Source organism: Novosphingobium sp. BL-52-GroH, from assembly GCF_044813085.1.
GTDB lineage: Bacteria > Pseudomonadota > Alphaproteobacteria > Sphingomonadales > Sphingomonadaceae > Novosphingobium.
Window position 1 is genome coordinate 286,335 of record NZ_CP171151.1, and the last position, 56,648, is coordinate 342,982.

At 62.8% G+C, this 56,648-nt stretch carries 51 protein-coding genes and 3 pseudogenes (1 of these 54 only partly in view); 28 read left to right on the top strand and 26 right to left on the bottom strand.

The genetic code is table 11. The annotated features are described in order from the left end of the window. Positions 1-267 precede the first annotated feature (267 nt). The 3 genes from ACFFDA_RS11410 to ACFFDA_RS11420 are packed head-to-tail and all read right to left on the bottom strand — an operon-like array spanning position 268 to position 5,496. Positions 268-1,662, bottom strand: coding sequence for an HlyD family type I secretion periplasmic adaptor subunit (locus tag ACFFDA_RS11410; protein WP_404478782.1), 1,395 nt, complete (start codon positions 1,660-1,662; stop codon positions 268-270). After that, on the bottom strand, positions 1,659-3,824 hold the full coding sequence (locus tag ACFFDA_RS11415; RefSeq protein ID WP_404479243.1) for a type I secretion system permease/ATPase: 2,166 nt from the start codon (positions 3,822-3,824) through the stop codon (positions 1,659-1,661). Before ACFFDA_RS11415 ends, ACFFDA_RS11410 begins: the two co-directional genes overlap by 4 nt. Before the next feature lies 1 nt (position 3,825). Then, positions 3,826-5,496 carry a TolC family protein gene (locus ACFFDA_RS11420; RefSeq protein WP_404478783.1) on the bottom strand — a complete coding sequence of 557 codons (1,671 nt, stop codon included), beginning with the start codon at positions 5,494-5,496 and terminating at the stop codon, positions 3,826-3,828. A 498-nt stretch (positions 5,497-5,994) separates the two neighbouring features. On the opposite strand from ACFFDA_RS11420, the gene istA reads away from it, so the two are divergent. The 3 genes from istA to ACFFDA_RS11435 all read left to right on the top strand — a co-directional run bounded on the left by istA (position 5,995) and on the right by ACFFDA_RS11435 (position 9,940). After that, positions 5,995-7,383: an IS21 family transposase gene (gene istA, locus ACFFDA_RS11425; protein ID WP_404478784.1), complete on the top strand. Its 1,389-nt coding sequence runs from the start codon at positions 5,995-5,997 to the stop codon at positions 7,381-7,383. Continuing rightward, a complete protein-coding gene (istB, locus tag ACFFDA_RS11430) occupies positions 7,370-8,098 on the top strand; it encodes an IS21-like element ISSsp4 family helper ATPase IstB (protein WP_404478785.1) in 729 nt (242 codons plus the stop codon). The genes istA and istB overlap by 14 nt, the downstream gene beginning before the upstream one ends. A gap of 234 nt (positions 8,099-8,332) precedes the next feature. Next, complete coding sequence (locus ACFFDA_RS11435; RefSeq protein ID WP_404478786.1) at positions 8,333-9,940, top strand: PepSY-associated TM helix domain-containing protein; 1,608 nt, start codon at positions 8,333-8,335, stop codon at positions 9,938-9,940. Between the two features lie 252 nt (positions 9,941-10,192). Here ACFFDA_RS11435 and ACFFDA_RS11440 read toward each other — a convergent pair whose 3' ends face one another. Next, a complete protein-coding gene (locus tag ACFFDA_RS11440) occupies positions 10,193-10,879 on the bottom strand; it encodes an MgtC/SapB family protein (RefSeq protein WP_404478787.1) in 687 nt (228 codons plus the stop codon). A gap of 144 nt (positions 10,880-11,023) precedes the next feature. Here ACFFDA_RS11440 and ACFFDA_RS11445 point away from each other — a divergent pair, with 144 nt between their 5' ends. Further along, on the top strand, positions 11,024-12,298 hold the full coding sequence (locus ACFFDA_RS11445; protein ID WP_404478788.1) for a cation:proton antiporter: 1,275 nt from the start codon (positions 11,024-11,026) through the stop codon (positions 12,296-12,298). Between the two features lie 687 nt (positions 12,299-12,985). Here ACFFDA_RS11445 and ACFFDA_RS11450 read toward each other — a convergent pair. The 5 genes from ACFFDA_RS11450 to ACFFDA_RS11470 form a co-directional block, all read right to left on the bottom strand. Next, positions 12,986-13,165, bottom strand: a complete 180-nt coding sequence (locus ACFFDA_RS11450; protein WP_404478789.1) for a hypothetical protein — start codon at positions 13,163-13,165, stop codon at positions 12,986-12,988. Between the two features lie 339 nt (positions 13,166-13,504). Further along, complete coding sequence (locus ACFFDA_RS11455) at positions 13,505-13,672, bottom strand: hypothetical protein (protein WP_404478790.1); 168 nt, start codon at positions 13,670-13,672, stop codon at positions 13,505-13,507. Further along, positions 13,663-13,803, bottom strand: a complete 141-nt coding sequence (locus tag ACFFDA_RS11460; RefSeq protein WP_404478791.1) for a hypothetical protein — start codon at positions 13,801-13,803, stop codon at positions 13,663-13,665. The genes ACFFDA_RS11455 and ACFFDA_RS11460 overlap by 10 nt, the downstream gene beginning before the upstream one ends. A gap of 82 nt (positions 13,804-13,885) precedes the next feature. Continuing rightward, a complete protein-coding gene (locus ACFFDA_RS11465) occupies positions 13,886-14,461 on the bottom strand; it encodes a class I SAM-dependent methyltransferase (RefSeq protein ID WP_404478792.1) in 576 nt (191 codons plus the stop codon). A 43-nt stretch (positions 14,462-14,504) separates the two neighbouring features. Next, positions 14,505-15,113: a flavodoxin family protein gene (locus ACFFDA_RS11470; RefSeq protein WP_404478793.1), complete on the bottom strand. Its 609-nt coding sequence runs from the start codon at positions 15,111-15,113 to the stop codon at positions 14,505-14,507. A gap of 105 nt (positions 15,114-15,218) precedes the next feature. Here ACFFDA_RS11470 and ACFFDA_RS11475 point away from each other — a divergent pair, with 105 nt between their 5' ends. Genes ACFFDA_RS11475 through ACFFDA_RS11485 form a run of 3 tightly spaced genes read left to right on the top strand, consistent with a single transcriptional unit; the run spans position 15,219 to position 17,774 of the window. After that, positions 15,219-16,070, top strand: a complete 852-nt coding sequence (locus tag ACFFDA_RS11475; RefSeq protein ID WP_404479244.1) for an SDR family oxidoreductase — start codon at positions 15,219-15,221, stop codon at positions 16,068-16,070. Between the two features lie 14 nt (positions 16,071-16,084). Further along, positions 16,085-16,291 (top strand): DUF2945 domain-containing protein, encoded by a 207-nt coding sequence (locus tag ACFFDA_RS11480; protein WP_404478794.1) that lies wholly within the window; start codon positions 16,085-16,087, stop codon positions 16,289-16,291. Positions 16,292-16,304: 13 nt separating this feature from the next. After that, positions 16,305-17,774, top strand: a complete 1,470-nt coding sequence (locus ACFFDA_RS11485) for a dihydrolipoyl dehydrogenase (RefSeq protein ID WP_404478795.1) — start codon at positions 16,305-16,307, stop codon at positions 17,772-17,774. Here ACFFDA_RS11485 and gstA read toward each other — a convergent pair. The 8 genes from gstA to ACFFDA_RS11525 form a co-directional block, all read right to left on the bottom strand. Further along, a complete protein-coding gene (gstA, locus tag ACFFDA_RS11490) occupies positions 17,711-18,304 on the bottom strand; it encodes a glutathione transferase GstA (protein ID WP_404478796.1) in 594 nt (197 codons plus the stop codon). The two genes, ACFFDA_RS11485 and gstA, sit on opposite strands and share 64 nt — an antisense overlap. 20 nt (positions 18,305-18,324) lie before the next feature. After that, the gene (locus tag ACFFDA_RS11495; protein WP_404478797.1) at positions 18,325-18,648 is read right to left on the bottom strand and encodes a hypothetical protein; all 324 of its coding nucleotides are present in this window, start codon (positions 18,646-18,648) and stop codon (positions 18,325-18,327) included. A gap of 216 nt (positions 18,649-18,864) precedes the next feature. Continuing rightward, positions 18,865-19,161 carry a plasmid stabilization protein gene (locus ACFFDA_RS11500; protein WP_404478798.1) on the bottom strand — a complete coding sequence of 99 codons (297 nt, stop codon included), beginning with the start codon at positions 19,159-19,161 and terminating at the stop codon, positions 18,865-18,867. A gap of 258 nt (positions 19,162-19,419) precedes the next feature. Beyond that, a complete protein-coding gene (locus tag ACFFDA_RS11505) occupies positions 19,420-19,644 on the bottom strand; it encodes a hypothetical protein (protein WP_404478799.1) in 225 nt (74 codons plus the stop codon). 57 nt (positions 19,645-19,701) lie between these two features. Next, a complete protein-coding gene (locus tag ACFFDA_RS11510; RefSeq protein ID WP_404478800.1) occupies positions 19,702-20,007 on the bottom strand; it encodes a hypothetical protein in 306 nt (101 codons plus the stop codon). Positions 20,008-20,632: 625 nt separating this feature from the next. Next, the gene (locus ACFFDA_RS11515; protein ID WP_404478801.1) at positions 20,633-21,550 is read right to left on the bottom strand and encodes a glycosyltransferase; all 918 of its coding nucleotides are present in this window, start codon (positions 21,548-21,550) and stop codon (positions 20,633-20,635) included. Then, a complete protein-coding gene (locus ACFFDA_RS11520; RefSeq protein ID WP_404478802.1) occupies positions 21,547-22,482 on the bottom strand; it encodes a glycosyltransferase in 936 nt (311 codons plus the stop codon). The genes ACFFDA_RS11515 and ACFFDA_RS11520 overlap by 4 nt, the downstream gene beginning before the upstream one ends. Continuing rightward, positions 22,479-23,579 carry a glycosyltransferase gene (locus ACFFDA_RS11525; RefSeq protein ID WP_404478803.1) on the bottom strand — a complete coding sequence of 367 codons (1,101 nt, stop codon included), beginning with the start codon at positions 23,577-23,579 and terminating at the stop codon, positions 22,479-22,481. Before ACFFDA_RS11525 ends, ACFFDA_RS11520 begins: the two co-directional genes overlap by 4 nt. Before the next feature lie 411 nt (positions 23,580-23,990). Between ACFFDA_RS11525 and ACFFDA_RS11530 the strand changes: the two genes are divergently transcribed. Together ACFFDA_RS11530 and ACFFDA_RS11535 are read left to right on the top strand one after the other, a co-directional pair. Then, positions 23,991-26,087 carry a catalase gene (locus ACFFDA_RS11530; protein WP_404478804.1) on the top strand — a complete coding sequence of 699 codons (2,097 nt, stop codon included), beginning with the start codon at positions 23,991-23,993 and terminating at the stop codon, positions 26,085-26,087. Positions 26,088-26,152: 65 nt separating this feature from the next. Continuing rightward, entirely contained in the window at positions 26,153-26,335 is a 183-nt protein-coding gene (locus tag ACFFDA_RS11535; protein WP_404478805.1) for a hypothetical protein, read from the top strand. A gap of 689 nt (positions 26,336-27,024) precedes the next feature. Here the strand turns inward: ACFFDA_RS11535 and ACFFDA_RS11540 are convergent. Next, positions 27,025-27,315: a hypothetical protein gene (locus ACFFDA_RS11540; protein ID WP_404478806.1), complete on the bottom strand. Its 291-nt coding sequence runs from the start codon at positions 27,313-27,315 to the stop codon at positions 27,025-27,027. Between the two features lie 489 nt (positions 27,316-27,804). Between ACFFDA_RS11540 and ACFFDA_RS11545 the strand changes: the two genes are divergently transcribed. The 4 genes from ACFFDA_RS11545 (at position 27,805) to ACFFDA_RS11560 (ending at position 29,639) form a co-directional block, all read left to right on the top strand. Then, entirely contained in the window at positions 27,805-29,016 is a 1,212-nt protein-coding gene (locus tag ACFFDA_RS11545) for an IS256 family transposase (RefSeq protein ID WP_404477663.1), read from the top strand. Between the two features lie 86 nt (positions 29,017-29,102). Then, positions 29,103-29,249 (top strand): DUF6771 family protein, encoded by a 147-nt coding sequence (locus ACFFDA_RS11550; RefSeq protein ID WP_404479245.1) that lies wholly within the window; start codon positions 29,103-29,105, stop codon positions 29,247-29,249. Between the two features lie 100 nt (positions 29,250-29,349). Continuing rightward, a complete protein-coding gene (locus ACFFDA_RS11555; RefSeq protein WP_404478807.1) occupies positions 29,350-29,484 on the top strand; it encodes a hypothetical protein in 135 nt (44 codons plus the stop codon). An 8-nt stretch (positions 29,485-29,492) separates the two neighbouring features. Then, complete coding sequence (locus tag ACFFDA_RS11560) at positions 29,493-29,639, top strand: hypothetical protein (RefSeq protein ID WP_404478808.1); 147 nt, start codon at positions 29,493-29,495, stop codon at positions 29,637-29,639. A gap of 30 nt (positions 29,640-29,669) precedes the next feature. On the opposite strand, the pseudogene ACFFDA_RS11565 reads toward ACFFDA_RS11560, so the two are convergent. Further along, positions 29,670-30,352 (bottom strand): annotated as a pseudogene (locus ACFFDA_RS11565) (integrase); the annotation flags it as partial. Between the two features lie 49 nt (positions 30,353-30,401). Here ACFFDA_RS11565 and ACFFDA_RS11570 point away from each other — a divergent pair. Both ACFFDA_RS11570 and ACFFDA_RS11575 read left to right on the top strand, forming a co-directional pair. Then, a complete protein-coding gene (locus tag ACFFDA_RS11570; protein WP_404479246.1) occupies positions 30,402-30,716 on the top strand; it encodes a transposase in 315 nt (104 codons plus the stop codon). Between the two features lie 103 nt (positions 30,717-30,819). Beyond that, entirely contained in the window at positions 30,820-31,017 is a 198-nt protein-coding gene (locus ACFFDA_RS11575; protein WP_404479247.1) for a transposase, read from the top strand. A 58-nt stretch (positions 31,018-31,075) separates the two neighbouring features. Here ACFFDA_RS11575 and ACFFDA_RS11580 read toward each other — a convergent pair. Beyond that, a protein-coding gene (locus ACFFDA_RS11580) for an IS3 family transposase (protein ID WP_404478809.1) occupies positions 31,076-32,247 on the bottom strand; the annotation gives its coding sequence in 2 pieces (ribosomal slippage) (positions 31,076-31,983 and positions 31,983-32,247; 1,173 coding nt in all). 203 nt (positions 32,248-32,450) lie between these two features. Here ACFFDA_RS11580 and ACFFDA_RS11585 point away from each other — a divergent pair. Together ACFFDA_RS11585 and ACFFDA_RS11590 are read left to right on the top strand one after the other, a co-directional pair. Beyond that, entirely contained in the window at positions 32,451-33,818 is a 1,368-nt protein-coding gene (locus ACFFDA_RS11585) for an IS701 family transposase (protein WP_404478810.1), read from the top strand. Between the two features lie 26 nt (positions 33,819-33,844). Further along, a pseudogene (locus tag ACFFDA_RS11590) lies at positions 33,845-35,061 on the top strand (IS701 family transposase). Between the two features lie 313 nt (positions 35,062-35,374). On the opposite strand, the gene ACFFDA_RS11595 reads toward ACFFDA_RS11590, so the two are convergent. Continuing rightward, the gene (locus ACFFDA_RS11595; protein WP_404478811.1) at positions 35,375-37,804 is read right to left on the bottom strand and encodes a TonB-dependent receptor; all 2,430 of its coding nucleotides are present in this window, start codon (positions 37,802-37,804) and stop codon (positions 35,375-35,377) included. 156 nt (positions 37,805-37,960) lie between these two features. Further along, complete coding sequence (locus ACFFDA_RS11600) at positions 37,961-38,800, bottom strand: glutathione S-transferase family protein (RefSeq protein WP_404478812.1); 840 nt, start codon at positions 38,798-38,800, stop codon at positions 37,961-37,963. On the opposite strand from ACFFDA_RS11600, the gene ACFFDA_RS11605 reads away from it, so the two are divergent. From ACFFDA_RS11605 to ACFFDA_RS11615, 3 genes are all read left to right on the top strand, one after another. Next, positions 38,775-39,521 carry an SDR family NAD(P)-dependent oxidoreductase gene (locus tag ACFFDA_RS11605; RefSeq protein ID WP_404478813.1) on the top strand — a complete coding sequence of 249 codons (747 nt, stop codon included), beginning with the start codon at positions 38,775-38,777 and terminating at the stop codon, positions 39,519-39,521. The two genes, ACFFDA_RS11600 and ACFFDA_RS11605, sit on opposite strands and share 26 nt — an antisense overlap. A 35-nt stretch (positions 39,522-39,556) precedes the next feature. After that, positions 39,557-40,756, top strand: a complete 1,200-nt coding sequence (locus tag ACFFDA_RS11610) for a Rieske 2Fe-2S domain-containing protein (protein ID WP_404478814.1) — start codon at positions 39,557-39,559, stop codon at positions 40,754-40,756. A 74-nt stretch (positions 40,757-40,830) separates the two neighbouring features. Continuing rightward, the gene (locus ACFFDA_RS11615; protein WP_404478815.1) at positions 40,831-42,138 is read left to right on the top strand and encodes an MFS transporter; all 1,308 of its coding nucleotides are present in this window, start codon (positions 40,831-40,833) and stop codon (positions 42,136-42,138) included. Positions 42,139-42,207: 69 nt separating this feature from the next. On the opposite strand, the gene ACFFDA_RS11620 is transcribed toward ACFFDA_RS11615, so the two are convergent. Beyond that, positions 42,208-44,502, bottom strand: coding sequence for a TonB-dependent receptor (locus tag ACFFDA_RS11620; RefSeq protein WP_404478816.1), 2,295 nt, complete (start codon positions 44,500-44,502; stop codon positions 42,208-42,210). Between the two features lie 380 nt (positions 44,503-44,882). On the opposite strand from ACFFDA_RS11620, the gene ACFFDA_RS11625 reads away from it, so the two are divergent. The 8 genes and pseudogenes from ACFFDA_RS11625 (at position 44,883) to ACFFDA_RS11660 (ending at position 52,928) form a co-directional block, all read left to right on the top strand. Further along, positions 44,883-46,085, top strand: a complete 1,203-nt coding sequence (locus ACFFDA_RS11625; protein WP_404478817.1) for a Rieske 2Fe-2S domain-containing protein — start codon at positions 44,883-44,885, stop codon at positions 46,083-46,085. 29 nt (positions 46,086-46,114) lie between these two features. Continuing rightward, positions 46,115-46,996, top strand: a complete 882-nt coding sequence (locus ACFFDA_RS11630) for a TauD/TfdA dioxygenase family protein (protein ID WP_404478818.1) — start codon at positions 46,115-46,117, stop codon at positions 46,994-46,996. Positions 46,997-47,008: 12 nt separating this feature from the next. Next, on the top strand, positions 47,009-47,455 hold the full coding sequence (locus ACFFDA_RS11635) for an HIT family protein (RefSeq protein WP_404478819.1): 447 nt from the start codon (positions 47,009-47,011) through the stop codon (positions 47,453-47,455). A gap of 132 nt (positions 47,456-47,587) precedes the next feature. Further along, the gene (locus ACFFDA_RS11640; RefSeq protein WP_404478820.1) at positions 47,588-48,295 is read left to right on the top strand and encodes a TetR/AcrR family transcriptional regulator; all 708 of its coding nucleotides are present in this window, start codon (positions 47,588-47,590) and stop codon (positions 48,293-48,295) included. A gap of 109 nt (positions 48,296-48,404) precedes the next feature. Continuing rightward, positions 48,405-49,181, top strand: a pseudogene (locus ACFFDA_RS11645) (SDR family NAD(P)-dependent oxidoreductase); the annotation flags it as partial. A gap of 19 nt (positions 49,182-49,200) precedes the next feature. Continuing rightward, a complete protein-coding gene (gene bktB, locus ACFFDA_RS11650) occupies positions 49,201-50,379 on the top strand; it encodes a beta-ketothiolase BktB (protein ID WP_404479248.1) in 1,179 nt (392 codons plus the stop codon). A 39-nt stretch (positions 50,380-50,418) separates the two neighbouring features. Further along, positions 50,419-50,883, top strand: a complete 465-nt coding sequence (locus ACFFDA_RS11655; protein WP_404478821.1) for a (2Fe-2S)-binding protein — start codon at positions 50,419-50,421, stop codon at positions 50,881-50,883. Positions 50,884-50,888: 5 nt separating this feature from the next. Next, entirely contained in the window at positions 50,889-52,928 is a 2,040-nt protein-coding gene (locus ACFFDA_RS11660; RefSeq protein ID WP_404479249.1) for a molybdopterin cofactor-binding domain-containing protein, read from the top strand. On the opposite strand, the gene ACFFDA_RS11665 is transcribed toward ACFFDA_RS11660, so the two are convergent. The 3 genes from ACFFDA_RS11665 to ACFFDA_RS11675 all read right to left on the bottom strand — a co-directional run. Next, positions 52,925-53,509 carry a carboxymuconolactone decarboxylase family protein gene (locus ACFFDA_RS11665; protein ID WP_404478822.1) on the bottom strand — a complete coding sequence of 195 codons (585 nt, stop codon included), beginning with the start codon at positions 53,507-53,509 and terminating at the stop codon, positions 52,925-52,927. The genes ACFFDA_RS11660 and ACFFDA_RS11665 overlap by 4 nt on opposite strands. An 81-nt stretch (positions 53,510-53,590) precedes the next feature. Further along, entirely contained in the window at positions 53,591-55,864 is a 2,274-nt protein-coding gene (locus ACFFDA_RS11670; protein ID WP_404479250.1) for a TonB-dependent receptor, read from the bottom strand. Then, on the bottom strand, positions 55,801-56,648 hold the 3' portion of the coding sequence (locus ACFFDA_RS11675) for an LVIVD repeat-containing protein (RefSeq protein ID WP_404478823.1). 646 nt of this gene lie beyond the right edge of the window; 848 of the gene's 1,494 nt are visible here — the last part of the coding sequence; its start codon lies beyond the right edge, outside the window; its stop codon occupies positions 55,801-55,803. The genes ACFFDA_RS11670 and ACFFDA_RS11675 overlap by 64 nt, the downstream gene beginning before the upstream one ends.

Consider the following 56,648-nt stretch of genomic DNA (forward strand, 5'->3'; position numbering starts at 1 on the left):
TGGCGCGGCGGGCGATTTCCGAGATTCCATTATCAAATTTCTGCGGCCTCAGTGAGATACCCAGATAGCTATTTGAAATACAACCAGAAAGATGTAGTAATGCAACGAGCGTTGCTATTCCGATTTTGCAATTAATGCGCCTGCCCGAGTTAATGGCAGATATTACAATATGCTTGGGCCGCGTTAAATCGAAAATAATTTTCATTGATATTTGGATGATGCTCGGCGGCGAGCGAAGACTGCGAACATTATTTAGGAATAGGATTATCATTTTTCCCTCCCTGCTTGCGCTATGCTGGCCTGCAAGGGGCTTAGCAGGTAAGAAATGATCCGCCGTGTCCCGGTACGGACATCAACCGTCGCTGCTAGGCCTGGCGTGAGTGCGTACCTCTTCGCGTCGGCGTCGATGAAGGCCCTGTCCAAAGCGATAGTTGCCACGTAAACCAGCCCCAAATCCTTGTCCTGGACCGCGTCGCGGCTGATCGAGCGAACCCGTCCCGGAACGGTGCCATAACGTGTGAACGGGAACGCCTCGATCTTGACCGCCGCATCCTGCCCCGCGTGAACAAACCCGACATCCTTGTTGAGGATTTTCGCCTCTACCTCGATCCCACCGCGGTTCGGAACAACCGCCATCAGCGGCTTTGCCGCTTCCACTACACCGCCCACGGTATGTGCATCCAGTTGCTGGATGGTGCCATCGACCGGCGAAACCAAACGCTGAAACCGGCTCATCTGCCGTGCCTTGGTAACTTCCTCTCGCCGCAAGATAGCGTCCGCCTCGGCCTTGGCCAGGTCCGTCAGCGCAGTGTGCCGCGCCTGTTCGCGCGCTTCGCGGCTTTGCTGCTCCAGCTTGCCGGCTTCGGCAAGACCTCGGCTGATCTGCGTCACTGCTACATCGCGATCGCCCGCCTCCTGACGCCGCTGCCTTTGCAGCTCCAAAAGCCGCTGGCCTGGGGCGTAGCCCTTGGCGTCAAGCCTATTCATGCGCTCGATCTGGCGATCGAGGATCGGAACCGTATCTGTTAGCCTCGCCACCTGAGCGCGAGCGGAGTCCGCATCAGAGAGCGCCGAACGACGGGCCGAAGATAGGCTAGCCGTTGCCGCCTCGATCTCGGCGAGCTGCGCGGCGATCAGACGCCGCTGGGTGTCGGCAATCTCCGGCGCAGTCCCTGCCGGCGCCACAAAATGGAGGCCCTGCCCCGACAGCGCATTGGCGATTGCTCGATTACGGGCAATGTCGAGTTCGGCCGAGGCCAGCGCCTTCTCCGCCTGAGCGAGATCGGCCCCTGTGAGCGTGGGGTCGAGATCAAGCAGAGCCTGCCCCTTGCGGACGACGTCACCGTTGCGGACATAGATCGCCCTGACCACGCCTTGTCCCGACGACTGGACAACCTTGGTGTTGCCGGTCGGGATCAGGCTGCCCGGCGCCGAGGCCACGACATCGACGCGCCCGAACACGGTCCAGGCAATCGTGATAGCAAGGCCGCCGAGCAGCACCCACGTCGTAACCCGAGCCGTCGGCGAAACCGGACGCTCGGCGACCTCGAGCGCTGCCGGCAGAAAGTCGGCTTCGCGCGTCGGGACGAAGTTCTTAGCCTTTTCCTTCTCGGCCCGCAGCGCTTCGCGCAGCACGTCCCAATGGTGACCCCAGGCACTCATGCGGCAATCCCTCCGCTCTGGCGGCGATGGAGGTCGGCATAGCGTCCATTCAACCGCAGGAGTTCTTCGTGGTTGCCGCGCTCCACAATGCGGCCAGCCTCGAGGGCGATCAGGGTATCGCACTGCCGGACGGCGGAAAGACGATGGGCGATGATGATCACGGTACGCCCCGCCGCCATCGCCTTGAGGTTGCGCTGAATGATCTCCTCGCTCTCGGCATCGAGCGCGCTGGTCGCCTCATCGAGAATGAGAATGCGCGGCTGATTGACCAGGGCCCTGGCAATCGCGAGACGCTGGCGCTGTCCACCGGACAGATTGGTACCGCGCTCCTCAACGAGGGTATCATAGCCCTGCGGCAGCTTCACGATGAACTCGTGTGCGCCGGCGAGCTCGGCTGCGGCCATCACTTTCTCGATCGGCATGGCCGGATTGGACAGCGCGATGTTTTCCCGGATCGTCCGACTGAATAGAAGGTTTTCCTGCAGGACGACGCCGATCTGCCTGCGGAGCCATGCCGGATCGATTTGGGCGATATCGACACCGTCGATGGTGACGCGCCCTGCCCCGGGCACGTAAAGGCGCTGCAGCAGCTTGGTCAGCGTCGACTTTCCGGATCCGGAAGAACCGACGATCCCGAGCGTAGAGCCGGCGGGAACAATCAAGTCGATGTCATCAAGGGTCCAGGGGCCATCCAGACCGTAGCGGAACCTGACGCTTTCGAAAGCAACGGCGCCCTTCAGCTGCGGCAATGCCACGCGGCTGCCGGTACCAGGCTCGGTAGGTTGGTTGAGCACGTCGCCCAGACGCTCGATGGCGATGCGCACCTGCTGGAATTCCTGCCACAGCTGCGCCATGCGGATGACCGGACCGGAAACGCGCTGCGCGAACATGTTGAACGCCACCAGTCCGCCGACGGTCAGGTCCTTATCGATCACCGCGCGCGCGCCGAAATAGAGGATCAGCACCATGTTGATCTTGGAGATCAGCTGGATCAGCTGGCTGCCAGTGTTGCCGAGATTGATGACCTTCTGCGAGGCGAAGCTGTAGCCGGCGAGCTGGCGCTCCCAGCGATCCTGCCACTGCGGCTCGACCGCGCCGGCCTTTACCGTCTGGATGCCACCAATGCTCTCGATGAGCAGGGCGTTGTTGGCTGCGGACCGCTCAAACTTCTCTTCGATCCGCGCGCGCAGCGGACCGGTGATGAAAACGGCGACCGCGATGTAGCAGGGGATCGTCAGGATCGAGATCAAGAAAAGCTGGGTGGAGTAGAACCACATCACGATCAGGAAGATGACCGTGAAGATCGGATCGACCAGTACGGTCAACGATGCGTTAGTGAGGAACTCCCGGATCGTCTCGAGTTGGCGAACGCGCATGGCGATGTCGCCGACCCGGCGCGCCTCGAAGTAGGACAGGTTGAGGCCGAGCAGGTGGCGGAACAGCTTTGCCCCGAGCTCGACATCGATCTTCTGGCTCGTCTCGGAATAGAGCCGGGTACGCAGCCATCCGAAGGCCGTTTCCCAGACGGACACGACGCCGAACCCGATCACCAGGATGGTCAGGGTGTCGAGGGTATTGTGGACGAGCACCTTGTCGATGACATTCTGGAAGAATAGCGGTGAGGCGAGCCCGAGAAGATTGATCCCCAGCGTAATAAGCAGGACCTCGCCGATCAGACGCCGGTACTTGACGATCTGCGGAATGAACCAACTGACATCAAAGGCCCGGCTGACCCCGCCAACGCCTTCGCGGGTGGTCACCAGTAGCAGCTCGCCCGACCACATTGCCTCGAGCGCGTCACGACCGATCTTCATGATCTGCGGCTGCACGCCGTCAACTGAGTGGCACGGCGGTTGGATCAGAACTTCGTCGTCCGCCACCCGGGCGATGACGAACCAGCCCGCGGGGCCATTGGCGAGCGCGGGTAGCGGCATCTGGCGCAGCTTGTCGAAACTGGCGCGCGACGATTTGGCGCGGACCTCGTCCTGACGCTTGGCGAGACGCTTGAGATCATCGGCATCGATCGCGCGGTCATGCCCAAGGCCGTGGCGCAGCTGTTGTGGATCGACGGCAATGCGGTGCAGCGCGAGAACCGTCGCGAACGCGAAAAGACCGCTATCGTCGCGCGGGGGCAGTGTTTCTGTCAGCTCGGGATTATGCATGTCATTCATCGGTTGCACCCCGGAGCGGAGTGATGGCGGGGTTCGATGGTCCGCTCGTGGCCAGCGGGTGCTCCCGGGCATAGACCGGCGGGACTACGACGGACGCCGGCTTCGCGCTGTGTGGCTGAGTGATGGGCTGTGGCTTGCCGCTCGGTGCAGCCAGGCCGTCGAGCGCGCGCACTGCCGCGCCCCATGGCACGCCGCTGCGGGTCTCTGCCTTTCGGGTGTAGATGGCCGGATCGTAGGTGCTGGCTCCCTGGACCAGGCGGCCGGCTTCCAGCTGGCCGAGTTGGCGCAGGAGGTAGGCTTGCGCAACATAGCTGTCGCGCTCGCTGGTCAGTACCGCGATCTCGGTTTCGCGCAGCGAGTTCTGGGCATAGAGCACGTCGAAGGTCGAGCGCAGGCCCTCGCGGTATTCCTCAAACGTCCCGTCGTAGTAGACCCGGGCTGCCTTGAGCTGGACGTTCTGGGTGGCAACGTTGCGCTCAGCCGTGACCCACTGGTTCCAGGCATTGATGATCGTCTGCACGACCTGCCGCCGCGTGGCAACGATCCGCAGCCGGTCCGCGCTTTCACGGTTCTCGGCCTGCGCGACCAATGAGCGAATACGGCCGCCGGCGATCAGCGGAATCGTCAGGGTTGCCCGGCCGGTGAAAGTCACATCCTGATCCCGACGGTGGAAGGGAATGGCCTCACCGTTTGTCCCGGCAACGCCCTGAATCGACAGGCTCGGACGACCCTCAGCCCTGACTACGGCGATCTGTCCTCGCGACACCCTGTCCTGCGCGATCGCCTGCCTCAGATCGGGGTTGGCGTGTTCCGCGCTCGCAAAGGCATCATCAATGGTCGCCGGTAACCCAGGCAGCGCGGGGGGCTGCGCGAGGGTGCCTGGCTCGCGGCCGACGATCGCCGCAAATGTCGCTCGACTGGATTCCAGTTCGGCGCGGGAGCCGTCGAGCTGCACCTGGGCTGCCTGAAGCTGGGTTTCGGCCTGCGCGATGTCGGTGCGGGTCAGTTCCCCCGCCTCACGGCGCGCCGCGACTTCATCCAGCATTTTCTCAAGAACACCGACGTTGGTCTCGCGAATGGCCACGACCCGGCTGCCCCGGCGTACATCGCTATAGGCGGCGATCAGGTTGACCAGCATGTCGCCTTCATCGCCGCGCAGCGCTTCGCGCCCGGCTTCGATGCCCGCGCGGGCACTGGCGATCGCGCTACTGATACGCCCCCCGGCATAAAGGGGCTGGTCGGCGATCAAGCTGGAGGCGAGGCTGTTGCGCTCGATGTGGGGATCATTGAGCCGATCAACCAGCGGCCGGGATGCCTGGGTGGTACGCCCGGGCAAGGTCAGGTCGTACTGGCCCGAGACCTGGAGATCGACCGTGGTGCGGGCGCGGGCCAGGGCGAGGCCAAGCTCGTCGTCCGTGGCGCGCAGGTCGTAACGCGCCGCGGCAAGCGAGGGATTGGAGACATAGGCCTGCACCACCGCAGCCGCTAGGCTGTCATTCGGCACCGGCTCGATCGCTTCCGCCCCTTCAGGAGCAGAAGGCAGCGATCGATCCGCGGAGGGGATAGTTACAGCTTCGCTGCGCCCAGAAGCCGCGTAGAGGCCCTGAACTGGTGCAAGCAGAAGTGTGGCAAACGCAAGTTTGCCCTGAACAGGAAAATGCATGGTAGCGAGGACTGCCCATCCGCCAAGTCGAGCAAACCACGATAAGGTAGCTCAGGCGCGTGGTCGCATCCGCCTGAGCATGGAGGAGGACGCCGTTACGGGCGCCGCTTATGGCCTCGCTATCCGTCGAGCAAACGCTGACGGCTGACACGGCGGGCGCGAAACAGTGCTATCGCAGCGCTGCGGTCGCAAAACCTGAACGTCATAAAATACCCCGATACCCCTATTGATAATTGCTCGCATGTTTCGCGAAGCATTTCAATCGGAATATGGCGAACTGCTGCTCCCACCGAGGGCCTTGCAAAATTTTAATCGGCCGGCACTGATCGCGGTAAATTCAGGCCGGACACCGCCCAAGAAGACCTGTCGCTGTACGCATTATTGTGGAGCGGCGTGCAAAATTGACCCCCTTAGCGGGGTGATCGGCGTCTAAAATTGACCCCCTTCATCTCATCATGAGAAGCGCCGCCGTTTGGGTTCCGGACGGCGGGTACAGGGATGTTGGTTGTGGAGACGATTACGAGGATCCGTCGGGAGCACCGGGACGGGAAGCCTATCAAGGCGATAGCCCGGGATTTGCGGCTGTCGCGCAACACGGTGCGCAAGGCGGTCCGGGCACCGGACGCGGACGCCAGTTACGAGCGTAAGGAGCAGCACCGGCCGCAGACCGGACCTTTCAGTGCTCGTCTCGAAGAATTGCTCGAGCAGAATGAAGGGTTGCCCCGGCGTGACCGGCTTCGCATGACGCGGATCCATGATCTGCTTCAGCGCGAAGGGTTCGGCGGCTCCTATGACGCTGTGCGGCGCTATGCCGCGCGCTGGAAGCGTGAGCGTCGCGCCGACGCCGGCGATATGGGGAAGGTGTTCATCCCGTTGATGTACAGGCCAGGCGAGGCTTACCAGTTCGACTGGAGCCACGAGGACGTCGAGATCGCGGGCAAGCCGATGCGGGTGAAGGTCGCTCATATGCGATTTTGCTGGTCACGGGCGCCCTTCGTCCGCGCCTATCCCCGCGAGACGCAGGAGATGGTCTTTGACGCTCATGCCCGCGCCTTCACCTTCTTCGGCGGGGTTCCGACGCGCGGCATCTACGACAACATGAAGACTGCGGTGACGACGGTCTTCATCGGCAAGGACCGGCTGTTCAAGCCGCGCCTGCGCTTTGCCAGCCTTGAAGAGTTGAACATCTGGCTGGAAGCCGAGTGCAGGCGCTGGGCAGAGCGCAACGGGCATCCTGATCTGGATATGACGGTCGCACAGGCACTGGAGGCGGAGCGGCCCATGCTGCAACCGCTACCCACCCCGTTCGACGGGTTCTTCGAGAGCGAGCACGTGGCGAGTTCGACGTGCCTGGTGAGCTTTGATCGCAACCGGTATTCGGTGATGGCAAAGGCGGCGCATCAAACCGTCCAGGTACGTGCTTACGCAACGCGCATCGTAATCCGCTCGGATGGTTCGGTCATCGCCGAGCACGAGCGCGTCTTCGGCCGGAACCAGACGATCACGGACGCTTGGCATTACCTGCCGATCCTTGCGCGCAAGCCCGGCGCCTTGCGGAACGGCGCTCCCTTCCAGGACTGGGACCTTCCACCTGTACTCGCCCAGCTGCGACGCAAGTTGGGTAAGGGCGATGATGCGGATCGCCGCTTCGTGCGCGTCCTGGCCGCCATTCCTGACGACGGCCTCGAGGTTGTTGAAGCCGCAGTTGCCGAGGCCCTCAGCGCAGGAACGGTCAGCGACGAGGTCATCCTCAATATCCTGTCCCGCCGGCGTGAGCCTCGCGATACCCAGACCATGGACGTCGTCGTCAACCTGAAGCTCAAGCATCCGCCGATTGCAGACTGCGCCCGCTACGACACGGTGCGAGGCCTCAATGCAGCGGCATGAGATTGTGGCAGCCCTCAAGGGGCTGGGGCTCAAGGGCATGGTCACTGCCTTCGATGACGCTGTCCCCAATGGCATCCGCCGCGACAGAACGATCATGGAGATGCTGGCGGACCTGCTGCGTGCCGAGACTGCACATCGGGAGGCGGCGTCGATCCGCTACCGGATGACGGCGGCGAAGCTTCCGGCAATCAAGGACCTGGATGGGTTCATGTTCGACGGAACGCCGATCAACGAAGGGCTGATCCGCTCGCTGCATGCCGGCTCCTTCCTGCCGGAGCGGCGCAATATCGTGCTGGTAGGCGGAACGGGCACGGGCAAGACCCATCTGGCGCTCGCCATCACTGCCGCAGTGGTACGTGCCGGCGCCAGAGGCCGATACTTCAATACGGTCGACTTGGTGAACCGGCTTGAGGAAGAAGCACGTCTGGGCAAAGCGGGAAGTCTTGCTGCTCAACTCTCACGGCTTGATCTCGTTGTGCTCGATGAACTGGGATATCTCCCGTTCGCCCGTTCCGGCGGCCAGATGCTCTTCCACCTGATCAGCAAGCTCTACGAAAAGACCTCGGTGATCATCACGACCAATCTCGCCTTCGGCGAATGGCCGAGCGTCTTCCACGACGCCAAGATGACCACCGCGCTCCTCGATCGCATCACCCACCATTGCGACATCATCGAGACAGGCAACGACAGCTGGCGGTTCAAAAACCGGAACTGAGCCCAAAACCCCTTCCCCCGGACCCCCATCCCCGGCGGTTAACCCGGTGGGTCAACAGGGACCTCCCACGGACGCCGCCGCCAGCACACCTGACGGTGCGCGTCGTCGTCCGTGGGCCCCTCCTATCGACTACCGGGATAACCGCCGCGCTGCCGAAAGGTGGGGTCAATATTGAGCGCCGATAGGGGGTCAGTTTTGCGCGCCGGTTGACATGATGATGAATTGAGCTGATCTATGCGTACCGATGTTGTTCGTACCTACAAGGACATCCACAGCTGGGTCGGGATCATTTCCGGCCTTGCTCTCTTCATCGCCTTCTATGCGGGCGCGATCACGATGTTCGAAGAGCCGTTGCAACGCTGGGCCTCCCCGCCCCCCGCGATCGCGGCACCCCCGTCTCTGGAGCGCACGCCAGAGCTCGTCGAAAAGCTTCTGGCCGCCTACCCAGATGCCGCGAGGAGCTACAAGGTCTTCCTCGAGACGGGCCCCGAGCAGCCGGCGCGCGTCAGCTGGTCGACCGGCACCCGCGGCAAGCCGGGTATCACTTACTATGCGACACTCGCCGAAAATGGTGCATTGGAAGTCTCGACGCGGGAGCCGTTGGCTGTGGCGCAACTTGTCGATGTCCTGCATCAACAGGTCGGCTTGCCTTTCGAGCATGAGATATCTATGCCGATCATGGGCGCGATCGCACTCCTCTATGCGGTGGCGCTCGTTTCGGGCGTCGTCTGTCTTTTGCCGAGTCTGGTGAAGGATCTGTTCGCACTGCGCCTGGGGAAGAACGTCAAGCGGATGTGGCTCGATCTTCACAACGTTCTGGGTCTCTTCAGCCTGCCCTTCCACATCGTCATGGCCGTCACGGCGGTGATCTTCGCCTTCCATGACGAAATCTATCTGGCGCAGGGCACTGTGCAACGGGTCGGGGCCCCTACAGTGGAACGCCGCGGACCGCCGCCGAGCGGCAAGCCTTCCGTGCTAACGGCTTCCGACATGAACGCCGTGAGATCGGCGCTGCCACCGGTGGAACTGGCACAGCGGATCGAGAGCCAGCTCCCCGGCTTCAATCTTCGTGCCGTCAGTTACGAATATAATCGCGAGGAAGGTCCGCATGGACACATCATGGGAACGGACCCGCGCTACGGCATGCGCGGCCCGACTTATGGCATGGGGGAAGTGGATACGCGAACGGGCAAGCTGATCGAAGCCGACTATTTGCTGGGCAAGCAGGATGCATGGTTTGCGACGGTCACGAGCTTCTTCGCTCTCCATTTCGGCAATTTCGGAGGGCCCACGGTCCAGTGTTCCTACTTCCTGCTCGGTATGACCGGAGCATTCATTTTCTATTCCGGAAATCTGCTTTGGATTGAGAGCCGACGGAAGAAGGAGCGTAAGGCCGGTGCGGTGGAACAGACACGCGCAACGCGGATTCTTGGCGCACTCACCGTGGGCGTACCGCTCGGCTGCATCGCCGGCATTTCGATCACGATTGCGGCTGCCAAATTCCTGTCCGGACTAGAGGACCTCGCCACGTGGCACAGCAGGATTTATTATGCAGTCTTCCTTCTTGCAGTTGGTTGGGCATTTGGGCGCGGTGCGGCGCGGGCCGGCTCTGAACTGCTGTGGTTCGCCTGCGCGGCCACGGCAACCATCCCGCTCGCCAGTGCGCTCGGCGGATACTTTGGCGGCTGGAATCATGGCGACGCGACACTGCTGGTGGACCTGACTGCAGCTGTGGGGGCGCTCGCTTTTGCGGTAATGGCTGTGGCCGCACGACGCAGGGCCGTGGCGGGATCTAGGGACAGCGTCTGGTCGATCCGACGCGTCGCAGCAACCCGGGCGTAACACTGACATCGTGGCTAATACTCGAGTCGGCGGCAGGGCAGCGAACTGTTCACCCTAAGGTCCTGGAGGCTATTCGGGCGGACGAAAAGTTCAATCGTGCCTAGAGATCTTAGCCCAGAGTCTCGCGCCTTTAGCGCGTAGTGCGGAAAATCAGACCGACTGCCATCAAGAAAATCGGCCGCACCCTTTCCCCCTCAATCTAAACTGAGACGGTGTCCTACACGCGGGCTTCACCGTCTGGCTACTTTTGATTTATACGTCGTGCGGGATGTAATCATATCCTGTAACCGCGCTGTCGGAGCGCAGCTCTAACGTAAGCAGGGCCATGATCTCCTCGCTGTCGCCGCTGACCGTGGCGCTAAATTCGACGCAGTCGCTCTCCATTCGCTGCTGAACGGCTGCGACCCTCAGACCGGCACTCGACAGGCGTTCTCGAAAGTCCTGCTGCGATATCAATGCCGACCGCAGGAAGCGGATCTTCACATTTGCGTAACGGCGCTGGGGTAAGATGGCCTCAGATGCACGCACGGCCGCCAAGACACTTACCGTGGCCACCGCCCCGCCAATTGCCAGCGCGTAGAAGCCGACACCAAATAATATGCCAAGCGACGCGGTCATCCACAGGGACGCGGCGGTAGTCAGGCCGCGAACGCCAAAGCCTTCGCGGAAGATTACACCGCCGCATAGGAACCCGATGCCGGTCAGGACGCCATGCGCCATGCGGACGGGATCGATCCTTATGATCTCGCTCGGAGTGTCGCTCAGCCACCGCACCTGATGGACGGCCGCAAGCATGAGGAGCGCGCAGGACAGGCTGACCAATATGTGAGTGCGAAATCCCGCCGGGCTTGCGCGATATTCCCGCTCGGCGCCGATCAGCCCGCCAGCAATAGCCGCGCCCAGAACTGGAAAGGCAAGGTCCGGATTGAATATATTCATCCGGCACATAAGCTAATAGGCCGTCAAATAGTTCCGCATGCAAGCGAACTCAGCTATGGCGTTGGCGGTCAGGCATATCTGGCGATAATCAACGTTTCGCTTCGCTCTGTGCAGCCGTTAACACGCCTGCATCGTTGGCACTTAATGCAGCAAGTCACTTCGGCACCTGACCCGTATATCCTCATATTAACTAGCGCTGGGCTTTTGATAGCGCTGGTCGCTTGGCTCCCTCTGGCCCTCAAGCGGCTCCCTTTGTCGCTGCCCATCGTGTGCATCGGCATCGGGGTATCGATATTCTCCGTGCCGGCGGTCACACTGCGGCCCTTGCCGCTCACCTATCCAGAGGTAACCGAGCGCTTCACCGAGCTTATCGTGATCATCGCGTTGATGGGTGCTGGACTGAAGCTGGACCGACCCTTCAGTTGGGCAAAGTGGAATATCACCTGGCGGCTGTTGGCCATCACAATGCCCTTAGGCATCTTGGCGATCACTGCCATCGGCGGGTTGTGGCTCGGCCTGTCATGGGTGGCGGCATTGCTATTGGCCGCTAGCCTGGCACCCACCGATCCTGTCCTTGCTTCGGACGTCCAGGTGGGTCCGCCCAAAACGGGCGAAGAAGACGAGGTGCGCTTCGGACTTACATCCGAAGCGGGACTGAACGACGGATTCGCGTTTCCATTCGTGCATCTCGCCATAGCGCTTGGGCTCGCGACGACGACGGGAGAGCCATGGGCGAAACAATGGCTGTTGCACAACGTTCTGTGGGAAATTTCCGCCGGCGTACTTGGCGGCTGGCTGATCGGCAGATTGTTCGGATGGCTTACTTTCCACGTTTCCGCGGACTCGAGATTATCCAAGACAGGCGACGGATTGATCGCGATCTCCGCGACTTTCGTATCCTACGGTGTCACCGAGCTTTTGCACTGTTATGGCTTCCTGGCAGTGTTCGTAACCGCGCTGACGCTGCGTCGATCGCACCGGGACCATGAGTTCAACCGGCAAATGCATGACCTGACCGAACAGGTTGAGCGGCTCGCGATGATGGTGCTGCTCCTACTGTTTGGCGGCGCGTTGGTAAGTGGCTTGCTTGAGCCGTTGCAATGGGTGGACGTGGCGGCGGCTGTAGCGATCCTGCTGGTCGTTCGACCGGTCGGCGGCATGATTGCGCTCTTGGGGTTTGGGGCAAGTCAGGCAGAAAAGAGAACGGTCGCGTTCTTCGGGATTCGCGGGGTGGGATCGTTCTACTACCTCGCTTACGGCCTCAATCATCTAGAAATCGATGATGGCGCACGACTATGGGCGATTACGGGCTTGGTTGCGCTGCTGTCGATCCTGCTGCACGGCCTTACGGTGACACCAGCCATGCGGATGCTAGACCGACAGCATGGACGCGATCCGGACGCGGACGACGCGGTATGATTGTAACAGGGCCAGGCTTCGTAAGTGCCAATATACGTAAACTTCTGCTCGAACCGCACACCCGGCAGCCGCTTTGAGGCACCGGGCAACATAGAGTGCGGTCGTCGGTCATGCCGGCTATCGCGACCATCAGGTTGACTTTATTACGCTGACGAAGCTCGGCGCTGGATGATGCTAGGTCAAGCTGATCTGTATGGTCAGCACCTCGCCCTCATCCTCATAGGGGCCTATCGCCTGCCATCACCTCCCTGGGGCCGGCCCGAGGCGACCTGTCGGCAATCCGGCCGACCTGCGCGCTGGCGGCAAGACGATAGATCGGCTCATGAACGGTCGGACCTAGCGATCGCTATCGTTCAGGGGAGCCTCTCTGATGGCGGCTTCGTCCGAGCTACCGCCTACCGAAGCCGACCAGAATGCGTCGTTCGCCGGTCTCCAACGGCAATATCCGCCACAAACCGCCCACTGACCATTGCAAAATGGTTCAAGCCTGCCCCTTTATCAGCAGCGGAAAACGGCATTCCGGGATGCAGGCGCTCAGATTGGCAGCATTCATCATCGCGCCAATCATTATCACAACGGCTCCGACCTCATCGCGCAATTGTCTAAATCGGTCGCTCCTTGCGTGCCCGCAAGAACAACTAAAATGCGCCGCTGGCAAGCGGCGCATTCTTGGGATAGATTGTGCGATCAGTCCGCGCCGCTGCCAACCGGCGTGGTCTTTGGAGCCTTGCCATCTTCGACGCGGCCCTCGTTACGCAGATTCCGGCCTTCCTGCGCCTTCTTCTGGGCTTCGGAAGTCTTGCCGTGTTCGTTCAACTCTTCCTTGATGTAACCAGCGGCTTCCTTAGCTTTGCCTTCGATGCTCATCTCAACTCTCCTTCATATCATCTGCTTTCATAAATCCTTCCCCTTGCCGGTGGTTCCTGCAACAAGAAAAGAGCGGGTCGTACTGGGCAAAACGGATCGACAGCGACGCGATCAGCCGCAAGCACCGGGCCTGCTGGAAGATTTGGCGACGCCGCCCTGGCCACTACGGTTGCCGATCGCCTGTATCCTGATCGCGCCACCGCGTCCCTGTACGAACGCCGGGCGAGCCTCCCCTGAGATCCAACGTTACTCGATCGGCCAGCGCGTATCGACGCCGGTCTGCACGTCGGTTTCACCAGTAGGCGTCGGGGCGCCTCGGCGATCTCGCGGATCTGAGCATTAATGATGCGGTCGTCGACGAGGCCAGGCGACGGCGTCGACCGTCTCCTGGCTGCGCACCAGCCACAGCGAGCCGATGAACGCTACCACGCCGGCGACCAGGATCGCGGCGTTTGCGCGGCGATTCTTGTACATGGCCCACATGAAGCCGAGAATGATCACCGCCATCGCCGCAGCGCCAACCACAACCGGGTCTGGCTAAAGAGCATATGCGACGCGACATAGGTGTTGAGGTACCTCAGCGCGAACATCACGACCGTTGAAGCGGCTAACATCGAGGCGACGCCGCGATAGCTCATGCGCCGGTCTTTCCGTCAGATTGTGGGGCTGTGAAGGCAGGGCGCCCGGGCTGGTTGCGTTGCCCTCGACCCTTTACGAGACTCAACCGCCGCGGTGCGGACCCTTGGCCCAGTAGAGATGGCAAGGCGGAAGGTTCCACCATTCATAGCCGTGGCGCACGGCAGCGAAATAGCGATCGATCAGCGGCCGAACGGCAGTGCGCATCTGATAGGCCGCAAGCAATCCGCCCGGCGCCAGTGCCGACGCGGTCTCGCGCATGATTGCATCGGCCTCGGGAGCGTCTAGCGTCGAGAATGGCAGGCCAGTCAGGATGCAGTCCGCATGCGGAATGGCGAGGCTACCGAGATGGTGATTAACCTCTGCCGCCGAGCCGTGGACCACCTCGAGCCGCGGGTCGTCGCACTGCGCGCGCAATTGCTGGACAAAGGCCTCGCCGGTTTCGATCGCGACCAGCCGGGCATCGGGTCGCATGCGGCGCAGCATCTCGAAGGTGAACCGGCCGCTACCGGGGCCGTACTCGACGACGACATCGAACGCGGACCAATCGAGCGGTGCAAGCATACGGCGCACCATCCGCGCTGTTGCGGGGAATGCCGAGCCGACCATTGAGGGATGGCGGATGAATTCGGTGACGGCGACGAATCCCGTGTTCTTCATCGATGCCCCGCGGCTCCCTGTCTCGCTGTGTCCGCTCACTCCCTCACCCTGGATAGGGCGCGGCCTTGAGCAGTTTTGTCAGATGCGCTGCGTTCGCCGCGACCATGCTGGCGGTCTCGATGACTTTGTCGGGCGTCCGGTCGAGGTCCTTGAAATCTGTCGAGCCCATCGCCTCGCCGACCCAATAGCAGGCGGCGACCGCCGGGATCGTCCAGCCTACGTCGTTCAGCGCCTGGAAAAGCTGGGCCGAGGAGAAGTGGGCGCCATCTTCGTTACCGACGATCGCCGCTACCGCGACCTTGCCGTAGCTCGGCATGCGCCCGGCTTCGTCCGTCTCGCTCAGAAACGCATCCATCCGCTCGAGCACTCGTTTGGCCACGCTCGATATCTGGCCCATCCATATCGGGCCGCCAAAGATCAGGATGTCGTGCTCGAGGATCTTGTTGCGCAGCGCCGGCCAGTCGTCGCCATCACCCTCGTCCGACGTGACCCCTGCCTTGATGTCGAGCGCGGCGACGCGAACGGTCTCAGTGAGCGTGACTGACTTCTCCGCAAACGATTTCGCCAAGACCGCGATCATCGCATCGGTCGAACTCGTCTCGGCGGCATCGGCCTTGAGGGTGCAGTTGAGCGCAAGGGCCTTGAGCGGCATCGTCGTCTCCTTCGTTCCGGCTGCCGCTCGCACGCGATCATCCGTTCATCACGATGAGAACTCTTTGCGGCGACAAGGGTTCTTTGATGGAAAGGAGATTTCATGATGGTCGAGATCACCGATAGAATCCACGAGGACGCACTGCCGGGGCATGAGAGCAAACTCGAGCCTAAGCCCGAATGGCAGCCGCGATACCGCTCTTCCGATCGCCTGAAAGACAAGGTCGCGATCGTGACCGGTGCTGATAGCGGCATCGGTCGTGCGGTCGCCGCGCTTTTCGCGCGCGAAGGCGCGGATATCGCCATCGTCTATCTGCTCGAGGATGACGATGCTGCGGAGACAAAGCGCATCGTCGAGGCCGAAGGCCGCAAGGCGATCACGATCCGCGGCGATATCGGCGAGCGCGCCTTTGCGGACACGGTCGTGCAACAGACCGTTGACGCGTTCGGGAAGATCGACATCGTCGTCAACAATGCCGGCGAGCAGCATCCCGACGAGGACATAACCGACATCAGCGAAAAGCAACTGCGCCGGACGTTCCAGACCAACATCTTTGGGATGTTCTTCCTGGTGCAGGCGGCAAGACCGCATCTGAAGGCCGGTGCAGCCATCATCAATTGCACCAGCGTCACCATGTACCAGGGCAGCAAGGAATTGCTCGACTATAGCTCGACCAAGGGCGCGATCACCGCCTTCACCCGTTCGCTCAGCGAAAACCTCGTCGGCGACGGCATACGGGTCAACGCCGTAGCGCCGGGACCGATCTGGACGCCGCTCAACCCCTGCGGCGGAGCGAGTCCGGAGAAGCTAGAGCATTTCGGCGAGAGCACGCCAATGGGGCGGCCTGGCCAACCCAACGAAGTTGCGCCCGCCTTCCTATTCCTCGCATGCGACGACGCGAGCTACATGTCGGGACAGGTGCTCCATCCCAATGGCGGAATCATCGTCAACGGCTGATCGAGGACGCGAGAATGACCAAAAATCTCAAGAAGGGCGATGATGTCAGCTGGAAGAGCCATGGCGGCGCCGCCCATGGCAAGGTGGTGCGAAAGCTGACCATCCCAACCAACATCAACGGCCACAAGGTCGCCGCCTCAAAAGACAATCCGGAATATTTGATCGAGACCAACGAGGGAAGGCGCGCCGCGCACAAGCCCGGCGCGTCGCGCAAGTCCTGATCGCATGACAGGCATGAACGACCTCGGTTGCGACGTCGCCATCATCGGCGCGGGCACCGCCGGGCTCGCCGCCGAGCGCGCCGCGCGGGTGCAGGGCGCGAGTACACTGTTGATCGACCCGCTATTCGCTGGCACGACCTGTACCACCGTCGGCTGCATGCCGTCGAAGCTGCTGATCGCCGCCGGCAACGCCGCGCATAATGCGCGACAGGCAAGCGTCTTCGGCGTAAAGTCCGATCCCCAGGTCGACGGTGTCGCGGTGATGAAGCGGCTGAAGGCGATGCGAGCCGAGTTCGTCGAAGGCTTCAGGAAGCAGTTTGATGCATTGCCCGAAGGCGTAGCGCGAAAAAGCCATGCGCGGTTCAAAAGCGAAAGCGCGCTGGTCCTAGAAGACGGGACGACAATCACGACCCAGGCCGTCGTTATCGCCACCGGCGCGCGCCCTTCGATCCCGGATTTTCTGGATGATGTCGCCCACGCGGTCCTGACCAGCGAAACCTTGTTCGATCTCGACGACCTGCCGCACTCAGTCGGCGTGGTCGGCGCTGGTCCGCTCGGCCTGGAACTGGCGCAGGCACTAGCTCGGCTCGGTGTGGAAGTCGCGGTGTTTGACGAGGAAGAGACTTTGGCGGGGCTCGACGATGACGCGGTCGCGAAGGTACTGCAGGGCGCACTCAAGCGAGAATTTCCGATCCATCTGGGGGTCGGGTTGGCGGCAAAGACCGATGGCAAGGCGGTGGCGCTCAGTTGGACCGGCGCAACCAAGGGCAGCGCGACCTTCGAGCATATCCTCGCCGCAGCCGGCCGCCCGCCGGCCCTGGGAAATCTGGATTTTGAAAAGACCGGACTCGAGCTTGACGATCATGACGCGCCGAATGTCGATCCAACCACCATGCAGGTCGGCGACGCTCCGATCTTCATGGCGGGCGACGCTGATCATGAGCGGCCAGTTCTGCACGAGGCCCAGGCCGAAGGCGCTATCGCTGGACGCAACGCCGCGCGATTTCCCAAGGTCGAGAAAGCCGAGCGGATGGTGCCGCTCTCGATCATGTTCACGTCGCCGGCGATGGCGCAGGTTGGTAAGCTGCCCGAGTCTCCCTCGACGGTCCGCGGCTTAGCCTCCTATGCAGACCAAGGTTGGGCCAAAATGTTCGCGGTCAACGGGGGCTGCGTGACGATCCATGCCGAGACGAAGGACGGCAAGCTACTCGCCGCGACCATGGTCGGGCCGGCAATCGAACACAGCGCGCACCTGCTGGCGCTCGCCATCCAGAACGGCATGACTGCCGCCCAAATGCTCGCCATGCCATTTTATCATCCGACCTACGAGGAAGGCCTGCAACCGGCTCTGCGCGACATTTGCAAGGCGGTCGGCAAGACCCCCCCGATCGTGACGGGCTCATGCCGGGCGCCTGAGCCTCAGGAGATACCTTCGTCTGCCAATGCCTTACGAACGCTGTCGCGCGCCATGAGTCGGTCATAAAAGGCGGTCAGCCTGGCGGGGACAGGGACGTCTGCCTTGGTCTTGGCCCAGAACAGCATGACGAACAGATAAGAGTCTGCGATAGTGAAGCTATTGCCCAACACGAAATTCTGGCCGGCCAGCACCTCTTCGAAAAGGGAGAAGCGCTCGCCGAGTGCATCCTTCGCCTTGGCTTTGTCGTCATCGGACGCATCGGGCGTGAAGAACGGCTTGAAGCCTTTGTGCAACTCGCTCGAAATATAGGCCAGCGCCTCAAGCGTGCGGAACTTGGCCATACCGCCCGTCGGGACAAGCTGACCCGCCCTATCGGCGATGTAACTCAGGATCGCGATATTCTCGGTCAGCACGCCGCCATCATCGAGACCCAGCGCCGGCACATAGCCCTTGGGATTGATGTCGGTGTAGCTCTTGTCGCTTTCGGTGGCCTTGGCCTTGAGGTCGACCTTTTCGGTCTCGAAGGGAAGCCCGCTTTCGATCAGCGCGATATGGTCGGCGAGGCTGCAGGCGCCCGGCGAATAATAGAGCTTCATAGCGTTCCTCTCGTCTTTCTTCAGGTCTCGATCGACTTAGCCTTGCGGTCGGTCCACGCCTTGCCCGCGTCCCCACCCCACAACTGCCAGGCGATGAACCAAGCGGAGGGGTGACTGTCCGAATTCCACCTGTGGGCCTTGGTGTCCTGGTCGACCGCGTGGCGGGCGAAGAAGCTGTGCATCGCCTTTACGGCCGCCATGGACAGGTCGGAGCGCTCGGCAAGCTGATGGGCACGGTCGACTCCGACCTGAGTCCCACCACAGTCGAATTTCTCGCGCAACCTGAGGCTACGGCGCGCCGCCGAGGCCATTTTGAGCGTGGGTGTGAACGTCTTGTCGGCCATCCGGATCACCTCTCCTTCACTTGATCGGATAATCGCGACGCGGCGATAGCGTTCCCTGCATCGTGCCGTTCACACGCCCGAGCGGTGTCGCCGCCGCGCCGAAAGATGGTGAGCGCCCGTTCCAGCGGCGGGCGCACCGGCTTCGGCTCGACACCAATGTTTTAGTTCCGACTGTGCGAGGGGCCCGGGCCAGCAGCGCGATAGCGTCAGGATGACCTAGCCATTGCCCTTCATCCGGCGCGTCTCCCAGCCCTTCTTCGCCGCTGCCGATCGCTTCTCGGCGCTCTGGCTGGAACCGCCCTTGCGGCCGCCCGTCCGCGACGACGCGTGGTCTTCCGTCTTGCCGCGACCCGAGCCCGATTTCTTGCCGCCGCCCGACTCCTTGTTCACAGTAGCCCAGGCGCGGCGCTCGGCCTCCTCTTTGCCGACACCGCGGTCCTCATAGCCTTCTTCGATATGTTCGGCCTTGCGCTTCTGCTTATCGGTATAGCTCGACTTGTCGCCGCGGGGCATGGTCCATCTCCTTGTTCGTGGCCCCCGAACCAGGACAACGCGGCATTCCGGAAATGGCTTCCAGCAATGCTCTGCATCACTGTGAAAAGCCTCTGGTTCCCAGAAACTTCAATGGCGATCGCTCGTTCGCAAAATTAGCGGGCGAATGTAAGAACAGGCACCAGATCATGCGGTGACCTTGTCTTCTTCTCGCGCTCCTCTCGACATCGGCACTCGCGCAGCAAGACGTGCCGGATCCTGTCCTCCCCCTTCCCTTTCTCACGCTGCCTGTCGTCGATCGGCATAGATGTCGGCCGTCCACTGCTCGACCCAGCACTCGGTGAGTTCGTCGTGATCGAGGTCTCCAGTCTCGATCAGCGCCCCGATTCCCTCGCGAGCCGTGACGATCGAGGCTTCTCGAGGGTCGCGTCGGGGCAATTTCGGCCTTGGCCGGCGCGCGGGCGTGATGGTGCGCTGGCGGCGCGTCGCTGGGGCAGAAACCACCGTGTCATGTGCTGCGCGACAAGTTCGTCGGTTTTGGATACTCTGCGGCGCAGAGCGTCATGTCTTGCTGCTACCCCGTAGCCTTGGGAGGCGATGCTGGCGATCCGCATCTCGAACGGCCGTGGGAACGGTAAGGCCGATGGTAGCGGTAGGGAAGAGCACCTGGCGGGCCTCGCAGCGCTTGGGATCGAGTTCGTTGAGGCACCGCGACTTGACGTCCGGAAGCGCGACAAGGCTTCCATTGCCCGCGCTTGGTTTGAGCTCGACGTCGGTCGGCTCGACCTGAGCGAACAGCACGACGAGCCCGGCGAGATCGAGCGGGGTCGAGAACTGCTGGTAGCGGATCTGGTCTTCACTACGCACCGTCCGCGTCGGCAGAGCGTTCATAATTGCCGAAAGGGAGGGGATCGCTGCCGTGGCGGCAGGCCGTGGGAGAGTGAGCGCGTGCCGGGACAATCCCTGCTCGAGCAACTCGAAGCTGTCGCGCTGGGTCCAGCGACCCTCAGCGTTTGTGCCGCCGAACAGGCCGAAGCCTCGGCGTTCAGGACTTCGCGGTTTTTGGTGCCAGTAGCGATATGATGCGCGACGTTGTAGAGCGCAGCAGTGCGGCAATCGTCTTTATGTGGAAAGAGGTCCGTCACGTGTGAGCTGCTGATGCTGACCATTGCGGCACTAGGCGTCCCCCTCCTCTTTATCGCTTCAGATTCGCCTCGGCCCAGTCCTTGGATGGCCGCTCTCGGTCAGCGCTGCTAGGCTCTCACTGGGAAAATTGGGTGCGGCGTCATAGCGCGCGCCAAGCATTGCAAGGCGTTCGACGATGTTAGTCGGGTCAGCGGCCCGGTCGAGAAGGTCAGGGATCACGCGATATGTCTCCTGTTTGAGACTGCCGGGACACCAAGCTCATTAAGCCAATGCGCGACCCGTTCCGGTCCGCTTTCACTTTCAAGGCAAGCGGGCCATTGCTGGTTTTGCTCGATCGATAGAGCGATCAGGCGAGGCCACTCGTGAGGCTGGGGCCAGCATGCCGCACGATTGTGCCGCTTACAGCCGCCAGCCTGTTGGCCTTCGATGCCTGTTCGTCGAACGGACGGGGTTCGGGCAGGCAGATGAAGGGGCGGCGCGCCGACAGAACTGCGCTGACGACGCCAACGCCTGCAGCGCCAATGACGACCCCGGCCGCAGCAATCTGCGCGTCCGCATCATCGACCCACCCCCGCAATTGCAGATTGGCTGGCATGTCGGCGGGCACGGTGCAGGGACCGATGATGCGCCATTGCGATGCGGGCGCTGCGCGAGCTGCCATTGCCCAGTGCTCTCCATTGGAAATGCCGCCCCCGCGCCCCAGAACGACCAGTACAACGTCATCCTTCACGCTGATATTCTGGCTGACAGATCGGACGATGCCCGGTGCGTAGAAGGTCTTCTCGCGCACCCACCCTGGGGTTTCGTCATCGTCAAGCGCATCGTGGAAAGGGGCGAGCAGAGCGGTAGCTCCGCGAAAGGCGTCCAAATGGGCAGCATCAAGGCGACTTCCGCTCAACCGAACATAGACGGTTGGCACCGATGCAAGTCGCGCCAGCATCGCCACCTCGACCGAGACATCCACCACCATCAGGCGCGGACGCGCCTCGGCGATCCAGCCTGTCATTTGCGCAGTACGCTGGCGGAGGCCTTCATGATCCAGCGGCGCATAATGCAGGGATGAGGGACGGCCGACAGAATCGATGCCGGCGAAGCTGTCGTCCAGACGATCGTCAGGTAAATTAAGGAAGGGGAGGTTTCGGGTTCTGCCGGCAAGCCCGCTCCCCATGAGCATGACATTGTCCAGCGATTGACCGATCGCGATCGCACGCTGGCGATGGCCGTCGCCGTGATGATGGACGTAATATCCGATGGGGCGGTTCATTGGACGGCTGCCATCTCGGCTCCCGCCATGCCGGGAAGGGGTATGTCGCAGGGCATGGGGGGAAGGGCATGCTCTGCTTCCAGACACGACGCTACGCCCACCTTAGCCCTCGTCCGAAGCCGCCAGCGTGCGCGCTCCTCCCAATGGGAGAAAGCAGGGACCATAGGAATTTCACCGCTTGCGGCGTGGTCGATCCACCGCTGCATGTCGGCCGCCATGCCGCCACTGGCACGTCCTGCTGTTCGTGAAGATGCCCGGGTCCAAACCGCGTTCGGGTGGACCAGCTTGCCTCCCACTTTGATCGCAGCCTCGACCAGGGCACGATCCTCGCCGGTCGCCAAGAGCGGAACGCCGCCCGCTCGGCGATAAAGGTCGACGGGCAGCGCAAGGCTCGCCCCCGTATGATCGCCGTGTCGCGGCGGGATATCCCATGCGACCGGATCGATCATATCCTCGATCGCCCGCACGGCCTGCCAATAGGCATCGAACCGGCGGCGCAAAGTGAAGATTGCCGGTGCCATGTCCGCTTCCCGCTCGTCCAGTTCGATGCGACCGCCAATGATTCGCTCAGGAGAAAAATGTGCCAGATTGGCCTCGATCCAATCGGCGGGTGGTCGGCAATCCGCATCCGTAGAAAGCAATAGGCCGTCGGGCGTCAGAAGATCAGCCCCCATCTCCATCGCCGCGCGGCGGGCAGATCCGGCGTGGGCAAGTTCGGGCTCGAACACGCGCTGAACGATGTGAAGCTCAAACCCCGCCTTGGAGCGAAGCGTGACCTCAACTGCTTTTGCATGGGTAAAGTCGCCACTGTTGTTGACGCATATCGCGACAGCAAAGCTCTGAACGGTTTGCCGGGCTAGGGCTTCGATCAGGCGACCGATATGCTCCGCCTCGTTACGAGCCGGTATGCAGACGCAGACTGGTCGCCTCATGCGACTCTGGCAATAAGCGGCGCAGTCTGCGGCTCGTGGGCTACATCCGAAGCAAGCGCGAGCTGGCTGTACACGGCTTCATACTCATCGACCATGCGCTGCGCGTCGCAATATCGTTCTGCATGAGCCCGGCAGGCACTGCGGCTCAGCACTGAAGCCGCCAGTGCCGCCGATGCCAGGGATGCAACATCGTCTGGCTCTGCAAGAACGCCGCAATCTTCATTCAAAAGCGCAGGCACCCCGCCGCGTCGGAATGCCGCGACAGGTGTACCGCAAGCCAAGGCTTCGGCCACGACCAGACCATAGGGTTCTTCCCATCGCGGCGTGCAAAGCGCGGCGATGGCCCCTCCCACCAGGCGGGCGAGCTCGCGGTGGGACAGATGCCCGACATACTCGACGTTCGCATCCAGGCGCGGTGCAATCGCCTCTTCGAAATAATTCTGGTTTAAGACCGGGCCGGCGATACGCAGCGGCAAATCTGCAAGCCGCGCCGCATCGATCGCATAGTCCAGTCCCTTTTCGGGGACGATCCGGCCATACCATACCAAATACGGCGTTTCGCCCGCGACAGGCTGGTACGGGAAATGAGTGAGATCGATGCCGTTCGAAATTACATGATCGGTCTTGGCCACGTGGGCCCACATGTCGGCCGTCGCCTGGGATACGGCGACATAGGTCATCGGTCCGCGGTTGAGCCGGACCCCGCTTTCCAACCAGCAAAAGGGCGGGGTATGGAGGGTCGTTAGGACGGGGGCGGCAAGCGTCTCGGCCATGCTGACGGGGAGATAGTGCAGCGAATTGTTGTGGATCACGTCAAACGATCGCGACCGCAATTCGGTCATCAGCCCGAGATAAGCATGGTGTTCGCGGAAGAAGGCAACATCGTTAGCTTCGGCAATGCCTGTTTCGAGGAGCGAAGTCTCATCGCAGATCGCTTCCACCCCTAGCGCGGGATCGGAACGCGTCGAAGCGAAAAGCGTGACGTCATGTCCTCGTTTGCGCAGCGACCGCGCGAGCAAGTGAGTGTGCATCTCCAGCCCGCCTGCAAACGGCTCGCTTATTGGGAACTTCAAATGGGCTATTATGGCAACGCGCATTCAATGGGCTCCCAGCGACGATGCGTATGGTTCGCAACCATCAAGCCTTTAACGTCTATGTTAGGTATTATTTCCCGGATGCGTCCGGTTTTTCTGCAACGAACGCAGCTTAACTTCGATCAGTATAGTGATTCCAAATTTTCGATTCCGATAGCGGAAAATCATATTATCCCAAAAGGCCAATTTACATCCGGCTGACAACAGCAGGGAGCAATTTTTGACTATATGAAGATTATAGTTGGCCAACTGGTTTGATTAGGTATCCTGCTATTTTCGAATACCATTTTTTGTCGCTAACCTACGGGTAGGCGATCACGGAATCTCTCGGACGTTGATTTTTGAAGTGCCGACTTTTTTCCTCCTGATGCGTTGCGAGTGAACCATATCACGATCAGCGCGAAAGGGACTGACATGGCCAGTAAGAACGTAATGGAAAACACGGCGGGAAACGGCGGGGAAACACATCAGCAAGCGAGCGATGATAATGTCTTAACGACTAACCAAGGCATCCGGATTTCCGATAACCAGAACCAGCTCAAGGCAGGCGGGCGCGGCCCGGTCTTGCTGGAGGATTTCGTTCTGCGTGAAAAGATTTTCCATTTCGACCATGAACGCATCCCGGAACGAATCGTCCATGCCCGTGGCTCAGCTGCCCATGGCTATTTCGAAGCGACCGACGACATCTCCGCCATCTGCAAGGCGGCGGTCTTTGGGAAGGGAACCAAGACTCCAGTCTTTACACGCTTCTCGACGGTCGCAGGCGGCGCAGGTTCGGTCGATACCCCGCGCGACGTGCGGGGCTTCGCGGTCAAGTTCTACACCACAGAGGGTAATTGGGATCTGGTCGGCAACAACATCCCGGTCTTCTTTATCCAGGACGCGATCAAATTTCCCGATTTGATCCATGCCGCCAAGATGGAAGCCCAGACCGGTTATCCCCAGGCGGCGACGGCTCATGATACCTTCTGGGACTTCATCAGCCTGATGCCCGAATCGACCCACATGATCATGTGGGCGATGAGCGATCGCACCCTCCCGGCCTCATTCGCCACGATGGAGGGCTTTGGCATCCACACTTTCCAGATGGAAAACGAAGCAGGGGACGTGACCTTCGTGAAATTCCACTGGAAGCCCAAGGCCGGCCTTCAGTCGACGATCTGGGACGAGACGGTAAAGATCGCCGGCGCCGATCCCGATCATCAGCGCCGTGATCTGTTCGAGCGGATCGATCGGGGTGACTTCCCGGAATGGGAGTTGGGCATTCAGGCCTTTGACAAGGCGTTTGCCGACAGCCTCGATTTCGACGTGCTTGATTCCACCAAGATCATCCCGGAAGAAATGCTACCGGTGCGTGTGATCGGCCGCATGGTCCTTGATCGCTATCCCGACAATTTCTTCGCGGAGACCGAGCAGGTAGCTTATTGCCCGGGCAACATCGTGCCCGGAATCGGCTTTACCAATGATCCGCTGTTGCAGGGCCGGCTGTTTTCCTACCTCGACACCCAAAAGTCGCGGCTTGGCACGGCCAATTTCCACCAGCTTCCGGTGAACGCTCCCAAATGCCCGGTGATGAATTTCCAGCGCGACGGCCAATTTCAGATGGCGGTCCCGAAGGGGCGCACGAACTACGAGCCCAATGGCCTGTCTGAAGGGGCCGAGACGCGCCCCGGAGATGAACCCGGGCCGCGTGAATGCCCGATCACCGGCTATCGCAGCATCGCCGTTGCAACGGGGCCCAACGAGGAAAGCGGCAAGCTTCGCATTCGCGCCGAAAGCTTTGCCGATCATTATAGCCAGGCGAGGCTATTCTTCCGTTCCCTTGCCGAGCCGGAGAAGGCACATCTGGCCTCGGCTCTGGTTTTCGAACTCAGCAAGGTCGGTTTGGCCCATGTTCGCACGCGAATGATGGCCAACCTCGTCAACGTCGATCCCGCGCTCGCCAAGCGCGTTGCGGACGGGCTCAACATGGAAGTTCCCGCGGCCTCACCATCGGCTGCGCCGATCAAGGACATGGAGCCCTCCCCCGCGCTGCGCATCGTCGAGGGTCCGCGGGCACCAAAGTCTATCGAGGGCCGCACCATCGCAATCCTCATCGCCGACGGCTCTGATGCCGGCGTTGTCGACGAGCTGACAAGCCAGATCGGCGATGCCGGGGGCCGACCGGTGATCGTCGCACCCAAGATCGGCGGCGCGAAGATGTCCGATGGTTCGATGCTGGAAGCCGATTTCCAGCTCGCCGGCGGTCCCTCCGTGCTATTCGATGCCGTTGCCGTCATCCTCTCGGAAGAAGCTTGCATGCAGCTTGTCAAAGAGGCGGCTGCCGTCCAGTTCGTGATGGACGCCTTTGGGCATCTCAAGGTCATCGGCCATACGGCAGCAGCACAACCGTTGCTCGACAAGGCCGGCGTCGAACTCGACGAAGGCGTAACTGACCTTGGTGCGACCTTCATCAAGGCTGCCGCGACCCGGATTTGGGCGCGCGAACCAAAGATCCGCATGCTGGCGTAGGTATTGATCGGGAACACGTCACCCCAGCACGCGTTTTACCGTTATTCCATTTGAAGGAGAGCATCATGAGCATTGAAGGCAAAGCCAAGGAAGCTGCCGGTTTCGTCAAGGAAGAGATTAACGAACACGGCGACACCCCCGAAGCGAAGAAGAAGGCCCAGGAAGGCCGCGATCTGCGCAACGAAGGTCGGGTCGAAGATGGCAAGGCGCCCAAGACGACGGAGCCGGGCACCGGCGCCAAGGAATAAGGCTCTATCCAGTTTCAGAACGCCGCCCCTCGCGGGGCGGCGTTTTGTTTGTTCAATGTGGATCAGATCGTCAGGACCTCATCCAGCTCATCCGCATTTTCGGCGATTCGCGGAACTTCCTCAAACTGACGCAAAGCGGTGAAAGCAAGCGCACCGACATGCCGGGCTTCAAAATACATTGCATGCAGGTCGCCTCGCCTGCGTCGTAAACAACCCTTCCGACCTTCAACCGTCGGTGATCAAGCTCTGATGCGCGGATCGGATACCGCAATTCCGAGTATGCGTCCGAGGCTGATCCGTTGTTACTGTGGGCGTCGGCTAGGCCGGCCACAAAACGTCCGTCGGATGTTCCCCTGAAGCGTCCCGGGCTTTCCGGAGGTAGTATGATTTGAGGGTCAGGCATCCATATCCGATCTCTATGGCTGCATAGTAGTTTGTCTCGGCCGCGGCGGGAGGAATGTAGCCGGTGGGGCCGAAGAGGCGATGGTTGAACCAGTGGACCCAGCCCAGGGTGGCCATATCGACGGCTGATGCGCTCGGTCAGGAGCGCTGGCGCCAAATGTTTTGGCGGCATACGTCCCGAACTCCGAAACCAGCGCGGTCCGAGCGGTGTTGAAATGCTAGCATCCGCAGCAGCCTCCTCGCTCGTACGCCCGCAAGCGATGGACTGCCAGAAGCGACGATGATGCTCACGCAACCAGGCAAATGGACGCCCGGATGAATGCAACTTCTCTCGGGTGCAGCGTTCTGATGCTCTTCGACCAGCCATGTTCGCAATCTCCAATTTCTTGGTGTTGCAATGACCGGTTGAATCCGCCGGGCGAGGAGTTCATTGCTCTGCTGACCATCACGACAGAACATGAAGCGGCGGTAATTGCCGAGTGATTACGGTCGGCGGTGCGCCGGTGCTCATCGGGCAACTCGGCATCACCGTTTCCGCCAGCGTTGGCGTGACGACCACAAGCGACCACCGCCACCAACAGCGAAATCCTGGAAAGCCTTATACAGAGCGCAGACGCCGCCCTGTCCCGCGCGACGCAAAGCGGGAGAAAACGGGTTATCATCGCCTAGCTACGCCAAACAAGGCTGTTCGCCAGGGCCAGTCGCATCGGACGCATTCGAATGTGCGTCACCCACGCTTGCCCTACTCCACGAGGGTAGGCAGACCGAAGACGCCTTTCAGGCATCCTCTCCCAAACTTTTCAGAGCCGGTCCGCGTGGTGGCTTTTTTTTGGTTGTGCGAGCACCATCTTGTGGTCGGCCGGCATCAGGGGCATGAAACGGACAAGGGGATTAACGCGAATGAATGGTTAGCGTCCGCGCTCGTGGTGTAATTTCTGGTGTAGATTGAGGTGATCGCATCGGGTGGGGCATGCCCCACCCGATGCGATTTCGATCTCGGTGGCCACCGGGCTCATCGGTAAGGTGGAGTTACCACACTTCACACGCCCACCGAGGAGTTGATCCCGATGACCGACGACAGACTACCGCTTGCCGAGCTGATGGCGAAGACCGGAGATGGAGATTTCCTGCGCACGATCGCCGAGAGCGTATTGCAGATCATCATGGAGGCCGACGTCGACGGCCTCGTCGGCGCTAGCCGACACGAGCGCTCCGGCGACCGGACGACCTGGCGGAACGGCTACCGCGACCGCAGCCTCGATACCCGGCTCGGCACGCTCAACCTGAAGATTCCCAAGCTGCGGACCGGCGCCTACTTTCCCGGCTTTCTGGAGCCGAGGAAGACCGTGGAGAAGGCGCTGGTCGCGGTGATCCAGGAAGCGTGGATTGCCGGCGTCAGCACCCGACGCGTCGACGAGCTGGTGCAGGCGATGGGCATGACCGGCATCTCCAAGTCCTCGGTGTCCAAGCTGTGCAAGGATATCGACGAACGCGTCCATGCCTTCCTTAAGCGACCCCTCGCCGGTGAGTGGCCCTATCTCTGGCTCGATGCCACCTACCTCAAGGTGCGCGAGGGCGGGCGGATCGTCAGTGTCGCCGCGATAATAGCCGTTGCCGTCAACATCGAGGGCAAGCGCGAAATCGTCGGCCTGCACATTGGCCCCTCCGAAGCCGAACCGTTCTGGTCGAGCTTCCTCAAGGACCTCGCCCGGCGCGGCCTGAGCGGCGTTAAGCTGGTCATCTCCGATGCGCACGAGGGCCTCAAGGCAGCGATCACCCGCGTGTTCAGCGCTACCTGGCAGCGCTGCCGCGTTCACTTTATGCGCAATGCCCTGGCTTACGTGCCCAAGGGCCAGAACACCGTGGTCGCCGCTGCCATCCGCCAGGTCTTTCTCCAGCCCGATCATGCCGCCGCAACGCAGGTCTGGCGCCAGGTCGCCGACCAGTTGCGAGCCCGCTGGCCAAAGCTTGGCGCTTGCATGGACGACGCCGAGCACGACGTCCTCGCCTACATGACATTCCCCGAGCAGCACCGGGTCAAATTGCATTCGACCAACCCGCTGGAGCGCCTGAACAAGGAGGTGAAGCGTCGCGCCGACGTTGTCGGCATCTTCCCGAACGAGGATAGCATCATTCGCCTCGTCGGCGCTGTCCTGCTCGAGCAGAATGACGAATACCAGCTCCAGCACCGCTACATGCAGATCGAGGGCATGGCCGCCCTTGCCACACCAATGATCGAGGAGGTCCAGCCGCTACAGATTACACCCAAGGCCGCCTGAAAATGCAGCCCGCTGGCCACACCCAATTTTACACCACATTGACGGACGCGACCAATGAATGAAACGCTGACCGCATTGTCTTGCAGGTGATCGAGCGGACACCGCAGTGGGTGCGGCACGACCTTGAGGCGAAAGACGCGGCAATTCGGAGCCGCGCGAAAGAGACGCTTGCGGCGATGATTGCCGCTGCCCTTGATGAAGCCAACGTTCGTTCCAGTGAACAGATGGCGTGATCCAGCTGGGTAACTTTGCCCAATTTCGGCAACACGCCAAATTGAGTTGAGTATAGGGATGTGTCCGAATGATCGGAATTTAGGTCTGCGGGAGACTGGTATGCCCAAATCGCTGAGCGAACGGGTGGGTGATCTTGAAAGTGCAACCGTCAAAGCTGAAGGCGCGCAGTTAGCGGTACATGACCTTTTCGCCCGCCTCCTGTTGCAGTTACACGAGCCCGAGTTCGAAAAATGATTGGAGAGTTGATCGAACACGCCGACGAACTCAATGGTCAACTCGGTGCGGACCGCCTAGCCGGGTACAAAGACGAAATGCGCTCAATCCGCGAAGAAATCGAGCATGCCCGGCAATTGCCAAAAGACGTCTTCGCCCACCTCTTACGCCCATGACGTTAAGGACAGACCCTGCGGTGAACTGCGCTACCCAAGCTTCTTCATAAGGCGCCCGGCTGCCCCGTGCTCGGCCGCCAGGTTACGATTATAGGCAAGCGGCATGCGTGGACTCTTCCAGCGCAGCGCATCCATGATCCCGGCAAGATCCTCGCCGCTGGCAACCAAATCCTGGTTCAGGCCAACGCGCGTGGAATGACCGCTGACCCGCTTCAGCCAGCGCTCGAAGTCATCGTTCGTCAGGTCCGGCAAAGCGCCCTTTTCGAGAGCCCGCCGGATGATCGCGCGCCAGATTGGCCCGACCGAGCCCGGATGCAGAGCAGCCTCGCCGAAACTGTACTCGGTGCGCGCCGGTACTGCGGGCTTGGGCAACGTTTTGCGCAGGTCCCAAATCTCCCGCCCCGATATCGTCGCCACGTCGCGCCCGGGCACCCGGGCCCGCGCCTTGTAGCGCCGCATGATCACCGGCGGAATAACGGCCCGGTGGCGATGCTGGCCGCCGCGGCCCACGCTGCCACCGCGCGCACGGTCCTCGGGCTGAGGAACGCGGTGGCCCCCTCCCCTTCGCTGTCGCCCTTGCTCCGCGCGATGGTCAGCAGTCGTGCATCGGGATCGGTGGCAGGCATGATGTCCTCCATCGTAACCGCGACCAGTTCGCTGGCGCGCAGACCTGTGTCGTACGCAAGACTGAGGAGCGCGCGATCGCGAGGCCCATAGGCTCATCGTCGTCGGCCCGAGCACAACCGTTCGATCATCAATGGCATACTCTGGCGGCTCCGTTCCGGTGCCCCGTGGCGCGACGTGCCACCTAAATATGGCAGTTGGAACACCATTTATCGCCGGTTCCGGCGATGGAGTGAAGCCGGGGTCTGGGAGACCGTCGCCGTGACGCTGGCCGAAATTATGGCGGACAGCGGCCACTATAGCATCGACAGCACCACAGTCCGCGCCCACGTCTCGGCAGCGGGCGGAAAAGGGGGACTCATCGACGCGCTCTTGGCCGCTCGCGGGGCGGGTTCACCAGTAAGCTTCACTGCCTGGCCGACGCCCTCGGGCGGCCGCTCGCCTTCTATCTGACGGTCGGCGAGGCGGCAGATTGCAAGGCCTATGACGCCTAATCGGCCTGCCCGAGCGCGCTCCTGACGCCCTGCTCGCCGACAAGGGTTACGATGCCGACGCAATCCGTGCTGACCTTGCCAAACGGAATATCGAGGCCGTCATTCCGGGCCGGTCAAACCGCCGCGTGAAAATCGAGCACGATCGGGCGCTCTACAAGCAGCGCAATCGGATCGAGCGCATGTTCGGGCAACTCAAGATCAACCGGGCGATCGCCACCCGATATGACCAACTAGCCAACAGCTTCCTCGGCATGGTCTGAGGTGGTCCCGCCTTCTTGGACAGTTTGGCGGCTGAGTTAAGCTAATCCCGGTTATCGTTCATGCCGCCTGTTTGATCATCAGATCATGGGGGGCATGCCCCCCATGATCTGATTGTCCGATCCGCCGATAGGCCTCGAGTGGGGTTCTCCCGGCCAGGCTCGAGTGCGGACGCTGGGTGTTGTAATAGGTGATCCACCGGCCCAGGCCAGCCCGCAGTTCGGAGCCCGTCTCAAAGGCGTGGAGATAGACGCACTCGTACTTCAAGGATCGCCAGAGGCGTTCGATGAAGACGTTGTCCATCCACCGGCCTCGGCCATCCATGCTGATGCGGACCTCGGCGTCGCGTAGCACGCTGGTGAACGCGTGCGACGTAAATTGGCTGCCCTGATCGGTATTGAAGATCTCGGGCTTGCCGAAGCGGGTCAGGGCCTCCTCCAGCGCTGCGACACAGAAGCCGGCGTCCATGGTGTTCGACAGCCGCCAGGCCAGTACCTTGCGGGTTGCCCAGTCCATGATCGCTACCAGATACAGAAAGCCGCGCCGCATGGGGATGTAGGTCACGTCGGCACACCACACGTGGTTTGGCCGCTCGATCGCCAGCTTGCGCAGCAAGTAGGGATAGACCCGGTGCTGCGGATGGGGATCGCTGGTGCGCGGCCGCTGGTAGATCGGCGTCAGCCCCATCTTCGCCATCAGCCGCCGTGCCCGACGGCGACCGACCTCATGTCCTGCACGCCGCAGGTGCCGCGCCATCTGGCGGCTGCCGTACCAGGGGCAGTCCAGAAACGTCGCGTCGATCACCGTCATCAGCGCCAGCGTCTCGTCCGTTTCCGGCACCGGGGCGTAGTAATAAGACGAACGACTGATCCGCAGCAGGCGGCATTGCGCAGAGATCGACAAGCGGTGGTGAGCAGGTTCGATCATCGCCCGCCTCCGATCCACGCTCATCGACCGAAGGCTTTCGCTAAAAAATCCCGCTCGACGACCAGTTGCCCGATCTTCGCGTGCAGCTTCTCGAACTCGCTATCGTTGGCGGTCTTGGCCACATCGCCCGCACCGGAGAACGTGCCGGCCATCCCTTCGATGGCCTGCCGCTTCCAGGATGCGATCATCGTATGGTGCACGCCATGTTTGGCGGCTAACTCCGCCAGCGTCAGGTCACCCCGGATCGCCTCCAGCGCCACCTTCGCCTTGAAATCCGCGCTGTAGCGCTTCCTCGTCGTCTTCATTCCCGTACCAATCCGTCAGGTCGGAATTAGCTTAGCATCCTGTCCAGAAAACCGGCACCACCTCAGTCCATCTCGCCACCGCCAGATACTGGCTCAAATTTGTCCACGCCGCCTAGCACTACTTTGGCAGAAGCGTGATTTTTGGGATTCCCATGGCGCAGGATGCGTGATTCATGGGGAGCCAGCTTTGATGGAGGCTGGCGATGGACGAGGATTGGCAGGCGGATCTTGAGCGTTGGCTCGCGCCTTATCTGGAAGCCTTGGGTAACAAGACGCGGCGTCGAATGTGCCCAGCCTATATTGCAGGTCTGATCGGCCCCGGTGATCGCAAGAGTATCCAGCCCATGGCAGCTCGCTCGGATGCGATCCCTTATGACCGGCTTCATCATTTCATCGGGGCCGGTCTGTGGGACAGCGCCCCGTTGGAAGCGACCTTGTGGAGCCAGGCGGATGAATTGGTTGGTGGCGACAGAGCCTGGTTGATCATCGACGACACTGCCTTGCCCAAGAAGGGCAAGGCCTCGGTTGGCGTCGCGCCGCAGTATGCCACGGCACTCGGGAAGAATGCCAACTGCCAGACGCTGGTGTCGGTGACACTGGCTTCGAGCGAAGTTCCGCTCATGCTGAGCTTGCGGCTGTTCCTGCCGGAAAGCTGGACGAGCGATACCGCGCGCATGGACAAGTCGGGCGTGCCTGCTCCTTTGCAGGAATATCGTACCAAGCCCGAGATCGCGATCGAGGAGATTGATCGCATCATCGCTGCCGGCGTGCGCTTCGGGTGTGTGCTGGCCGATGCCGGTTACGGGCTGTCGGCTCCGTTCCGGCAGGCGCTGAGTACACGCGGCCTCTGCTGGGCTGTCGGCATCCCCAGGCACCAGAAGGTCTATCCGGCCGACGTGCAGCTGATCTTCCCCATCGCAGGTCGCGGTCGCCCTCGGGTGCGGCATGTGCCAGACGTCAAATCCATGGCCGCGCACGCGATGCTCGAAGGCGCGAAATGGCGGCAGGTCAGTTGGCGCAAGGGGACCAAGGGACGGCTGACGGCGCGCTTTGCGGCCATGCGCGTGCGCATTGCCGATGGTGCGCCTCAGCGGATCGGCTCTGCCGGGGCCCAGCACATGCCGGGCGAGGAAGCCCGGCTGGTGGGTGAGCATCGCTCGAATGGCGAGCGAAAATACTATCTCTCCAATCTCCCCGGCGACACCCCAATCAAAGCTCTCGCCGGCGCGATCAAGGCGCGCTGGATCTGTGAACAAGCGCATCAGCAACTCAAGGAAGAACTGGGGTTGGATCACTTCGAAGGACGTTCCTGGACCGGACTTCAACGCCATGCCTTGATGTCGATGATGGCCTACGCCTTCCTGCAATCCCGAAGGCTCGCTCAGGCGGGGCGGAAAAAAAAAGAGTCCTCGGTCCGCCTCCCCAACCCACCTTGCCCGCAGTGCGCCAGGCCATCCTTGACCGCCTGTCTCGCTCACCGCCGGAGCAATGCCCTCACTGCGGATGTAGCCTCATCAGATACCCTAGCAAATTTCTGCCAAAGTAGTGCTAGCATTACAGTTGCATATTGATTGAAACTCTGAATCAATGGGTCTCCATGGTAAGGAGGCCGTGGATGACGGGTGCATCGATTGAGACCACGCTGGAGCTATGGGCATCGTCGCTTCGCGACGTGAAGGCTCGGATGCGCGACCTGTTCACGCAGGAACGCGTTGCAGCCTCAGCGAACCTTTTCCTGGATGGTTTGCTGGGTGACGAGCGCCGTAAGACGGGCTGGATGCGCGCAGAGGCGGCGGGTGATCCGGGGCCTTGGCGACAGCAGGCCATTTTGGGCCGGGGGCGCTGGGACGCGGACGGGCTTCGCGCGACACTGTGCGGGAGTATGTTGTCGAAAACCTTGGCACACAGGACGCCGTTCTGGTCATTGATGAGACCGGGTTCCTCAAGCAGGGCAAGGCATCCTGTGGTGTTGCGCGTCAATATACCGGCTCGGCGGGCAAGATCACAAACTGTCAGATTGGGGTGTTCGCCGCCTATGTATCGGCACAGGGCCATGCCTTTATCGATCGTGCGCTTTATTTGCCCAAGAGTTGGACCGGCGATCCAGCAAGGCTGGCTGCCACACACGTTCCCGAGACCATCGCCTTCGCCACCAAACCGGCTTTGGCTGTCGATATGATAGGGCGCGCGTTGGCAGCAGATGTGCCTTTTTCCTGGGTGGCGGCCGATGCGGTATACGGCGTTGGCGACATCGAGGGCGCGCTGCGCCGAGCCTGAAAAGGCTATGTTCTCGGGGTCAAATCCGATCATTACTTCGGCTCATGGGCAGGCAAGCCCATGGTCGCGGGCAAAGCGGAGGAGATTGCCCGCGATCTTGCGCCCGATGCATGGCAGCGCCTGTCTGCTGGCGAGGGAACCAAGGGCGCGCGGCTTCATGACTGGGCTTACTGCGAACTCGCCGATCTCGAAGCTGATGAATATGATGAGACGAAATCGGGACTTTGGACCCGGGGCCTTCTGATCCGCCGCAATATCAGCGACGGCGATCTCGCTTTCTTCACAACCTGGTGCCCCGCCGGGACAGGCATCCAGGCGCTTGTTTCCGTCGAAGGTCATCGCTGGGCAATCGAAGACAGCTTCGAAACCGCCAAGAACGAGCTTGACCTCGATCACAACGAAACGCGATCATGGCATGGCTGGCATCGCCACGTCTCGCTCGTGATGCTCGCTTTCGCCATGATGGCGGTGATCCGATATCGCGCCAACCACGCGACGCCCCCAAAAAGACTAAGGATGCCGACCATCAGGATCTGATCCGCTGGTCGATCCAGGAAATCCGGCGGATCGCCAACAAGCTGGCCCAGCGTCGTATCCAGCCCGCCTACATCATCGCCTGGTCATGCTGGAGACGAGCGCATCAGGCTGCCGCACGGCGCGCTCATATCAAGTCAAAAATGCAACTGTAATGCTAGGAACGCGGCGCGCATCCGGCGAAGACGGCATGATGCACATGCAGGCGGTGGCTGCGTCGATGTACCCTTTCAGATGACTTGGGGAACCGCCCCCCCCCCCCCCCCCGCGCCGAAAAGCCGGTCCAGGGGAGCGATCCGTACAGCGCCAAAACGAGTCAGTCCGCCGACGCCCCAAAGCTGTAACGCAGTGAAAATCCGGCGGTGCGCGGCGCGCCCACGGCGTCGCCGCGCACGCCGAAGACATTCTGCAGGTTGGTCGAAAAGGTCTTGTACTGCTTGTCGAACAAATTGTTGACGAATACCGCGAGGTCGACGTCGCTGCCCATCACTCTCTTCCACTCCGCGCGAATGCCGGTCAGCGCATAGCCCGGCAGGCGTGAATTGCGCGTCAGGCATGGGCGATACAGGCCGTTGGGGCCGCAATTCGCGGTCGCCGTGTCGCTGGTGCCAAACGACGACTGGACATATTGGCTCACCGTGATCGACGGCTCGCCCACCGATTCCGCCACGGGCAAACGATAGGTCAGCGACCCGTTGAACTGATGCTTGGGCGCGAAGGTGAAGTCGATGTCGGAAATATCGACGACGGTCGGCACCCCGGCCACCGCATAGATATCGGTATAGCGGGTGTAATCGGTCTCGGTCCGCGCATAGTTGAGCCGGATGTCGAGGTTGGTCGCCGGGCGCCATTCAAATTCCAGCTCCGCACCATAGATGTCGCCCTGCGACGCGTTGGTGGTCAGCCCGACCAGCACCGGCGCGGCAGGCGGCGGCGCGAGTTGCACCGCGCCGCTCGTGCTGCGCTGGATGTTCGTGTACCAGCCATAATAGGCGGCGGCGTTGAAGCGCGCCGGTCCGCCTAGCAGGTCGAACTCCGTCTTCAGGCCGAATTCGATATCGTCGATCTTCTCGGGCAGGAACGGGCTGGAGACGGCCACATTGTTCGGCGACGTCGGGAAGCCGCCCGAACGATAGCCGTGGCGATGCGCGAAATAGGCCTGCATCTTGTCGGATGCCTTGAACTTCACGCTGACGTCCCAGGTCGGCTCCTCGAAGCTGGTCGATGCGGAATAGCTACACAAATTGCGGTCGGGTGTGGTGTTGTCCAGCGACCCATTCGTCACCGAACTCAGTCGACACCGGAACACGCGGTTGTTGGTGCCGGCCGGCACGCGAACCTCGTCGATATTGTGCCAGGTGACTTCACGGTCGTCATGGGTGAAGCGGATGCCGCCGGCGAAGGATAGCCACTCGGCCGCCTCCACCTCCGCGTGGAAGAACAGCGAGTAGCTGGTGTTGACCGCATCGAAATCCTGGAATCCGCGATTGGCCGGCGGCGGGCTGTTGGCCGGATTGATGCCGGCCAGCGCCGCCAGTTGGGTCTGGATATTGCTGTCGTTGCCGCTCTCGCGGAAATAGAAGAGGCCGCCGATCAGATCGATACGGTCGCTGCTGAAGGTGAATTGCAATTCGTCGCTGAACTGCTCCGTCGTCTGCGTTCCGCACGGCGCCACGACATGCACCGCGCTGCCCGCCGTGTTGAAACAATAGTCGTTCTTGAAATCCTTGTACCCGATGATGTTCTTGACGCCGAAGCCGCCGCCCAGATCGATCGACGTGATATTCTGGATGCCATAGATGTCCTGGTTGTTCCGCAACGCTATCGCGCCGTTGTAGGAATAGAAGTCCCGCGGCTGGCTGTTGAAATCGGCCACCAGCAACGGTCCCAGCGGCGCGGTCACGCCGGCAAGTACCGTCGTGTCGACCGCCCCCAGCTTCAGGCCGGTGCCATTTTCCCGCACGCGCAGATAGGTGCCGATCGTCGTCGATTCGATCACGTCATTGGGCGCCCAGCGCAGCGACAGGCGATAGGACTGGCTATCTATATCGTCGGTGCGCTGGTTCTGGAGTACGTTGTAAGTATAACCATCGCGCTTAGTCATCTTGGCCGCAGCGCGCAGCGACAGCGTGGGTCCGATGGGAAGGTTCAGCATCCCTTCCAGATCGATCAGTCCAAGATTGCCGGCCTGGCCCTGGACATAGCCCGCAAAATCACCCGTCGGCGCCGCTGGCGTGATGAGCACCGCGCCGCCGGTGGTGTTGCGCCCGAACAGCGTGCCCTGCGGTCCGCGCAGGATCTGCACCGATGCCAAATCGTGCAGCACGGCATTGCCGCCGCCCGCGCGCGACGTACCGACTTCGGCGAAATAGACGCCGACCGCGGGATCGATCAGGATCGTCGGCGTGCCGGCGCGCTGCGCGCGAATGCCATATTGCGGCGATGCCGACCCGCGCACCGTCGGGCTGATGGTGAGAGACGGCGCGATGCGCTGCAGATCCTGCCCCTGGACAATGCCCAGCGCCTCCAACTGCTCGCCGCCGACAGCGGTCACCGCGACCGGCACGTCCTGGAGCCGCTCGCTGGTGCGCCGCGCGGTGACAAGGATTTCCCCAAGACCATCGTCCTGTGCCGTTTCGCCGGCAGCGGCGGCTGACTCCTGCGCGTACGCGATCGTCGTACCGCAACCCAGACAGGCCGTAGTTGCAGCACCGAGCAGCAGTATGCGCGTAAATTCGATCTTCATTCTATCCCCTCCCCCGATATTTCTACAAGGCCGGTTTATTTCCGGCATGTTGCTGTATTCAGAATATCATTCTTACCATAGTAGGCCGATATTGCCATAGTCAACATATGCTGACTGCGCGCCCGACCCCCGCCCACAGAGGGACGCGCCGTTGGGCTACGGAGTCTGCTGGTTCTGCATCCGCTCGGCCATTGCGGTGGCGATCTGCGCGTTGCCCCTGGCGCAATGCGGATCGGACTGGAGAACAGCCTCATAATAGCCGCGCAGCCGATCATGCCCCGCAAATGCGGAAACGCCGAAAAACTCGGTCGTGAAGGTGAAGAACAGGCCGGTCGCGAGCGCGCAGTCGGCCAAGGTCAAACGGCCGTCGACCGCATAGCCCGCGCCATCCAGATGGGCCTCGATCCAGCCCATGCCGTTGTCGATCAGCGCCAGCCCCTCCGCCACCCGATCGTCCTGGATCACGCCCGACCGGCGCTGAAAGGTCAAAATTCCTATCCCGGTGAAGAAATAGAGGTCGAGGATGCGGCAGATCAGGCGGATGCGCGCGTCGCTTTCCGGGCTCTTCCCGCGCAGCGATGTCGCGGGGAACCGGTCTTCGATATAGTGCGCGATCGTGTCGCTCTCGACCAGGATGAGGCCGGTCCTGGTGTCGAGCGCCGGCACCTTGCCCGTGACCACGATCGTCCGGAACTGATCGATCGGCGGTCGCGGAACGATCTCGATCTTATGCTCTAGCCCCTTGGCCGATATCTGAACACGATTTCGCGCACAGAATGGGGATATTCCCGCGTCGTACAGCTTCATCGCCATGAATGTCCCGCCTCCCCGCGCGCTCGGCCTGTTGCCCGTCGCTATCCGCGCTGTTCCGCATAGCGCAAAATGCCGCCTTGCATAATTCAAAATTTTGTTTGATGTATCTGCCATGACGAGCGCAGGCAATGCGCTGCCATTGGCTGAGGATGTAGGAATGCTTGAAGGAAAGGTGGCGCTCATCACCGGCGGCGCGAGCGGAATCGGACGCGCCGCGAGCCTGAAATTCGCGGAATATGGAGCTGTCGTGATGGTCGCGGACATCGATCTGGAGGGCGCGGGCGAGACGTGCGGCCTGATCCGGGCGAAAGGCTGCGTTGCCGAAGCGGTCAGGGCCGATGTCGCGGTCGAGGCGGACGTCGCGGCGATGGCGGCGGCGACGGTGTCCCGGTTCGGGCGAATCGATACCGCATTCGTCAACGCCGGGATCGGCCTGCCACCCGCGCTGGCGGCGGATCTGGAAGAATCGGCATGGCGGCGTGCGCTCGACGTCGATCTCATCGGCGTATGGCTGTGCATCAAGCATGTCGTGCCGCCGATGATCGCCGCCGGTGGTGGCACTATCGTCAACACTGCCTCGCGCGCAGGGATGGCCGCGACGCCGGGGCGTTCCGCCTATGCGGCGGCGAAGGCGGGGGTCATCAGCCTGACCCAGACGGTCGCGGTCGAATATGCCGACAAGAATATCCGGGTGAACGCCGTCTGCCCCGGCGTGGTTCTGACCGACCCGGTGCGCAAATGGGCGGCATCGGGCGTCGATTTCGTGCGCGACCTGGGCGTGCCGATGGCGCGCGGGGGAGAACCGGAGGAAATCGCCGAGGCCGCGGCCTGGCTGGCCTCATCGCGCTCCAGCTACATCACCGGCCAGGCCATCGTCGTCGATGGCGGCCTCCACGCGAAATGATGATGCCCTGAAAGGGCCGGACGAGGAGAATCAGGATGAAACGACAGGATGCCGACCTGCTCACCCATGTCGAGGGCGATGCGCCCATGGGCGCGCTGTTCCGGCGCTATTGGCTCCCCGTAATCCAGAGCGCGCGGCTGACGCCGGGCGGCGCGCCGATCAAGGTGCGCATCCTGGGCGAGGATTATGCTGCCTTCCGCTCGCCCAATGGAAAGGCGGGCCTGATCGGCGAACGCTGCCCGCATCGCGGCGTGTCGATGCTGCTGGCGCGCAACGAGGATTGTGGGCTGCGCTGCATCCAGCATGGCTGGGCGATCGACACCGCCGGCACGGTGGTCGAGGCGCCCAACATGCCGAGCGGCGCCGCGCTGCACCAGATCCCGACCAACGGCCGCCCCGTGCAGGAAAGCAACGGCATCGTCTGGGCATGGTTCGGCGTGGCCGAAGAGGCGCCGCCGCTGACCCCCTATGATTTTGCCAACCTGCCCGACGGGCATGTCGACAGCGTCGTGTCGGTCGGCCAGTGCAACTGGCTGCAACTGCTCGAAACGCTGTGGGACCCCTATCATGTGTCGGTGCTGCACAGCACCGCGCTGCGCAATGCGCAAAAGGCGGGGAATGCCAAATCGACCTATTCGTCAGGGGTGATGACGTTCGATTTCGAAGCGACGCCCTATGGCTTTTTCTATCACAATCAGTCCGACGGGAAGCGGATCGGCACGCCGTTCGTGCTGCCGTGCTGGTCCTATCACATGCTGACCGCCGACGTCGAAGGCGACTATCTGGCACTGGGGCATGTACCGGTCGACAACGCGAACCATCTGATGTGGGGGATCGTGTTCAACCCGTTCAAGCCGCTCGCGCCGGACGGCAACGGGCGCAAGCTGATCGACAGTTTCCCGCGCCGCCACGACTATCGCGACCATTTGTCGCGCGACAATCTGTGGCAGCAGGATCGCGCCCGGATGGAGTCCGGGGAAAGCTTCACCGGGCTGGACGTGGCGGCGACGCCCTATGGCGTGACGCTGGAGGATTTCGCGACGATCGAGAGCATGGGCCGCATCTACGACCGGACGCAGGAGCATCTGGCGCCGACCGACATCGCGATCCAGCGCGGACGCAGCCGCTTGCTGGAGCTGCTGCGCGACTTGCAGGGCGGCCGCCCGTTGCCGGAGGCGGGCGAGGAGGTCCGAGGTGTGCTGCCGACGCTGAAACTGTACGAACCGGCCGTTTAAGCACGGATTCCGGCGCGACATATCGGGCGACGACCCGATCTGCGCGCCGGTGCAGCAGAGGATGCGATGCGCCGGTGATTCAGGCAGACGATGCGCCATACCCCACGCCGCGGCGTGCCGCCTATATGGTCGCGGTGCTCGCACTCGTCACCTTTACAGCGCTGCTCGACCGCTATCTCCCGCTCGTGATGATCGATCCGATGCGGCACGACCTGGGCCTGTCGGACACCGGGATCAGCCTGGCACAGGGCTTGTCCTTCGCGATCTTCTATTGCGTGGCGGGCGTGCCGCTGGGGCGGCTGATCGACCGGCGCAGCCGCCGCAACCTGCTGGCAGGCGCGGTGCTGGTCTGGACTGTCATGGCGGTGTGGAGCGGGCTCGCTACCGATTTCACCCAGCTGTTAATCGCCCGCGCCGGGGTCGGCATTGCCGAAGCCGCGCTGGCGCCCGCCGCCTATTCGATGATCGCCGATTGCTATCCCCCCCGCCAGCAGGGGCGCGCGATCGGCCTCTATTTCACCTCGCTGTCGGTCGGCAGCAGCCTGTCCTTCCTGCTCGGCGCGCAACTCTTCGCCTATCTGCTGCAGCATCCGGTCGACCTGCCGCTGATCGGTGAGGTCGCGGCCTGGCGCGCGACGTTCGTGCTGACCGCACTAGCCGGAATCCCCGCGCTGATGCTGATCTTCACCCTGACCGAGCCGGTCCGCCGCAGCATCGTCCGGACAGCGGGCGACGCCGGGCTTGGGACCTTCCTGCGCGGCAATGCGCGCGAGGTGCTGATGCTCTATCTGTGCTTCGGCCTGCTGGCGTTCCTGTCGGTCATCGCGCTGTCGTGGGGCGCCGCATTCTATGGCCGCACATTCGGGATTCCGGTTCGCACGACCGGCACGATCATGGGCATCGTCGTGCTGGTGGCGGGCATCCTCGGCCCGATCGCGGCGGGGATGTTCAGCGACCGTTTCTCCCGCCAAAGAGAGGGTGCCGGGCGCTTCCGCGTGCCGCTGATCGCCGCGATCCTAGCGACACCCGCACTGATCCTGTGGCCGATCGTGCCATGGATCGGCGTTAGCTTCGCGCTGTACTTCGTCGCGACGGTTGCCTTCGCCTTCGGCACCTCCACGACGGGGGCGATCATCCAGGATGTCGTGCCGACTGGCCTGCGCGGTCAGACGGTGGCGATCAACCAGATCACCATGCTGCTGGCGAGCGGCCTGTCGCCGACAATGGTGGCGCTGGTCACCGACAACCTGTTCGGCGATCCATCGGCGCTGCGCTGGTCGGTGGCGCTGGTCGCCGGGGTATTCGGTTCGGCAGCGGTGCTCGCAAGCCTGGCCAATTTGCGCTTCTACGCTCGGCTGCGCGAACGGGCGCTGCACGGCTGAAACGAGTGTGAACGATCAGGGCCGGGATCTACCGGGGATCCTACTCCCGGCGACCCCGGCCCTGCCCCCTTATTTGCCGAACCGATATGCCAGCGTGACGCCACAGGTGGCGGGTGCGCCGATCAGCCGGTCGTTGAAGAACGACCCGAAATTGGTGCCCGTGCGCACGGCATAGAATTCGTCGGTCACGTTCTTGCCCCACACCGAAAGTGTCAGCGGTACATCGCGCAATTCCAGCGTCGCCTTGAGATTGAGCAGGCCAAAGGCGGGCTGCGTCATCGACGCGATCTGGGTGGCGTTGTAGCGCACCGGCGGCGTCACGTTCACGTTGACCATATTGAGGAACACGACCGACGATTTGTGGTCATATCCAGCGTGCAGCGTCAGCATGCCGACCCCGACATCGACCGGCAGGTCGGCGGATAGCGAGAAGGTCTGCTTCGCCACTGTCGGAAATTCGCTGCCCTTGTACGGCCCGCTCGTGAAATCGGGATCGAGCGTGCTGAACGACCCGCTCAGCCGCAACCCGCCCAGCCGCGCCGCCGCCTCCAGCTCCAGCCCGTTGATCGTCGCGGCGCCGACATTCAGCAGCTGGATCGTCACCGGGCTGGTGTTGGGAATGACGTTGTTCTGCTGAATGTCGTTGTAGCGCGTGTGATAGGCGGCGGCGTTGAACGTCAGCCGGCGGTCGAACAGCGTCAGCTTCACCCCGCCTTCATAGCTCAGAACATTCTCCGGATTGAACGGGGTATAGTAGCTGTTCGGCGTGGCGCCGGCCGGCTGCTGGAATCCGCCGGAGCGGAACCCCTTGGCGATCTTTGCATAGAGCAGCGTGTCATCGTTCGGCTTGAAATCAATGCCCACCGTCCACGGCACATAGTCGAAATCGATCTTCGCCGGGGTCCACCGACAGGGCGCACCGGGCGCGACCACGCCGTTGCCGACCAGCGGACATTGCAGCAGCGCGCCCGGATTGCGGCTGGTCGACGTCGCGTTGAACGGCGCTGCGGGCGGCGAGGCCAGCGCGTAGATCGGGTTATAATAGGTGATCTTGCGCGTATCGTGGACATAGCGCGCCCCGGCGGTCAGCCGCACGCTGGGCACGATCTCGAACGTCGCCTGGCCGAACCCGCTGATCGAATCGTTCTTCACGGCGTCGGTTCGTTCGAGCACGACATTGGTGGCCGCGACCGTCTGGCCGAAATACACGCTCTCGGTGAAATAATAGGCACCGACCTGCCAGGTGAGCTTGTTGCCGAACCCTTCCCCGGCAAGCTGCAGCTCCTGCGAAAACTGGTCGCCGTCGAAGATGGCGTAGATATCCTGCAGCTGCACCGGCGTCGCGTCGAGGTCGAACCCCGCCTCATGCTTGATGTTGCGATAGCCGGTGATCGACGTCAGCGTTGCCGCGCCCAGATCGGCGGTGACCCGGCCGGTGATGTTATAGGCATGGGAATTGTTGACGGGGTTGAAGCCCGCCGCCGAACGCCGGCTCTCCTGCGTCTGAAGATAGGGGACCAGCAGGTTATAGGTGGCCGTGCCCGCGATGACGGGGTCCAGATAGTCGAAATGATAATAGCCATTGTGGCGGGAATCGTCGGTATAGTCGAATGTCAGGCGCGCCGTGATTGCCGACCCGATCGACCCGGCGATCGTCGCGCGCACGAAATCCGAATTCTGGTCGTCCATCGGCGATCGCGTGGTGACGTTGTAGGCATAGCCGTCATGTTCCTGATGGCTGTAGACCAGCCGGAGCCCCCAGTCCGCCGACAGCGGCAGGTTGACGATCCCGGTCGCGTCGATCGCGTTGAAATTGCCATAGCTGACGCTCGCCAGCCCCTCGAACTTGTCGGTCGGCCCGCGCGTCGTGATGTTCAGCGCGCCGCCGATCGAATTGCGTCCGAACAACGTGCCCTGCGGCCCGCGCAGCACCTCGGCGCGCTCCAGGTCGATCGCGGCGAAATTGGTGAGCTGGGACCGGGCGTAATAGAGGCCGTCGATATAGGTCGCGGCGGCCTGATCGACATTGGGCTGCGATCCGCTGGGCGGCACGCCGCGAATGGCGATGATCATGTCGTTCTGGCCATAGAAGGTGGCGCTGAACGTCGCGCCGGGCGTGGTGTTCAACAGATCCTGGACCGTGTCGATCTGGCGACGCTCCAGTTCCTCGCCGCTGAATACGGTCACCGCGACCGGAACGTCCTGCAACCGTTCCTCGCGGCGCTGTGCGGTGACGATGATATCATCGACGCTCTGCTGCGCCGATTGCGCTCCCCCCGATGCCTGTGCCCGCGCCTGTGTTCCAAACGCACCGATCGCGACCAGCGCCGTGACGCTGCACGAAACCCGCAAAAGAACATGCATAGCAATCCCCTCCATAGCGTTGTCTGTTTTCGTTTTCCGTCGCCGCATTTGCTGCGGTCGGCGGGTATCGGGTCGCACCGCCCGGTCGGACGGAAGCGACATGCGATTGCGCTATTTCGAGATCGGAATAGTGTTCGACAGCCAAATGGTCAATCAAACATTTTGATGATCTATTGCATGCTATGGTCGCGACGTATTAGCCATGAATGCCATTAGAATCTATATATTACAGTATATTAAACCTTTAATACGTTCCTTACATCAAATATAATTTTGACATACAGCCTTCACACTGCATGCTCACGAAAGCTGAGGACCGACTCGAGAAGAGAGGGCGCATGCTCCAGGCTCGATTGGGCCTGCCCAGCAAGGAGGGTGAGATGAAAGGGGCAGACGCCGAACGCATTTGCCGTGTCGAGGGCGACGCGCCGATGGGCAGTGTCTTTCGCCACTATTGGCTGCCGATCCTGCACAGTGACCGGCTGACGCCGGGCGGCGCGCCGATCAAGGTGCGCATCCTGGGCGAGGACTATGTCGCATTCCGCTCGCCCAATGGAAAGGCGGGCCTGATCGGCGAACGCTGTCCGCATCGCGGCGTATCGATGCTGCTGGCGCGCAACGAGGATTGTGGGCTGCGTTGCATCCAGCATGGCTGGGCGATCGACACTGCCGGCACGGTGATCGAGGCCCCCAACATGCCGAGCGGCGCGGCGCTGCACCAGATCCCGACCAATGCTCGCGCAGTCGAAGAACGGCACGGCATGGTCTGGGCGTGGTTCGGCGATCGCGACCACGTCCCGCCGCTCACACCTTATGATTTCCTCGGCCTCCCCGTCGGACACGTCTCCAGCGTCATGGCCACTGGCCGCTGCAATTGGCTGCAGTTGCTTGAGACGTTGTGGGACCCGTTCCACGTCTCGGTACTGCACAAGTCGGCACTGTCGAAGGTGAGCGCGGCGGGCAGCGCGAAGTCGACCTTCATCACCGGCCTGATGAAGCTGGAATTCGAAGCGACCGACTATGGTTTCTTCTATCGCTCGACGTCCGATGGAAAGACGACCGGTACGCCGTTCGTCATGCCGTGTTACTGCATCCATTTCCTAGGCGCGGACGAGAGCGAGGACTGCATCATCCTTGGCCATGTCCCGGTCGATGACGCGCACATGCTGATGTGGGGGATCGTGTTCAACCTCCATCATCCGCTGAAGCCCGACGGCAAGGGCCTGAGCTTCATCGACAGCTTCCCGCGCAGGTTCGAATATCGCGACGACCGGGGCGTCGAGAACATGTGGCTGCAGGATCGCGCACGCATGGAATCAGGGGAGAGTTTCAGCGGGCTGGAACCCGCCAACAGCCCCTATGGCGTGTTTGTCGAGGATCTCGGGACGATCGAGAGCATGGGCGGGATCTGCGATCGGGTGAACGAGGTGCTGGCGCCCACCGACCAGATCGTCGTGCAGGGCCGTCACCGGCTGTTGCAGATCGTCGGCTCCGTCGCGCGCGGCGCTCCGCCCCCGGGCGTGACAGCCGAAGCGTTGCGCAACGCAATGCCGAGCTTCGCCTATCTGGAACCGGCGCAATAGGGGGCAAACCCTCGAACGGGAGAGATGCAATGGCACAAGTTTCCGACCTCATCCGCAGCCAGTCCCTGCGCGAACGCATGACCACGCGCGCAATCACGCCGCATAGCGGGCTGGAAATCGGCGGTGTCGATCTGACCACGCTCAGCGACGCCGACCTGCACGACGTCCAGCAGTTGCTCGACGACCGGCTGGTGTTGGTGTTCCGCGACCAGAAGCTCGACCGCGACCAGCACAAGGCGATCGCGCGACGCTTCGGCACCGGCGAAATCCATCGCCATCCCTTGCAGCGCGACCGGACCGACATCGATACCGAGGTTTCGGTCGTGGAGACCGGTCCGCAATCGAAGATCACCGCCGGCAATGAATGGCATGCCGATACCACCGCCTATCTCGCGCCGGTATCGACCAGCCTCCTCTACCTGACCCAATTGCCGCCCAGCGGCGGCGGCGATACCGTCTATATCAACATGTATCGCGCGTTCGACAGCCTGTCGGCGCCGATGCGCGAATTCGTCGCCGGGCTGCGCGCCGTCCATGACGCGACGCTGCCATGGACCGGCATGTTCGGCTTCACGCCGAAGGAGGGCCAGACGTTTCCGCGCACCTCGCACCGCGTCGTCCTTACCCACCCGCGCACCGGCCGCCAGCAGTTGTTCGTCAATCGCGGCTTCACCAGCCATGTCGAGGACTTGTCGAAGGACGAGAGCCGCGCGCTGCTCGACCTGCTCTTTGCCCATGCCGAGGCGACGCTGACGCTCCAGTGCCGCGTGCGCTGGGAACCGAACACGCTGGTGATGTGGGACAATATCGCCACGCAGCATCACGCCGTGTGGGATTACTTCCCCGAACGCCGCTACGCCGAACGCATCTCGGTACTCGGGCCGGAACTGGAGGGCGCGATCGCCCGCTGACGGAGGACTGCCATGACTCACGACCCCGATTGCACCGTTTGCGCCATGGTCGCCGCCAGCGATCGTTCGTCCGTCATCTGGGAGGACGAGAACTGGATCGCGACCACCATGCTCGACGTCCCCGGCTGGTTGCTCGTGATGACCCGCCGCCATGTCGATGGCGTGTGGTCGCTGAACGCGGCGGAGGCGTCGTCCTTTGGCCCCATCCTCCGCGACCTCGCACAGGCGACCAAGGCCGCGACCGGCGCGGAGCGTACCCATCTCGCCGCGCAGGGGGAACGGGCGCTGCACTTCCACTACATGATCCTGGCGCGCACGGCGGATGGCACACCGGTGTTCGACAGCCACGAAATCTCGCGCCGCGCCGCGCTGGATGCCGATGCGCCGCGCGCCCGCGCATTCGAGGCGGGTCTGCGCGAGGCGCTGCGCGAAACCGCGCTGGAGCCGACCGCCGGCTGACGATCCAGGTGGCCGGGCATTGCCTGCAATCGCAGGAATTCTGTTGCCCTTTGCCCGCGCCCATGGCCTTAGTGCGAAGCCATCCGGCCGGTCACCGGCCGCATGGCGTGGCGGGGACAGCAGAACGGGCCAATGGCGACACACAAGACGAACAAGGCGACATCGACCGAACCCGAAGCCGCCACGATCCCCGCCAAACGGGTGCCCGACGGACGCGATATCGCCAAGATGAAGCAATCGGCACGCTCCAAGAAGAACATCCTGGCCGCGGCATCCAAGGAGTTTGGCAGCAAGGGGCTGAGCGGTGCGCGGGTCACGTCAATCGCGAAGCGCGCCGGCATGAACGTGCAGGCGCTGTACCATCATTTCGGCAACAAGGAGCAGCTGTACAGCGCGGTGATCGAGGACGCATTCCTGCGCGAGTGGGACGATGCCGTCAGCGAACAGGTGAGCCAGCTCCCCGCCGATGCCGCGCTGCGTTATCTCTGGTCGACGATGTTCCAGGGGTTCGGGGCCGACCGGGTCAAGCTGGCGCTGCTGGGCGACATCAACACGCACCGTGCCCGGCATCTGCGCCGGAATCCGGCGATCAAAGCCTATTTCCAGCGATTCATCGCCGAGCAGACGGCCATCCTCGAGCGCGGCGGGCGCGAGGGCGTGTTTCAGCCCGGTCTGGACTCGCCCTTCGTCTACATGGTCCTGTCCGGCGTTGTCGGAAATTTCGTCAACCATGCGCATTCGCTGGAGGCGATTCTAGATCGCGACCTGCGCGAAAAGGGCGTGCTGGAGCTGTTCCAGCAACAGGTGATCGAATTCGTCCTGCGCGCCATCCGAGCGTAACCTGCCTGGCGCCAAGCCGAATATCGTCCCTGCCGAAAATTCTCGATTGCGAATAATCGTCTGCTCTTTAGAAGCCAAATCTCCAGATTCATTGACGCGGGAGCAAGCGGTGATCATCGATTCGAGCGTGGCGGCAGTCGTCACCGGGGGCGCCTCGGGGCTGGGCGAAGCGGCGGCCCATGCTTTGGCGGCGCGGGGCGTGCGCGTCGCGATTTTCGACCGCAATGCCGCCGTCGGACAGGCGATCGCCAGCGACATCGGCGGCGTGTTCTGCGAAGTCGATATCACCAGCGAGGCGGCAGTTGACGCTGCGTTCGCCAGTGCGCGCGCGGCGCATGGGCAGGAGCGCATCCTGATCAATTGCGCCGGCATCGCCCATGGCGAGAAGACCGCGTCGCGCGACAAGACGACCGGCGAGGGGAAGGCCCATCGCCTCGACTCCTTCCTGAAGGTCATCCAGGTCAATCTGGTCGGGACCTTCCTGTGCTGCGCCAAGTCGGCGGCGGGCATGGTGACGGCCGATCCGATCAACGGCGAGCGCAGCACCATCGTCAACACGGCATCGGTCGCGGCGGTGGAGGGACAGATCGGCCAGCTCGCCTATGCCGCGTCGAAGGGCGGCGTGCTGGGGATGATGCTGCCGGTGGCGCGCGATCTGATGAACGACGGAGTCCGCGTGAACACGATCCTGCCCGGAATCGTCCACACGGTGATGGTCGAAACGCTGCCGCAGAATGTGCAGGAATCGCTTGCGGCTTCGGTCCCCTTCCCCAAAAGGCTGGGCCGCCCGAGTGAATTTGCGGCGCTCGCCTGCTCGTTGATCAAGAATGGCTATGTCAATGCCGCGACGGTGCGGCTCGACGGCGCGCTGCGGATGGCGCCCCGCAGAGATCGAAAGGAACGTGATGGACCCCGTTTACATCCTCTCCGGCGTGCGGACCGCGATCGGCAGCTTCGGCGGATCGCTCAAGGACCAGCCACCCGCGCATCTCGGCAGCATCGTCATCGCAGAGGCGCTGCGTCGCGCGGGCGTTTCGCCCAGCGATGTCGGCCATGTCGTGATGGGGCAGGTCATCCCGAGCGAGCCGAAGGATGCCTATCTCGCGCGCGTCGCCGCGATCAATGCCGGCATCCCGGTCGCGGCCCCTACCCTTACGCTCAACCGGCTTTGCGGGTCGGGCCTGCAGGCCGTGATTTCCGCCGCGCAGATGATCGCGCTAGGCGAATGCGACGTCGCGGTCGCGGGCGGCGCGGAGGTGATGAGCCGCTCCCCCTACCATGTCGCCGCCGTCCGCTTCGGACAGAAGATGGGCGACGTTGCGATGGTCGATGCGCTGATCGCCGTGCTGAGCGACCCGTTCGAGGGCTTTCATATGGGCGAGACGGCCGAGCGTGTCGCCGCCGCCTACAACGTCACCCGCGAAATGCAGGACGCATTGGCGGCCGAAAGCCAGCGGCGCGCGACCAGCGCGATCGCGGCCGGCCGCTTCGACGAGCAGATCGTTCCGGTCCAGATCGAGTCGCGCAAGGGACCAGTCCAGTTCGCGCGCGACGAATATCCGCGCGCCGATGCCTCGGTCGAGAGCATGGCGGGTCTGAAGCCGGTGTTCCGCAAGGACGGCACTGTCACCGCCGGGAACGCATCGGGCATCAACGACGGCGCCGCCGCACTGACGCTGGCCGGGCAAGCCGCCGTGGACAAGCAGGGGCTGAACCCGGTCGCGAAGATCCTGGGCTGGGGCCATGCCGGTGTCGCGCCGGATATGATGGGCATCGGCCCGATCGAGGCCGTGCCGATCGCGCTCCAGCGGGCGGGCGTCGCGCTCGACCAGATCGACGTGATCGAGGCGAACGAAGCCTTTGCCGCACAGGCCTGTGCCGTTGCCGACACGCTCGGCTTCGACCCGGCAAAGGTCAATCCGAACGGATCGGGCATCTCGCTCGGCCACCCGGTCGGCGCAACCGGCGCGATCATCCTGGTCAAGGCGATCCACGAACTGGCGCGCACCGGGGGGCGCTATGGTCTCATCACCATGTGCATCGGCGGGGGCCTGGGGATCGCCATGGTGATCGAGCGCGTGTGATGCGACACGCGCGATCCAGCCGATGCGGCGCACCTGCCCGTGGCTGAATCGCGCATCCGCTTCACCGTAAATGGCGCGGTGGCCGAATATGACGGGCGCCCCGGCACGCCCCTGCTCTACGTGCTTCGCAACGAACTGGGGCTCAAGGGAACCCGGTTTGGCTGTGGCGAGGGCGATTGCGGCGCGTGCATGGTGTGGGTCGACGGCAAGCCGACGGCGAGCTGCCAGTTTCCGGTATCCTCTGCGGAGCATGCCGCCATCACCACGATTGAGGGGCTGGCGGATGGCTATGCGCTGCACCCGCTCCAGCAGTCGATCCTCGCGCTCAACGCGGGCCAGTGCGGCTATTGCCTCAACGGCATCCTCATGACGGCGGCGGCGCTGCTGGCGCAGGAGGCCAATCCCGACCGCGAGCGCATCGCCGAGGCGCTCGACGCGCATCTGTGCCGCTGCGGCGCGCATCATCGCATTCTGGCGGCGATCGCAGCCGCAGCTGCGCCGTGACCGCGATGCGGATGCTGGACGATCTGGTGTTGTTCGACGCCGGACGCGTGGTCGTGCGGACCGGCAAGGTCGAGCTGGGCCAAGGCATCCATGCCGCGATCATCGGCCTCGCCGCAGCCGCGCTCGACCTGTCGCCGGACCGGATCGAGGTGGCGCCGACCCGCACCGTCGATTCCCCCAATGAGGGGCATACCTCCGGCAGCCTGTCGGTGCAGACCAGCGGCGTCGCCATCGCCCGTGCGTGCAGTCAGGCGCGCCGCGTGCTGCTTGCCGCCGCCGCAGCGGAACTCGACGCCGTGCCGGATGTGCTGACCGTGGAGGATGGTCACTTCCAGCTGGCAGGGGGCGATACCGGGCTGGATTACTGGGCGTTCGCGGATCGCCTCGCCGCGATTCCGCTGGATGCCGAGGCGCCGCTCGATCTCGTCGCACCTGCCAGCGACAGCCCGCGCCGCGACCTGCTGCCCCGCGTCACCGGCGCCGCGTTCATCCACGATATCGAGCCAGCGGACATGCTCCACGCCCGCATCGTCCGCCCGCCGCAGCATGGCGCGTCGCTGGTCACGGTCGACATTGCGGGGTTCCGCGCGCGCCATCCCGATGTCGAGATCGTCGTCGACGGCAGCTTCCTCGCCGTGTTTGGCGCGAGCGAGGCGGCCATCGTGCGCGCGACCGAGCGATTGCGCGATGAGGCGCAATGGCACCTGCCCGCGCCCGTTCCCGCCTTCGACCCAATCGACCGCCTCGGCCCGGAAACGCCGCCCGGCGAGATCGAAGCTTCGCTGCGTAACAGCCTGCAACGCCATAGCGCGACCTACACCCGCCCGGCCATCGCGCACGGCTCGATCGCCCCTTCCTGCGCAATCGCCTGGTTCCGGGACGAACGGCTAGAAATCTGGAGCCACAGCCAGAATATCTTCGCGCTGCGCGATGCCATCGCGCAGGTGCTTGCGCTGGAACCGGCGACGATTTGCGTCACCCATGCGCCCGGATCAGGCTGCTATGGCCATAATGGCGCCGATGACGTCGCGCTGGATGCCGCGCTGGTCGCGCGCCACGCCGGGGGCTGCCCGGTGCGCGTCCAATGGTCGCGCGAGGAGGAGCTGGCATGGTCGCCGGTCGGGCCGCCGATGCGGGTGCGGATCGACGCCAGCCTGTCCGACGAAGGGCGGATCGCCGACTGGACGCTGGAGCTGTGGACCGCGCCGCATGCACGCCGGCCGGGCGTCGGTGGGCAGGCCAATCTGCTGTCGGCGACGATGCTCGCCGATCCGGTCCCGTTGGGGGTCGCGAGCGAGATTCCGCTGGCGTTCGGTGGCGGCGGCAATCGCAACTCGGTGGCCTGGTACGACCTGCCCGACCAGCGCGTGATCGAGCATTTCGTCGGTGACTATCCCGTGCGCACCTCCTCGCTGCGGGCGCTGGGCGCGCATGCCAATATCTTTGCGATCGAATCGATGATGGACGAGCTGGCAGAGCAGGCAGGCGTCGACCCCCTCGCCTTCCGCCTCGACCACCTCGCCGATCCGCGCGGCCGTCGCGTGCTGGAGGCCGCCGCCGCTATGAGCGCGCGGACCGGTCCCGCTCCGGACGGCTCGGCGCGCGCGCTGGCGGGCGCGCGCTACAAGAATACGAGTGGCTATGCCGCGATCGTCGCTGAAGTCGCGATCGGCGAGACGGTCGAAGTCCGGCGCATCTGGTGCGCCGCCGATGTCGGTTTCGCCGCCAGCCCCGATGGGGTCCGCAACCAGATCGAGGGCGGCATCCTCCAGTCGATCAGCTGGCTGCTGCACGAAGCCGCCCCGCTCGGTGCGCACGGCGTCGAGGCGCGGTCGTGGAAGGACTATCCGATCCTCCGCTTCGCGGAGGTGCCCCGGCTGGAGATCGAGTTGATCGAGTCCGGCGATGCGCCGCTTGGCGCGGGGGAAATCGTGCAGGGGCCGGCCAGCGCCGCCGTCGGCAACGCGGTCGCCCGCGCGCTTGGCCTGCGCATCCGCGATCTGCCGATCACGCGCGAGCGCATCATGCGCGCGGCGTGGGATTAGGTTCCGGTCGCCGCCTCACGCACGGCGATCCGCTTCATCACTCGGGCCAGATGCGGGTTGAGTTCGCACACCTCGCTCCATGACACGAGGTCGAGCGATTTGGCGAAGTCGCTGCCGCCGTTCATCAGCGTCAGCAGCACGCCCAGCTCGACAATCTGCGCATCGCTGAACTGCGCGTGCAGCGCGTCCCACACCGCGTCGTCGCGCAGCCGGTCGGGATGAAATTTGTAGAGTTTGGCGAACCACAAGGCACAGCGCTCAGCATCGCTGAAATGATCGCTATGCTCGAAATCGAGCATCTCGGCGATCAGCTCCTCGGTGACGCCCTCGGCCGCTGCCGCTTTCGACCGGACGCTGGTGCAATAGCCGCATTCATGGCTGACCGACATTTGCAGCCGCACCAGTTCCTTTAGCCGCAGCGGCAGGTCGGTCGGCCCCATCGCCAGGTTCCACAGGTCGAAAAACGCCCTGCCAACCTTGCTCTGCGCATAGATGGCGACGATCCGCTCGTCCGGGGCGCCATTGTCCCGCGCATGCAGGATCAGACGGCGGCCATGCTCGTCCGCGTCGTCGACGCTCACCGCACCCAGTCTTGGCATTGCGTCCTCCGTCAATTGGTCGCGGGGGCCGGAATCGGTCGACCCGTTCCCGGCCCCCTCGCATCAGAACTTGTAGCCGACCCGCACGCCATAGGTGCGCGGCGGCACGTAGCTCATCTGGATCGGCGCGCCCTGCAGGCCGCTACCCACCGAGCCGCCGACCGCAACGTGATCATCCTCCAGATTGCGGACAAAGCCGGAGACGCTCCACTTCTCGTCCGCCGTGCGATAGGTGATGAAGGCGTTCATCAGGTCATAGCCCTTGCCGCTGAACTGCGGCTGATTGAACGCATCGAAGAACACCGGGCCGGAGAAGGTATATTCGCCGCGCAGCGTGATGCCTCCGTCGAACGCCGGAATCTCGTAGCTCGCCGCGATGAACCCGGAATGTTTCGCGGCCTGTGCCAGCCGGTTGCCCGACAGGTCGAGCACACCCAGGGCGCGCCGGTTGGGATCGGTGGTGTTATACTGCGAATAGGTCGCGTCGAGCAGCGATCCGTTCGCCTCGATCGTGAACTGGCGCGTCGGACGGATCGTGATTTCCGCCTCCAGCCCGTCCACCTTGGCGCTGGCAGCATTGGTCACGACCGACACCAGCCCCTGAATGAAGCCGACCTGCAGGTCGGTGTAGTCATAGTGGAATGCCGAGATGTTGGTCCGCAGCGCACCGTTGAGCCAGGTCGCCTTGATACCGGCTTCATAGCTCCAGATCGTTTCCGGACGGAAGGCTGGGGTCTTTGCGCCGACCGCATAGCCGCCGCTCTTGAACCCGCGCTGCACACTGGCATAGATCAGGATGTCCGGGGCGACCTTGTAGTCGATGCTCACCTTCGGCGTGAACGAATTGAACTTCGCCGTTGAAGGGCCGGCAACCGCGTCGTTGCGCGGCACACGATTGGGCAGCGTGCCGGTCGCCTCGAACAGCAACCGCTTCTTTTCCGTGGTGTAGCGGCCGCCGACGGTGATCCCCAGGGCGTCGGTGATGTTGTAGGTCGCCTGCCCGAATACGGCGTAGGAATTCGTCTCCAAAATGCCGACCTGATCGTTGTTGAACAGGTTGATCGACGGGATCGAGCCAAAGCCGTTGGCGTAGTTGTGCTCGAAGAAATAATAGCCGCCCAATACCCAGTTGAAGCTGGCCAGCGTGCCGACCATCTGCAGTTCCTGCGACCAGGTATGGCCATCCTCATTGCGCCCGACGCGCGCGACATATAGGTTGGTGCCGTCGCCGTCATTGTACCAGTAATAGTCGTGGTTTCGATATCCGGTGATAGAGCGCAGCATGATCTCGTCGCTCAGATCCAGCTCGACATTGGCCGACACGCCCCAGAAGGTCCGCCGGTTGATCGTATCCTGATCCAGATTGACGTCCTGCTTGTCCGGCGCACTTGCGCCCAGCACCACCGTGGTGGGCACATAGGGCCCTTCGAAGTGGGGCGTGAAGAAGCTGTCCTTCTGGCGGAAATAATCCGCGCTCAGGTCGATGCGCAGGCTCGCCGACGGCTCGATCCGGATCCGGGCACGCACCGCGCGTGTATTCAGATCGTTGACGTCGTTGCCGTTGGCGAGGTTGGTGCCATAGCCGTCATGGTCGTCGGTGCGGAACGCGATGCGCGCGGAAATCCCCTCCGCGATCGGGCCGCCCAGCGCCCCTTCCACGGTCAACGCGTTGAAATTGCCATAGGTCGCGTCGATATAGCCGCTGGGCGTATCGCTCGGCGCGCGCGTGATCAGGTTGACCGCGCCGCCAGTCGCGTTGCGGCCGTACAGCGTGCCCTGCGGTCCGCGCGCCACCTCGATCCGTTCGAGATCATAGAAGTTCGCGATCGCTGCGGCCGGGCGCGAGACATAGACGCCGTCGGCATGCACCGCCACGCCCGGATCGGCACCCGCCGTCGCGATCTCGAACCCGATCCCGCGCACCGTCACCACGCCGGACGAGCGGCGCTGCTGAACGTTTACGCTCGGGATCGTCGCCGTGAAGTCCTGCAAATTAGAAACGCCGCGCTCCTGCAGGCTCTCGCCCGAAACGGCGGAGATGGCGATCGGCACATCCTGCAGCCGCTCCGAGCGGCGCTGCGCGGTCACGATGATGTCGTCGTCCGATGTGGCATCCTGCGCTGCGGCTGGCGCGGGCGCTGGCTCCTGCGCCCAAGCGACTTGTACCGGCAGTGCCGCTGCGAGTGCCGCAACCGATACGCCACGATAGATCAGATACTTCATCCTCTTTCCCCTCCCTAGAGATGCGCGAAAATTCGCGTCGTTCACTCTTCTCAACTGCCCTGCGTGGCGGGGCGCTGGCCCGTTGAGCCCTGGTTGCTGTCCGGCATCACCCATCGCGTGACGGGCATCGGCCGGGTAACCGGCGTACCGAGCTGCGTTGCCGACAGCAGATAGATGCCGGAATCGGTGGCGACCCAGATCAGCCTGCGGTCCCATTCGATGAAGACATTGTCGACGGTGCGGGTCCATTCGCCCGCGGCGCCCGGCGCCGGTTCGGGCACCGCATCGTCCGTCCCTTGTGACGGCACGAAATAGCTCACGATCGCGGGGCGCCTCGGATCGCGCAGCGAATAGCATTGCAGCCCGGCGGCGAAATAGGCGTAGCAGGTGAAATTCGGATCCGCCCGGCCCGGCGCCTTGAGGTGCGGGGGATTATGCGGTCCGGACCGGCCATAGCGCTCACAATAGCTTTTGTAGGGCGCCGATTTCGGCGGCACCGGCTGGGGCAGATTGGCGATCAGGGTGGGCTTTGCCGGATTGCGCACATCGACGATCGAGATCGGCACCTGCGCCTCGCGGCATTGCGGCAGGATCGATTCGGGATTGGTGATCACGAACCCGCGATCGAGCCGAGCGACGTCCACCGTGTGCACCGCGATCATCGGGCCATCCGACGGCGTCGGCCGCCAGGTCGATACGACGCGCGGATTGGCCATATCGCTCAGGTCTTGGATGACCATGCCGAATGATCCCCATGCGCCATAGCCATAGCGTCCGCCATTCTCGGCGCGCACCGGCATATAGACCGGACCGTGCTGGAACGGCATCGACAGAGGATCGCTCAGGAACGGCCAGCTCTTGCGTCCCTCCGCATCGGCATGACGCTGGCCGGGAAACG

Coding starts and splice junctions, on each gene's coding strand:
- ACFFDA_RS11410 (WP_404478782.1), bottom strand. CDS start 1,662: ATGAGTGCCTGGGGTCACCATTGGGACGTGCTGCGCGAAGCGCTGCGG.
- ACFFDA_RS11415 (WP_404479243.1), bottom strand. CDS start 3,824: ATGCATAATCCCGAGCTGACAGAAACACTGCCCCCGCGCGACGATAGC.
- ACFFDA_RS11420 (WP_404478783.1), bottom strand. CDS start 5,496: ATGCATTTTCCTGTTCAGGGCAAACTTGCGTTTGCCACACTTCTGCTT.
- istA (WP_404478784.1), top strand. CDS start 5,995: ATGTTGGTTGTGGAGACGATTACGAGGATCCGTCGGGAGCACCGGGAC.
- istB (WP_404478785.1), top strand. CDS start 7,370: ATGCAGCGGCATGAGATTGTGGCAGCCCTCAAGGGGCTGGGGCTCAAG.
- ACFFDA_RS11435 (WP_404478786.1), top strand. CDS start 8,333: ATGCGTACCGATGTTGTTCGTACCTACAAGGACATCCACAGCTGGGTC.
- ACFFDA_RS11440 (WP_404478787.1), bottom strand. CDS start 10,879: ATGAATATATTCAATCCGGACCTTGCCTTTCCAGTTCTGGGCGCGGCT.
- ACFFDA_RS11445 (WP_404478788.1), top strand. CDS start 11,024: ATGCAGCAAGTCACTTCGGCACCTGACCCGTATATCCTCATATTAACT.
- ACFFDA_RS11450 (WP_404478789.1), bottom strand. CDS start 13,165: ATGAGCATCGAAGGCAAAGCTAAGGAAGCCGCTGGTTACATCAAGGAA.
- ACFFDA_RS11455 (WP_404478790.1), bottom strand. CDS start 13,672: ATGGCGGTGATCATTCTCGGCTTCATGTGGGCCATGTACAAGAATCGC.
- ACFFDA_RS11460 (WP_404478791.1), bottom strand. CDS start 13,803: ATGAGCTATCGCGGCGTCGCCTCGATGTTAGCCGCTTCAACGGTCGTG.
- ACFFDA_RS11465 (WP_404478792.1), bottom strand. CDS start 14,461: ATGAAGAACACGGGATTCGTCGCCGTCACCGAATTCATCCGCCATCCC.
- ACFFDA_RS11470 (WP_404478793.1), bottom strand. CDS start 15,113: ATGCCGCTCAAGGCCCTTGCGCTCAACTGCACCCTCAAGGCCGATGCC.
- ACFFDA_RS11475 (WP_404479244.1), top strand. CDS start 15,219: ATGGTCGAGATCACCGATAGAATCCACGAGGACGCACTGCCGGGGCAT.
- ACFFDA_RS11480 (WP_404478794.1), top strand. CDS start 16,085: ATGACCAAAAATCTCAAGAAGGGCGATGATGTCAGCTGGAAGAGCCAT.
- ACFFDA_RS11485 (WP_404478795.1), top strand. CDS start 16,305: ATGAACGACCTCGGTTGCGACGTCGCCATCATCGGCGCGGGCACCGCC.
- gstA (WP_404478796.1), bottom strand. CDS start 18,304: ATGAAGCTCTATTATTCGCCGGGCGCCTGCAGCCTCGCCGACCATATC.
- ACFFDA_RS11495 (WP_404478797.1), bottom strand. CDS start 18,648: ATGGCCGACAAGACGTTCACACCCACGCTCAAAATGGCCTCGGCGGCG.
- ACFFDA_RS11500 (WP_404478798.1), bottom strand. CDS start 19,161: ATGCCCCGCGGCGACAAGTCGAGCTATACCGATAAGCAGAAGCGCAAG.
- ACFFDA_RS11515 (WP_404478801.1), bottom strand. CDS start 21,550: ATGAACCGCCCCATCGGATATTACGTCCATCATCACGGCGACGGCCAT.
- ACFFDA_RS11520 (WP_404478802.1), bottom strand. CDS start 22,482: ATGAGGCGACCAGTCTGCGTCTGCATACCGGCTCGTAACGAGGCGGAG.
- ACFFDA_RS11525 (WP_404478803.1), bottom strand. CDS start 23,579: ATGCGCGTTGCCATAATAGCCCATTTGAAGTTCCCAATAAGCGAGCCG.
- ACFFDA_RS11530 (WP_404478804.1), top strand. CDS start 23,991: ATGGCCAGTAAGAACGTAATGGAAAACACGGCGGGAAACGGCGGGGAA.
- ACFFDA_RS11535 (WP_404478805.1), top strand. CDS start 26,153: ATGAGCATTGAAGGCAAAGCCAAGGAAGCTGCCGGTTTCGTCAAGGAA.
- ACFFDA_RS11545 (WP_404477663.1), top strand. CDS start 27,805: ATGACCGACGACAGACTACCGCTTGCCGAGCTGATGGCGAAGACCGGA.
- ACFFDA_RS11555 (WP_404478807.1), top strand. CDS start 29,350: ATGCCCAAATCGCTGAGCGAACGGGTGGGTGATCTTGAAAGTGCAACC.
- ACFFDA_RS11585 (WP_404478810.1), top strand. CDS start 32,451: ATGGACGAGGATTGGCAGGCGGATCTTGAGCGTTGGCTCGCGCCTTAT.
- ACFFDA_RS11595 (WP_404478811.1), bottom strand. CDS start 37,804: ATGAAGATCGAATTTACGCGCATACTGCTGCTCGGTGCTGCAACTACG.
- ACFFDA_RS11605 (WP_404478813.1), top strand. CDS start 38,775: ATGCTTGAAGGAAAGGTGGCGCTCATCACCGGCGGCGCGAGCGGAATC.
- ACFFDA_RS11600 (WP_404478812.1), bottom strand. CDS start 38,800: ATGAGCGCCACCTTTCCTTCAAGCATTCCTACATCCTCAGCCAATGGC.
- ACFFDA_RS11610 (WP_404478814.1), top strand. CDS start 39,557: ATGAAACGACAGGATGCCGACCTGCTCACCCATGTCGAGGGCGATGCG.
- ACFFDA_RS11620 (WP_404478816.1), bottom strand. CDS start 44,502: ATGCATGTTCTTTTGCGGGTTTCGTGCAGCGTCACGGCGCTGGTCGCG.
- ACFFDA_RS11625 (WP_404478817.1), top strand. CDS start 44,883: ATGAAAGGGGCAGACGCCGAACGCATTTGCCGTGTCGAGGGCGACGCG.
- ACFFDA_RS11630 (WP_404478818.1), top strand. CDS start 46,115: ATGGCACAAGTTTCCGACCTCATCCGCAGCCAGTCCCTGCGCGAACGC.
- ACFFDA_RS11635 (WP_404478819.1), top strand. CDS start 47,009: ATGACTCACGACCCCGATTGCACCGTTTGCGCCATGGTCGCCGCCAGC.
- ACFFDA_RS11640 (WP_404478820.1), top strand. CDS start 47,588: ATGGCGACACACAAGACGAACAAGGCGACATCGACCGAACCCGAAGCC.
- bktB (WP_404479248.1), top strand. CDS start 49,201: ATGGACCCCGTTTACATCCTCTCCGGCGTGCGGACCGCGATCGGCAGC.
- ACFFDA_RS11660 (WP_404479249.1), top strand. CDS start 50,889: ATGCGGATGCTGGACGATCTGGTGTTGTTCGACGCCGGACGCGTGGTC.
- ACFFDA_RS11670 (WP_404479250.1), bottom strand. CDS start 55,864: ATGGGTGATGCCGGACAGCAACCAGGGCTCAACGGGCCAGCGCCCCGC.